Source organism: Pseudomonas sp. SDO5532_S415, from assembly GCF_054071155.1.
The window spans coordinates 114189-170064 of record NZ_JBSVWS010000001.1 but is presented as its reverse complement, the minus strand read 5'-3'; the positions used below and the strand labels follow the sequence as shown (position 1 = coordinate 170064).

The following is a 55876-nucleotide window of genomic DNA, read 5'->3' as shown; positions in this document are numbered from 1 at the left end:
GACCCACGCTGGAAAAGATCAAGCCGGCGCCAATGGACAACGCCGAAGCACTGCGACCGGCAAGTAGTTTGATCGGGATATGACCTTGATCGTGATACATGGCAATGAAAGCGTCATAGCCAGACTGCCCAAGCATCAGATCAGCGCCGAGCGGGCCATGAGCGTCGATTCCCACCTGGCGAAGGTGTTCAATAGCTGGGACGTTTATCTGTTCGTCATCCCGACCGAAGAGCCCGTTTTCCCCTGCATGGGGATTGATGCCGAACACACCGATCCTTGGGTTAGCGATGCCCAGTGCCTGCAATGCAGTTGCTGCTGCGAGACCTGCCGCTACCACTAGATCGGGCGTCAGCCTGGCAAGTGAGTCGGCCAGTCGTTCATGCAAGGTGGCATGGACGATGCGAAGTCCTGCGCCAATCAGCATCAGAAACACACGGTCGGATTCGACCCCGACAAGTCGCGCAAGCAGGTTTGGATAGCCCGAGAATTTAATGCCCGCGTTGTTTATCGCAGTTTCGTTATGCGGGCACGCAACAATGCCGCGTGCCAGACCTTGGCCGAGGCACGCTACAGCGGCGGATAAATAAGCAACGGTGGCGGTCCCTGCATCCGCACTCAACTGTCCAGGTTTGAAGGCATCGGGTGTCAGGTTTTGCACTGGCAGCAGGTGCAGTACACCTGCTTCTGCTGAGGCAGTACCGTCACTTTCTTCGATGCGAAGGCCAGTGCCCTGCACATAGTGCTCGACAACAAAGCGATCACCGATGATGACTGGATTGAGTTCAGGATCATCCTGCAGTGCAGCGACTGCCTTGACGGCAATTTCGGGTCCGATGCCGTTGGGGTCGCCGATACTCAGAAGAATCCGTTGCGCTGACCTGCTCATAGAGGAAGCGCCAACAAAGTGTCAATTCGCGAGCTGTCACACACCACGGTTCGTTCAGCCAGCATGGCGGTGTCGCCTTCGATGCGGTAGCAGTCGATATAGCGGCCGGAAACGAAATTATCGGTCGTACCATCACGCATGATGCGCAACACAATAAAGGCGGTTTCGCTAAGTACCAGAGCGCCCTCTTGCTCCAGAATCACTGGTTGATTGAGCATATGGCGATAGCTGTGGCGCTCGTAGATGTTGGCTTCGCGCAAGGCCGAAATCCGGTCGACCAACATGCCGCGATTGTTAGCCCAAATCATGCCTGCTGGAAGGCCCTGCCGATAATTGTCAGCAGTGGTTACGGTGTACAGACACTTCTCCAAGAAAAAATCGGGCCACGCTTCAAGTGGACCTTCATCTATGCAACGAGCATATAAAGCCTGGCTCTGACTGATCAGCGTAAAAATATTCTGAGTCACAAACGGTTCCCTCTTATAGATCCATGGCCGCGCGATAAGCTTTCCAGAAGCCGCGAATAGAGGCCTCGGTGATTCGGCTGTCACTTGACTCGGCGTCAATCCCGCCCATTTCCAGCACTGCGGTATGGTTGCTGGCACCGGCGATGCCTCGCTGGACAAACCCCCCAACACAGCCGTCTTCCATGGAGATGTATCCCGCTGGCCCGATGAGATTGGCTTGCTTGAGGCGCGTCAGGTGTTGTTCAGGGGTATCGTCTTCGAAGCCCAGGTACGTCCAATTGAGTTGAGTGGTTTCCACACCACGTGGAAGTACCTGGCGGACTGCTACCGAGTTCTGTATTTGTTGCAAGACGAAGCAAGGAAAGATCGAAAGAATTTGCAGCGTGACGTCATCGCCAACTTCGCTGAAGCCCTCGAGCAGTGACGGGTCTTGGAGTTGATATTCGCTATCGGAGCGAATGCTTTGTTGGGCATAGGAGGCGTCACGTTCTGCCTGACGCTCGGCCTCGCGGTCGATTGCCGAATAGCTGACGTGATGCCCACCGCTTTCGTCGACAATGATCGCGCCGCGTTGAGACAGCCGGTTGATTTCGAACGTAGTGAAGAACAAGTGCAGGATGCTGGCGTGGTACGAGTCCTTTACGTTCTCGATGTACAGCTTCCAATTGTTGGGCAGCATTTGCGTATAACGACCAAGGACAACGGGTTTTCGCCCACCGAGCACACGTTCCACACGGCTGAGGATTTCATCGCCCAAGTACTCTTCGATATCGGGTACGTCATCCGAGAAGCTGCCGAACACCAAACCGTGAACAGATGCCACTCGCAATTTTCGCGGGCCGTGTTCTTCCATGCAAAACGATGGTGCCATACCACTACGGCCCTTGATGCCGTCCTTGAATGCGACTCCGGTCAGGTCACCTTGCAGGTTATAGCTCCAGGCGTGATAGACGCAGGTGAAGTCCTTTGCCTTGCCGCTGTCATCCAGAGCGAGCAGGGCGCCGCGGTGCGCGCAGCGATTCTCGAAGGCATAGAGTTCACCGTCGGTGTCACGAGTAACGATGATCGAAGTTTCGCCAATAAAACTGGTCTTGTAATCGCCTATCTCAGGGACTTCAGCTTCCAGGCACAAGTAATTCCAATGCGGTCCCTGAAAGAGTCTGGTTTGTTCCTCCTTGTAGACAGTGCTGCTTTGGAAAGCCCAATAAGGTACGCGGGTCAAGCCATCCGGCCAGGCCAGGTTTTCAGGTTCGCGGTCGGTAACAATGTTCATCTTCTCTCCCGGTCAGGTCTTCACGAATGCAGAAAAACGCCTTTTTCTACAATTGCATGTTGACGTGAGGCTTTGTTTTTGTTCGAATAGCGAACAAAATTTCATTTCTCGAACAATTAGAGACCTTGCGAATTATGGTTGTCAAGAAAAATGCGTCAGCAGACGGTGCGCTCGTGCGCGCGCCGGAAGGGATGTCAGGCCTGGCGAAAGGTTTAGCGATCATCGAAGTGTTCGGAATGGAGCACTCGCAATTAACGGTGACGGATGCCGCTCGATTGACTGATACCACCCGCGCTGCGGCTCGACGGTGTCTACTGACGCTGGTGGAACTTGGCTATCTAAGCCATGACGGCAAGCATTTCTGGCCCACTCCGAGATTCTTGCGTCTTGGGGCGGCTTATCTCGACGCGGCACCATTGCCACAATTGGCTCAACCCCATCTAGCGTCGGCACGCGAAGCCCTCGGAGAGTCGATTTCCCTGGCAGTGCTGGAAGATGGTTGGTCGGTATTTGTTGCTCGTGCGGAGACGGCTAAAGTCGTGACGACCGGCGTGCGCCTTGGTGCACGGTTGCCGGCATATGGTTCGGCAACCGGACAAGTACTGCTGGCAGGTTTGAGCGATGAAGCCATCCAGCGTTATCTGGTGAATCCTCCGCCGCCGACCACTGCGCACATGATCGTCGACCCATCGCTGATCATGGCGCGAGTTCAGCGCGCTCGAGTCGAGGGTGTCGCATTTACCGATGAGGAGTTGGAGTTGGGAATGCGCTCTATGGCAGTGCCAGTGAGGAATGCTCAGGGAAAGGTCGTAGCAGCCATGAGCATCAGCACTTTCTCGGCACGCTTGTCCCTTGAAGAGCTACGTGAGCAGTGTCTTCCGGTGCTCCAGCATCATGCTGCCTTGCTCGGGTGCATGCTGTAACAGTCGAGCCATATCTGCAGGTTGAATTCATATCCTTGGTACACATGAGAATGAGGGATCTTGGTCCTTCAATCCGTACCATCAGCGGTTCAAAATCGACAGAAAGATGAATGAAAAAATCCACCATTGACATTCATCCGACGCGATAGCGCACACCTGTGCAGAACACCGCCTAACCAGGAAGTGTATGAAAAATCGAGACCAGCATTGCAATCATCAAGAAAATGACCTTGAGCAGATTCCTGAGATCGGCGACAGGATCATCGGCAAATCGGCATCGCCCGATGAAAGCATGGTTCGAGACTGGATTGGGCCGGAGGCGTTCGAGCATTGGGTGCAACTGCGGAGCTGGATCGACCAATTTTACCCCGGTGTTTTCGACCCGGAGTGGCGGTATGGCGGCAAGAAACGCGGATGGGTCTTGCGCTACAAAAAGACCAAGGCGTTCTGCTCGTTGCTGCCAGGATACAGGCAGCTTTCAGTCCAAGTGGTCTTGGGGCGAGTAGAGCGGGAGAAGTTTGAGGAACGGCGTTATTTCTGGCGCCCTCAATTGGTCAAACTCTACGATGACGCGCACACATACACTGATGGGAAGTGGCTGACGATTGGGGTCTCATCCGCAGATGATCGGCATGAGGTGATGGAGCTTGTCAGTATGAAGCGCGCCCCGCTATCACGCGACTGAATGTCGCGGATGTCCACGTCCTCAAACCATCGTGTGTTAGTGATACCGCTCGATGATATCGAGCAACAGATGGAACGATGTCGCCAGGTTCAGGCTCCGCGGTACCTCGAAGAGCAGGCCGAATGAATCCCTGGCAGCGTGGCTCATCTAAACGCGAAAACGACATAACAACCGAGTCAGATTCGCGACCAGTGTAGCTAAATGCCGACTGGCAGCGTGGTTTGGTCGGCCAGTCGAGCACCTGTTCTATTGGTGCAGTGGGGCCCGCGCGCAAGCGTATAAATCAACATGGTGGGTGATAAGAAGGTAAAAGGAGTAATAGTGCAGTACGTCAGAGGTGCTGCGCGTCAAGCTGTTCAAGCAGCTCAATAGCCTGGCCTGATATTGTCGTTGGAAGCTGTAGCAACTTTCTCCTACCCATTCTTGGCACTCACCAGTCGTGCATTTTCTTACCGGCTTCTGGCGAAGGGGACAAGCACCATTTGCTACCGCGATAAAATGCTAAAACACTTTCGGTTCTCGAGTGCGTAATGTCCCAAATTGACTGGCTCAGCCATCTCCTGAAAATGATCACCATCACTGGCCAGTTGGAGGTGCGTTGCGCCTACGGTGCGCCTTGGCGTGTGGCCAGGGTTCGGTCGCCGGCTCATGAGATTCCCTACCACATCGTGGTAAAGGGTCGAGCCGTTTTAGAGGATCCAGAGACCGGGGCGACCAGGGATCTGATGGCTGGTGATATCGTGCTATTGCCATACGGATCGGCGCACGTGTTGCACGATGGCAGCGGACAGGAGCCGAAACCTACCTGCAACCATCAGGGCCTTGGAGGATGGACGGTCAGTGAGAATGATGGCGGTGACGAGCACCTGGATATGTTGTGTGGAAGATTTTTCATCGAGCCACCCCATGATCGACTCATCCACAATTACCTGCCAAAAAATTTGGTGGTGCGCGCCGCTGACGATTCTGGTGATGAAGACATCGGGTCTGCATCCATTCACCTGGCCAACCTCGTAGAGCTGATGCGAATGGAGTCCGGGGGAGATAAACCAGGCGGAAACGCCATGCTAAATGCGCTTTCCTCTGCGCTGTTCACACTGGTATTACGTGCCGCGAGCGAATCCGAGCAAGCGCCGGCTGGGTTGTTGGCGCTGGCGGGCCATCCGCGATTGGCCCCTGCCATTTCAGCCATGTTTGCCGATCCGTCGCGTGCCTGGACCCTGCCTGATCTGGCCGACCTGTGCAGCATGTCGCGAGCAACCTTCATGCGACATTTTCAGGACAAGCTGGGACGCTCCGCTATCGAGTTGCTCACCGATATCCGGATGAGCTTGGCCGCTAACGAACTGAAGAAGCCATCGATGACTTCCGAGGCTGTGGCTGAGGCGGTCGGCTATCGATCCGTAGCCGCTTTCCGGCGTGTATTTGCCGAAACGATGGGGATGACGGCGGGGCAGTGGCGCCGCCAGGCCCGTGGTGGCGAGTAATACAGTCCGTTTCGGTGTATAGCCTGCAACGCGACTAGACACGTCGGGGAGGTGCAGCGTCTTCTTAACGAGCGACATGTACGGCTATACCATTTCGCTCTCAGCGAAATGAGTTGTGTCCTGCCGCGCTTCGGCTATGAAGGTCAATGTTCTCGGTTGATCCTTTTGAGCATTTTATTGATCTAATACAGTCTCGAAATGAACACCTTATCGGCCTAAAGTGGCGACTCCCAACCACCTGATGAAGGAGTTACACCATGAGCCGAATTGCTATTCCCGCCATCAAGTTCTCCCACGGCATAACGATTGATACCTGCATGCCGGCCAGGAAAATTGTTCGCTGTATCACAAGCGCGAACTCCGCGTTCAGCTATCTCGATTCGGCCTCGGGTGCTTTGGTTACCTCGACATCCAGTAGATGTGATCTCAATAACTATCGCGTTCGCCCTGTTCACTGACGCGTTCATCTGTCCTAACGCTCCCAACATCAACTGTCAGTTTCTGAGTAGGCCACTTTGCGGGGCCACTGTGGCATCACTCGCCCAAATTTCGCCTGACAGCTCATATACGTATTGCGTACCAAAACTTTTCCCATATAGGAATCACCATGTCTAACGCCGTTATCGAAAGCATCCTCAGCCGCAGTGCCGCTAAATATTACGATCCTACCGCCACCTTGAGTGATGACCAAATCCGCGAGTTGGTGCGAATCGGCACCAGCGCGCCAACATCTTTCCACTTACAGAACTGGCGCTTCATTGCGGTACGCACGCCTGCAGCCAAAGCTCGGTTGAGTCCGATTGCCTGGAACCAGCCGCCGATCACTGAAGCTGCCGTCACTTTCATCATCTGCGGTCAATTGGCCGATTCCAGTGTAATCCCGGATCGTCTTGCGCCATTGGTTGAAGCGGGCGTCATGCCAGCGGCGATGGTGTCGGATTGGGAGGTCCCTGCGCGAGGTTTGTATTTGGAGCACCCGCAGCGCCAGCGCGACGAGGCAGTTCGCACGGCCACCTTCGGTGCGTCGGCGATCATTTATGCCGCCCGTTCGCTAGGCCTGGGTTCGACACCGATGATCGGTTTCGATGCCGAAGGGGTGGTTCGCGAGTTCGGACTGGCTGAAAACGAAGTGCCGGTCATGTTGTTGTCCATAGGCGTTGAGCGTTCAGGGAACTGGGCGCAGAAGCCGCGCCGCCCGTTGGAAGAAGTGTTGGATCTCGTTTAATTAACAGTAAAACCAGTAATTTATGGAGACTACGATGTCTAGAAGTGCAGTTCTAACGCCGGAACAAGTGCCGGCTGATTCGAAACCGACTCTCGATGCGTTCACCAAGAACATCGGGTTTACACCGAATATGATGGCAACCTTCGCGCAGAGCCCAATCGCGTTCAATGCATGGGCGACCCTGCTCGGTTCTATGAGCAAAGCGCTCGACGTGAAGACCCGTGACAGCATCGGTCTCGCTGTTTCCGAAGCAAATGGCTGCAACTATTGCCTGACGGTTCACAGCTTTACGGCCGAGCACATGGCCAAGCTGCCGGCCGATGAAGTCATTCTCGCTCGCAAGGGCCAGGCCACGGACCCCAAGCGCAGCGCGGCTCTTCAGTTCGCGTACAAAGTCATCGAGACTCGCGGTAAGGTCAGTGATGATGATCTGAAAGCCGTCCGTGATGCTGGGTACACGGATGCGAATGTCATGGAGATTATCGCGTTGGTAGCCATGTACTCGCTGACGAATTTTTTCAATAACGTGTTCGATCCAGAGAAAGATTTTCCTGCCGTAACACCGGCTGGCTCGATCTGAGTTTTATCCACGCGCATCGACCATCTCTGAAGAGTCCAGGAGATGTCATCTGATGCGAACGTAACGCCGGAGCCTGGATGCGCCCAAGAAAAAAATCTTGGGTACGTGTCCAGGCTTTCTCATTATGGGCATCAACTACTGTTAGCCCCAGCGTGATGACATTACCTCTTAGTGTCTCGTTTACTGATCACGTTGCCCCAAGTACCCACGTTTGCAGATTTCAAGAGCGCCGAAGAATTTCCTGCCACTGCTAGTTCATCCGCGGCCGCTAATAGTGCTGGTCCAAACTGCTGCATACGTTCCAGCGTAAGGCGGGAAGAGGGGCCTGCGATCACGACGACGCCTGTCGTAGGCTCATTAGTACGCCTGATAGGTGCAGCCATAGAGCTCATGCCCAGTGCATAGGCGTCCTGGATGATGCTGTATCCACGTGCACGATGCTCATCCAGCACCTTCAACAAGCCCTTGATGGATGTTGGCGCGTTTGGCCCAAAGTCTTTTGGCTCGCCGATCCCTTGTCGTGTCACGTACTCGATGGCTACATCCTCAGGTAGCGTCATGAGCCAAGCCTGGCCGGCCGCACTGCAGGACAACTTCAAATCTATGCCCATGTCCGGGTCATACAACAGGCCGGATTTCGCTCCTTGCGCCTTTGCCACCAGCGTCAGGCGGTCTTCGTCGACGATGCCCAGCCGAACAAGTTCGGCGGTCGTTTGTGCCAGTCGATCGATTACCGGTTGGGCAATGTCCAGAACGCCTGACTTGCTCAAAAAGCTGAGCCCCATCGATGCCATTTTTGTGGTGAGGGCATAGTCGCCGCGTTGTGGCATTTGACGCACATAGCCGTAACGAATCAGTTCATGCAGCGTTCTGTGGCAACCGGAGCGGAGCTGGTTCAAGTCTGTGGAGATTTGAGCCAAAGCGACCCCGTCCGGGTAGTCGGTCAGGTATTCGAGGATATCCAGTGATTTTTCAAGTGCTCCGCTCATAAACCCTCCGACCATTCAAAATTTGAATAGTATAATAATTTTGAAAGGCATTCAAGTTTTGTGTATTGTCCGATTTCACCAGGCCGGATCACTCCCGGTTAAATGACGATGAGGACGATTCTGAATGTACAAAATCAACACGCTGAGTAGCCCCTTGGTGACAGGAGCAGAGGCCACCGGATTTATCGGCGCAATGGCACGCGTTCGTGGCATGAGCTGAGGTCGACGATGCCCCTTTTAGGAAACGCAGCCCTCGCCATGTGGTGGAACATGGCTCCCGACATGCGAGAAGACTTCGAGCATTGGCACTCCCATGAGCATTTCCCCGAGCGGCTTGGCATCCCAGGATTCCACCGAAGCTCGAGGTGGACTGATGCGAAGGGCGGGGAAGGCATTTTCGTGATGTACGAATTGGAGAACTTCGACGTCCTGTCGTCGCCCTCGTACCTGGAACGATTGAATGCGCCCACTCCTTGGTCGATCACGTTGATGCCGCACCACCGGAATATGGTGCGCAGTCAATCGCATGTCCTTGAATCGCACGGCGGTGCCGTGGCGCGCAACGCGTTGACTATTCGTTTCGCGCCGAAGCGTGAACGTGAGCACCAGCTCCGACAGTCCCTGAAGGCACTCCTCGAAGAGCTATCTGTTCGCCCTGGAATTACAGGTGCGCATCTACTGGAGCACGAGACGCCTTTGATCGCTCAGACAACGGAACAAAAGATCCGTGGTGCGGCCGATCAGGTCGCGGATTGGGTGCTGGTTGTCTGCGGATACGACACGGATGCCGTGCAGGCTCTAAACAGTTTCGAGCTTTCCGAACCTTCGCTCGTAAGCCTTGGGGCACAGCCGGCTCAAAAGAGCGACTTCTATTCGCTTTCCTATTCTGCGACACCCGCAGACGTTTATTGAGTGCACCACAGGGAGCTCAAATCCATGAACAACAACACGTCGCACACACTTTGCCTAGCGCATTTGACGTTGATCGAACTGACACCGCCCGAATTGGTTGACGCTGCGGCTGACGCTGGATTTTCCCAGGTCAGCATGAGGCTCGCACCTGCTTCTACAGGAGAGCGGCAGCACCCCATGATTGGTAATACCCCAATGATGCGTGACACCTTGGCGCGAATGCGTGACCGAGGGATCTGCGTACATGACGTAGAGCTGGTTCGGCTTACGCCAGACACCAGGGTTGCCGAATTAGAGCCGTTGCTTGCAGCTGCTGAGATGCTTGGAGCCAAGCATGTACTCGTAGCTGGGGATAGCGACGACGAATCTGCGATTGCTCAGCGTTTCGGCGAGCTGAGCGCTATTGGAGAACGTTACGGACTGCACATGGGCTTGGAGTTCATGCCCTGGAGAGGCATCAAAAACCTGCCGTCCGCGTGTCGCGTTGTCGAGGCAGCGGGGGCTGGCGGGGTCGTGGTGGACGCGATTCACCTTGCTCGTTCGGGTGGCACGCCAGAGGATCTCGCGCTGTTACCGAAGAACCTGTTGGCGTATTTCCAGATTTGCGATGCACCTTCAAAGACGCCGATTTCCGAGGAGGAATTGCTATTTCAGGCTCGGAGTGCACGCCTCCCACCAGGAAAGGGCGGTCTCGACCTTATTCCGATGATTCGAGCTCTTCCACCTGAGACAGTTATTTCCATCGAAGTACCACTTCATGGGTTACCCGATCTGCTGGCGCCGGTGGCCCGTGCTCGCATGCTTCGCGCCGCTACGCTCGAGATTCTGGCGAAAGCCCATGCTGCCCCATAGCGGAATCTGAGTTTGGCGTAAACGTGCACACCTCAATCATTTTTGGTACGGCAACCATATCGTCCAGCTTTGTTCCAGCCGGGATAACGCTCGATGTGACCGCTGTATTCAGCGACTCATGGAAATCTCAAAAGACCTTGGGACGAATAACAGGAAGACAGCGAATACCGCTGGCTACACCCGCTAGACCTTGACCAGCCAACTCTCAAAATAAAAATACTGGAGACAATAATGGCAGACGCCTCGGACCGCGCGCACCGCGCGAAACAACAGATCAAGAAGGCTGCTGCCAGCGGCTGGATTGGATCGGCGCTGGAATTTTACGACTTCTTCATTTACGCCACGGCGGCATCGCTGATCTTTCCCCAGATTTTTTTCCCCAATACGGATCCCAAGCTCGTCCTCATCGCGTCATTGGCGACCTATGGTGTGGGTTACATCGCTCGCCCAATTGGTGCCTTCTTCCTAGGGCATTGGGGTGACACGCATGGGCGCAAGCAGGTGTTGGTCCTGTGCATGTTTCTCATGGGCTTTTCAACGATGGGCGTCGGGCTGTTGCCGACTTACGAACAGGTCGGCCTGCTTGCCCCTGTACTTCTCGTCTTGCTACGACTGATACAGGGCTTCGCAGTGGCTGGAGAGGTATCCGGCGCCACCTCAATGATTCTCGAGCACGCGCCTTTTGGGCGGCGGGGTTTCTATGCCAGCTTCACAATGCAGGGTGTACAAGCAGGACAAATTTTTGCCGCTGCGGTCTTCTTGCCGCTCGCTTACTACATGCCCACTGAGGCGTTCAATGCTTGGGGGTGGCGCATCCCTTTCCTGCTCAGCTTCATTGTCATCGTCGCGGGTTACATCATCCGCCGAGAAGTCGACGAGTCACTTGCATTCGCTGAAGAGGGCGCACACGGTGCGATCTATAAGGCGCCGGTTATCCAGGTTGTTACTGAGAGCTGGAGGGACATGCTGCGAGTGATGTGCTGTTCGCTGATGAACGTCATTCCAGTGGTAACAACGATTTTCGGAGCGGCTTATGCGGTCCAGCCCGGCTACGGTATCGGATTCGAGAAGGAGGTTTATCTGTGGATCCCGGTCATGGGCAATATTGTCGCCGTGCTCGTCACTCCGCTAGCCGGCAACCTATCAGATAAATTCGGCCGCAGGCCGCTGATCATCATCGGTGCACTCGCTCCAGGATTGCTGTCGTTCGTGTATCTCTATGCCATCAGCATTCACAGCATATCGTTGGCAATCGTGACGTCGCTGTTGATGTGGGGAGTCCTCTATCAAGGTTACAACGCGGTTTTCCCGAGTTTCTATCCGGAAATGTTCCCGACCCGCACCCGGGTCTCCGGCATGGCCATCTCCCAGAACCTCGGCACCGCTGCCACAGCCATGCTTCCGGCGCTGTTCGTTGCTGTTGCTCCGCCGGGTGCGGTCAATATTCCGATGACCATCGGAGCGATCACTCTGGGCGTGACGGTGATCGCGGCTATTGCAGCCTGGACCGCTAGAGAAACCTTCCGTATCCCTCTGAACAATCTGGGCAATCCTGACGCGGTTGCTGTACCTAAACAGGAATATGAACGGCTTCGAGAACAGGCGGTGGTCGACGTGCGGGTGGCCAAGGCACCTGCCTGAGTTTTGGTTTCCACCGGGCCTTGGCGCGATGCGAGGCCCGATGGACTCCCTTCACGGTGTCGAAAGCAGGAGTTTGCCGAGGCTTGCAGTTCTGGGCCGAGTGACCACGGTAGATTCTGTTTTCAAGTTCGGAATTTCTACGAGTCTCGACTGTGGATGGAACGACAAGATTAACCATGTGGCATTGCCAGGAACCGGAAAAAATCCTGGTATTAATGCTCGCTATTACGGCGCCTAAAACTTGAACCTGGACACCTACTTTTTTCTAGCCGTACTTGCAGCCTTCCTGGTGGGTTTGTCAAAGGGAGGCTTGCCCAGTATCAGCATGTTAGCCGTGCCACTGCTGTCACTGGTGATGTCACCGGTCAAGGCAGCGGCCTTGTTGTTGCCGATCTTTGTGATTTCCGATTGGGTGGGGGTTTACTTGTATCGGCGTGACTTCAGCAAGGCTAATCTTCGATTGCTGATCCCGGCGGGTATGGTTGGTGTGTTGGCGGGTTGGCTGACAGCATCCATCGTGTCCGATCGGGTCGTCACCTTCCTGATCGGCGCCATGGGCGTGGTCTTTTGTCTGAATGTTTGGCTGCGTAAGCAAACCGATAGGGCACCACAACCTGCAGATTGCGCCAAGGGCTGGTTCTGGGGCACGCTCGCTGGTTTCACCAGCTTCATTTCCCATTCAGGCGGGCCACCGTTTCAGATATTCACGCTGCCGCAAAAACTAGCCAAGGCTGAGTTTGCCGGAACCGCAACGATCGTTTTTGCGGTCATCAACGCAGCAAAAATTATCCCTTACCAGAACTTGCGCCCGTACTCCCATCAAACGCTGGTGGATGCGATGGTGCTGATACCGTTTGCTCTGATCGGTACGGTGGCAGGCGCCTACCTTACGCGAAGGATTTCTGATATTTGGTTTTACCGTATCGTGCAGCTCAGCCTGTTTTTGGTCTCCATCAAACTGCTAGCAGACGCGGTGCACAATTGATCTATTAGCTAGCGGCATTTTTGTCCACTACTCGGGATTGGAGAGTATTCGAAGAAGACACACCAAGGCTCATGAGCTTTAAAAGAGGCAGGTATGGAGATCACCCTGAGAGTTCATCAGTACGCGCGTTTCCTAGATCTTGTGTAGTGATTGGCACCTCGCGCTAACAATGTCGTTCGATGATTTCGAACAGGCGACTGCAGGATGTATCGAGAGACTGTTCAGGCGCAGTGGCAACGCCAAGCAAGAGGCCGGAAGAGCTTGCAGACGGACTCGCGAACCATGCTGACAAAGGCGATGGAGCCATGCCAAAGGTCATCGCTTCCTGAACGATCTGGACGTCGGATGAACCGTCCGGGAGTTTGAGAAGTACTGCCAAGCCTGCATTGGTCCAATCAGCATTGTGCTTTCGTAACTGCGCGCATAGCGCATCACGTTGTGCAAGATAAAGACGTTTGAGTCGGCGGACACGTCGGATGTAATGGCCATCGTGCATAAATTGAGTCGTGGCGAGTTGAATGACCGGTGAGGGGGCGGGTGCGAGCGTAGCGACAACCTCCGAGAATGCTGTAACCAATTCGGTAGGTGCCACAACAAATCCCAATCGCAACCCAGGGCTTACAGTCTTGCTAAATGAGCCTATATGAATAACCCGGTTCCCCTCGTCCAGTGACGCCAGGGCAGGGGCCGCCCTACCTTCTAGTTGGAGCTCGCTGAGGTAATCATCCTCGATGATCCATGCGTTGTTCGAAGCAGCCCATTCAAGTAGTTGAAGTCGTCGCCTCAAAGACAGAGTCGACCCTAAGGGGGCCTGCTGACCAGGTGTCAGAACGGCTAGCGCCGCGTCCGCTGCGATCTCAATTGCGTGGCTTACGTTGAGACCCTCAGTGTCAACCGGGATCGGGATGATATTTAAACGAGCAAGCTCCAAACCCTTGCGAGTCAGAAAGAACCCAGGTTCTTCCATCCAAACCTTTTTGCCATCCAGGCCTAGCACACGAAGAGCAAGGCCTAAACCGGAGCTATATCCCGACGTGATAAACACCTGCTCGGGAAAGCAGTGAAGGTTCCTTGCGATGGATAGATAACCTGCAATCTCTCGGCGTAACTCCAGCTCCCCCCTAGGGTCGGGATAGACCAGAGACGAGAACGATCCGGCCTTCAACAGGTTGGAGGAGCGCGCGCGTGCGAATAGCTTTTCTAGGCCCTCAAATGCGGGAATACCGAGCTGAAAGATCGCTGGTCCGGCGTTCATCCGCTCATAGGCTCTCATAAAGGCACCTGGCTCCGGTGGTACTGACTGAACCACCGCTGCAGGGGGGCGTGGTGCCACCTGTGTGCCTTTCGCCCCAAATGTTTCGATCATCTGGGCATCAGATAATCGTTCATATGCCTCTTGAACGGTACCGCGTGCCACGCCTAGGTGTGCGGCCAGATCTTGCCAAGAAGGCAATCGAGTGCCTGGTGTGAGCAAGCCTGATTCGATTGCCCTGCTAATGCTCAAACGAATTTGTTCCGACAAGGACAGCTTTGCTGCCCGATCAAGCTGAATCTGCAGGTCTGAGTTCATAGTCTTGGTACACACGAAAGTGGGTGATCTTGGTTCTTATATTCGTACCATCGACGGATCAAGATGCAAAGACCGAGATAGAGCGATCCAATCATGATCATGCGTTCGATTCTGACTGTATTTTTCGCAACGGCTTCCATCTGTGCCATTGCTGGGGCTTCGACATACAAGCCTAGTGATGTTGTGAAGCAGAATTTTGAACAAGCAATCCCTAATTTGCCTGGCAAATCCCTTGTCGCCGTTGAAGTCGAGTATCCCCCGGGCGGCAGCTCATTACCTCACGCGCACGCTAAGTCTGCCTTCATTTACGCATACGTGATATCGGGCGCAATCGAATCAAAGGTCAATGACGGGGATGTGCGCGTATATCGCACTGGTGAGAGCTGGTCTGAACCTCCCGGCGCGAATCATTCTGTAAGCCGGAATGCGAGCAAAACCAAACCTGCAAAGCTTTTGGCGGTATTTGTCGTTGATAGCAATGATAGAGAGCTGACCACGCCATTGAAGTAATCACTCTGCTTGAACACGCGTACAGAAACACCGCAAGAAGCTGATATAGCGTGGTGTCAGAGCGTGAGATGGTGGTGACCCATGTGCCACATAACGCAGCTATAGCGGAGCTATGACCCTTTCGTCTGGTGATGGAATCTCTCGTCGAGGATCAAGGTGCATTGCGAGAACCACTCAAAAGACCAATGCAATCATCCTCGGAGCTTCGGCGGTGAAAGAGTGAGAAGAGGAGGGTGGTAAAGACATGACACTGCCCTCTTCGCCGGTGAATTGTTCTTCCATCAACAAAGAATAAACAAACAAGAGCGCTGTCGGTTTTGCTAGTTCGATGTGCAAAAAGCAAGCGGCTCATTTGTCTACCGACCACCAGAAGCAGAGGAGAAAAATGCTACGCGATATCCCGAACGAACCAGGTACGCATAGAACGCAAGCTCTTTGAGCTTCAACTTACCCTTCGATCATAGGAGTCATCATGACCAACGCCGTCATCGAATGTATCGTAAGTCGCAGCGCCGCTAAGTACTACGACCCTACCGCAACTTTGAGCGACGACCAAATCTGCGAGCTGGTGCGAATCGGCACCTCTGCCCCGACATCCTTCCATATCCAGAATTGGCGGTTTATCGCAGTACGCTCGCCTGAAGCCAAAGCTCGGTTAAGTCCGATTGCGTGGAGTCAGCCGCCGATTACGGAAGCAGCCGTTACCTTCATCATCTGCGGTCAACTGGCTGATTCGAGCGTAATACCAGACCGTCTAGCGCCGTTGGTTCAAGCCGGCGTCATGCCTGCGGCGATGGTGTCAGATTGGGAACTCCCTGCTCGCGACTTGTATTTAGATCACCCGCAGCGCCAGCGAGATGAAGCTATGCGCACGGGCACTTTCGGTGCGTCGGCGATCATTTATGCCGCCCGCTCGTTAGGTCTAGGTTCGACGCCCATGATTGGGTTCGATGCTGAAGGGGTGGCGCGCGAGTTTGGGCTTGCCGAAAACGAAGTGCCAGTCATGTTGCTGTCTATAGGTGCAGAACGCCCAGGAAACTGGGCGCAGAAGCCGCGCCGTCCGTTGGCGGAAGTGTTGGATTTCGTTTAATTGTCAGTAAACCAATAAGTTACGGAGACTACTATGCCTAGATGTGAAGTTTTAATGCCGGAACAAGTGCCAGCTGATTCGAAGCCAACTCTCGATGCATTCACCAAGAACATCGGGTTCACTCCAAACATGATGACGGCCTTCGCGCAAAGTCCGATTGCGTTCAACGCATGGGCCACTTTGCTTGGTTCTTTGAGTAAGGCGCTTGACGTGAAGACTCGTGACAGCATCGGTCTCGCTGTTTCCGAAGCAAATGGGTGTAATTACTGCCTGACGGTTCACAGCTTCACGGCTGAGCATATGGCCAAGATGCCGGCCGATGAAGTCATTCTCGCTCGCAAAGGCAAGGCCACCGACCCAAAGCGCAACGCTGCCCTTCAGTTCGCGCACAAAGTCATCGAAACCCGGGGCAAGGTCAGTGATGCTGATCTGAAGGCCGTCCGCGACGCTGGCTACACAGATGCGAATGTTATGGAAATCATCGCGCTGGTGGCCATGTACTCCCTCACCAATTTTTTCAATAACGTGTTCGATCCTGAGAAAGACTTCCCTGCCGTAACCCCGGCTGGTTCGATCTAAAGTCTATCCGTTCACATCGACGATCTCTGATGGTGCTGTGTGGGTTTGATGTGATGCGAGCGTAATGCGAAAGCCCGGGTGCACCCTAGAGGGATTCTTGGGACCGCATTCGGGTTTTTCGTCAGTGGCGACAAATTTAGGGGCAAGACAGTGACACTTGATCATCCGATTTTCACACGCTGGCCGGCGCGGTATCCCGATCGGTTGCAACTCTTTTCCCTGCCGACGCCCAATGGGGTGAAGGTCAGTATCATGCTTGAGGAAACTGGCCTCGCATACGAGGCGCACCGAATCGATATCATGGCGGGCGAAAGCCATGACCTAGCCTTTCTCGCGCTCAACCCCAACGGCAAGATTCCTGCTATCTACGACCCCGATGGGCCGAGCAACGCACCACTTGCGTTGTTCGAATCAGGGGCAATCCTTCTCTATCTTGCCGACAAGACAGGACAATTTATTTCGACCGATCCGAACACTCGCTACGAAACGATCCAGTGGGTGATGTGGCAGATGGGGGCAGTCGGGCCGATGTTCGGCCAAGTCGGCTTCTTCAATAAGTTCGCTGGCAAAGACTTCGAAGACAAGCGCCCTCGCGACCGTTACGTAACCGAATCAGCTCGACTGCTTGGGGTCCTGGACAACCGGCTTGCGGATCGCGACTGGGTGATGGGGGCTGATTACAGTATCGCGGATATTTCGCTGCTCGGTTGGGTGCGTAACCTGATTGGCTTTTATGAAGCGCGTGAGCTCGTCGGCTTCGACCGCTTTCTTCATGTTCAAGCATGGTTCAACCGTGGCCTCTCGCGTCCAGCGGTGCAGCGCGGGCTCGAAGTGACAGCAACTGACTGAGGAGAGTAGACGATGAAAATAGTCGTGATCGGGTTCGCAAAAGCATCGGGATCGTTCACATGAATATCCTCCACATTGATTGCAGCTCGCGTCCAGAATCGCATAGCCGCGAGCTTTCAGCAGCGATCGTCAAAATGCTCCTTGAAGTTGCGCCTGGTGCGAGTATCAGCCGGCGTGACTTTGCCGCTAGCCCACTTCCGCATGCTTCGCCTGACTACGCGACTGCCCTGTCGTCGCCAACAACGTTAGCGGCCCCGCCGAAGGGCTCGTTGGATTTATCGGAAGAGCTTATTCAGGAAGTCGATGCAGCCGATGTGATTGTCATCGGAACACCCATGAACAACTTAACTGTTCCGTCGGTCCTCAAGGCGTGGATAGACCAGATTCTCCGCGCCGGTCGCACGTTCATGTCGACGCCTACCGGAAAAGTAGGAATGCTCCGGGATCGTCCAGTGTTTATCGGTATCGCTTCCGGTGGCGTCTTTACGGGTGATCGAGCCAACCAACCTGACTTTCTCACACCGTATCTATCGGTGGTGCTGGACAGCGTGGGGTTGAAAACCCAGCAATTTCTTTCTGTGCAGGCTACTGCATTTCTCGACCAGGACCAGGCCATATTCGCGAGGCAAAAAGCCCTCGCAACGATCGACTTGACGGTCGTGAGAGAGGCTTCATGTCCATGATTAAAATCACTGATGACATGGAGGATATCGTCAGGCTGGCGTTGCTGTCGTTCGTTGCAACAGTCAATGAAGACGGGACGCCCAATCTTTCGCCGAAGGCGTCTTTGACAGTCACGAACGGCGTCCTCTACTTCGCAGATATCGCTTCGCCGCAGACGATACTGAACTTGACGCGCAATCCAGCCGTAGAAATTAACGTAGTCGATATCTTCCAGAGGCGCGGTTATCGATTCAAGGGCCGTGCATTGATACTTCCACCAACCGAAGAGGAGTCCGTGGTGATCGCCAATTGGGTTCGAGCGGTAAATGGCCCGGAGTATCCTGTCGATCACGTTGTAAAAATCGAAACCACATCGATCACTCCTTTGCTGTCTCCAGCTCATGTCCTTGCCCACCCACCTCGGAGTCAGGACGAAATCAAAAGTACCTACCTTCAAAAGTACGGTTTGAAAGCAATCACAGACTAGGCGCGACGTCTGAATGAACCACGTTGGCGTTAAGCAAGCCAAGTAGGCGTCCGTCATGGGTAAGAGATACGTAAAGGTTGTTGGACTTGCACCTTGCAAGACTTGTGATCATTGATAGAGAAGGAGGATTAGGCTGCTTCGGTCCCCACTTTTCGGCCTTCGAATTGGCTCTGAGTGGAAGGCCCGGGCAGCTCTTTTCGATTGTCAGCTGGAGGTGTTCGACCACCTCTTCTCACGCGCCGCCATGAAGGACCCGGGCGCCAACTAAATTACGGGAGCACACTATGCAATCAATTGAGATAAAAGCCATAGAGAACAAGGATTTTGATATCTGGCTTCCGCTATGGCAAAGCTATCAGCGATTTTATGAAGTAGATATCCCTGAAGCCGTGACGCTCAATACGTGGACGCGCTTCTTGGACCCAGTGGAGCCAATGTATGCGGCGCTTGCCATGGTGGGGGCACAAGCATCAGGCTTAGTGCATTCGATCTACCATCGGTCTGCGTGGGCAATGAGTGACCACTGTTATCTCCAGGATTTGTTTGTCGCTGACTACGCTCGGGGTAACGGTATTGGCCGGGCATTGATCGAGCATGTATATGCGGATGCTAGGCGACGCGGAGCGTCTCGTGTGCACTGGCTTACTCACGAGTCCAACCACAATGCTATGCAGCTTTATGACCGTATTGCCGATCGTTCAAGCTTTATTCAGTACCGGAAACTATTAGTCTGACGCACCAATTGTGATTGCAACTCGAACACCTCTCCACAGCGTTACCCTATACCCCTAGGGGAGTGATTGTTTGGATGGCCTGCCGGTAAAGAAGCGTTGCTTCAAAGAAGTAGTCGTCACCGCATTCGGCTGCCTCGGAGACCAAGCGCTCATGTTCTGAACGAAAGAGTCGGTGGCGTCTCCGCGGATTTGGACGAGCGATTTCAGCTCAGCGTATCGGGGTGTCTATGGTCGTATGGGGCATGGAACCCTACCCATGGCCTGGCTGTTCTCGCCTATCCATGATTTTGGCGATCAAAACTGAAAGGTCTGTGCCCTGAAGGCGCTCTCGCTTCAGGTAATAGAAAACTCTTCTTTAGCCTTTCCAATCCGTAAGTACCCAATGCCGGGCTTTGACTTCGACACGATCGCAGAATGTTGGTTGTTGGAGAGCCATCACGTAGTCAGCCACCTTGAGGCGAATTAGTTACGCGATAGGGAACGGCGCGAAAAACTGAACGCGTCTTGACTCGGCTCGTACCTCTCGATCAATGCCATAGTTTTTTCGAGCTTTTGAGCAAGCCGGTTGATAGCGCGTTGGAGGCCATGCTGCTGACCAGCATCAACCTTCTCTGCACGTTGAAAACTGAGGGGTGCGGTTCAAATAGAAATTCAGATACGCTTCGCTGATCTTGGGTGTAGAGCTCTCTATATTTTGCCTCCTGCCTTGGCCTAGTTTGCTAGCGAACAGGATCTGGCATATGCATTATCAGCTACAGTGGTACCTGGTGAATGGTAGCCATGTTAGCGATGGCGTTCGTAAGGATCAGCTCGAAAGGGATTTAGGTCTTTGAACCCTATACCATGGTGCCCCAGCAATCTGCGCTATCCACACATCAAGGAATTGACCCATGTCTCGTCTGGCGGAATTTCGTAAGCTCGAACAGCAACTTGCCGAGCAGCTCGCAGAGCTGGAGTCCATGAAGGGTGACTCTGAGCTAAAAAAAGAAATGGAGTTCGAGAGCAAACTGCGTGCATTGTTAGCTGAATACGGTTTCAGTCTAAAAAATGTGATCAATTTGCTGGATCCCGAAGCGGGCCGTCGCACACCGACTACTGAGCCTAAGTCAGCTTCTCGCAAGCCACGACAGGTAAAGGTTTACAAAAACCCGCACAATGGCGAGATCGTTGAAACCAAAGGCGGTAATCACAAGACGTTAAAAGAGTGGAAAGCAGCACACGGCGCGGCCACTGTTGAATCATGGCTCACCAATTAATTTGGATTGAGTAAAACAAAAAAGGCCCCTCAAGGGCCTGTTTTGTCAGTGGTGTTGCAAGCACGGAATCGCGTGAATACAACTGTGGTGAGCTGGAAAAACGATCTGGTTATGCTTTCTTTTTTAAGAAAGCATTTCTAAATGCTTTTCGGTCGATGTCGCTTTTGATTGCTCCGGCGGAAATTTAAAAGGTTAAGAACGCACGAGAGTGAAATGGCTTACCTGGGCGTTCAGGCCTTCAGCAAGACGAGCGACTCCTTCACTGGCGCTACTCACTTGATCGGACCCCGTTGCATTATGACTAGCTAATTCTCGAATCTGTTCGATTCGCTGACTTATATCATGAGCAACGACAGCCTGTTCTTCAGCAGCGCTGGCGATCTGAACAGCCATTTCACTGATCACCCGATTGGCGTGAGTAATGTTCTCGAGAGCATGACCGGCATCGTCCGCTTGTCGAGAGCCAGCCTCAGCTTGACTACGACTTTGATCCATAACGCATACTGCTTGCTTGGCGCCTTCCTGTAAGCGCATGATCATATCTTGAATTTCTTGAGTCGAATCCTGAGTGCGTTTCGCCAAGTTTCGTACTTCATCTGCAACAACGGCGAAACCTCGGCCTTGTTCTCCAGCCCTGGCGGCTTCGATCGCAGCATTGAGAGCGAGCAGGTTGGTCTGGTCGGCAATGCTACGAATCACATCAAGAATTCCGCCGATGCTAGAGGTGTCTGCGGCCAAGGCCTGAATTACTTCCGCAGCTTTGCCAATATCATCGTATAGCTGCTGGATGGTGCCGACCATTTGCTCTACTACCGCGCGGCCGCTTGCGGCAGAACCATCAGCTTTCTGGGCCGCTTCTGCTGTCTGAGCAGAATGGTGGGCTACTTCTTGAACAGTGGCGGCCATTTCCGTAATGGCAGTTGCCACTTCAGAGGTGTGTAACTCTTGCTGCCTTATGTTTTCCAGTGTGATGCGTGTTGTATTGGTGAGTTGTTCTGCGGATACTCCGAGCTGGCTGCTAGAGTTCACAACATTAGTCACAACGTCTCGTAATCTGATAACCATCTTTCCGAATGCATGAGAAAGAACTCCAAATTCTCCCCCATTTTGAGCATCTAAATTGGTGCTCAGATCTCCTTCAGCAACCCGTTGGGCGTCGTTCGAGAGCCGCAGCAGAGCGCCACTTACCTTGCGTCGTATAGTTAAGATACCGATGCCAGCAATAACGATTAGCAGAAAAACCATTGCACACACCACGCTCATATAAACGGAACTCGTGAAGCGCAAATCACTTACTTCTTGCTGAGTTCGTTGATTGAGTAAGCCGAAAAACTCTTTTACAGGCGTCATAATGCGCGCTTTTTCCGCGTCGTAACGAGGGCTGTAGACCAAGCGAGTCGAAGCATTGAGATCAGGTGCGGTGCCTTTGGCCCCGGAGGCGGTGTCCATCGCGTCAGCTTCGATTCTCGCCAGTTCGTTCGAAGCTTGCTCAGCCTCTTTCAGCTTAGCGAGTTCAGCTTGATTCATTCCTTGTTGGCGCATCAGCTCGAATAGCGGTATAGCAGGATCGAAGTCAGTATCAACCTGCTGGCCGGCGGCAAGGAAGTCAATGTAGGGAAAGTTATAGTTGGTAGGTCGATGTTCTTGCCCATTTCTAACCGATAAGATCTGCTTGTACAACTGGGCGTAGCGACTTTCTCCGGTGACTGCAAAAGTGCGAGCCATTCGACTTAAGTCGTCAGAGCTCTGTCGCAATTCATCGGCTAATAGATAAGATCTATATCGATTTTCTTCGCTTTCGCTTAGGCTTTGTTGGTTTTTTATCATCGCCATTACAACCAGGCTGAGAGTTATCGCGCTGATGATAATGGCTGAGAAAATAATTGTAAAAAGTCGCTGAATAGACAAGTTTTACTCTCCTTGTTTGGATCAAGTCAATCCTGAGTAGGAATAGGTAGTGGCGACAAGATAAGAAACTAGCAAATAACGCTTCTGTAGAAAAAGCGTACCCGCCTAGGAACATATACCAAAGAATCCAGGTTTTTCAGGGAGCTTATGTCATCATAATTATGCCGATTCGCTGAGATAGAATTCGGAATCGATTTTTATAAATCGACTACCACCAACTGGGGAGTCCTTTCTCAAATCCACCTGCCTAATAGGAAATGAGCAGTGCAAGCTGTATCCATACTGCAACTGCCTCTTACCTTGATCAAAAAGGGAGGATATTGATTTGGTGCGGGGGGAGCTTAGCGGACGATTTGAAACAGCTCTTCCAAAAACGTGCGTATCATGCTTGTCGTGGCTGTGTCGATCTATAATTTTTTGGGGGGAGGCTCTCATGCTTATCTGTTGGTTGGTCAGAAGCTGGCATGGATGATGATTTAAAGTGGGGGGTGTATGCGCTTGTAAAGTGTCAAATAGCGGAGAGTTGAAATTATCTTTTTGTAAAGTGGGAGCCAGTAAAAGCACCAGCAACAATCAAATTTTAGGCTTGTAGCGAATCTTAAAAAGTGAGGCTAATACTAATAACATCATTGCATATGCGATGAAGGCGTGGGGGGCTAGGGATGGAATGCCATATAATAATAAAGCATCGTTGCCACCAGGAATAACTATGGCGGAGAAACTCATTAACGAGCCTCCCACCAGTTTTTGAAAAAGAGGAAAAAAACCAGGCTTGCGTAATTTCAGCTTGTGAGTTTTCCACGCTGCCACAATGGCACCAAAAATCAGCGCCCCTGTGGCTGTAAGTACCTGGATGGTGACATTAGGCACATAGGGGGTGATCAGCTTAGCTGCACCGTGAGAAAGTACTGTCAGATACCCCCAGTTTCCGATAAGCGCATAGAGCAATCCTCCCGTAATACCAATTACCGACATTGATAAAGTGGGACTCCAAGCACGATCTGAAGAGGGCTTAAATTCGCCAGGATTCATAGGGCTTCGCTTTAATGCAAGTTCATGAAAAGCAATAGAAATAAAGACCAACCACACGAAAAGGGCTAGTGCAGATGGTTTCGATAATTCTAAAAAAAAGTATCCTTCAGTACTAGATGTAACTAATGGAGCGAAGACCGCTCCTATGAACATGCCAGCAATCGTGCCGATATAGTCCATCTCCCCCTTTGATATATGCGCGAGAGTACCGAACACACATGCGCCATTCAGAAAGGCACCGAGACCAAAAAGCGCACCGGCAATGAGCATGATCCAAGATGGTTGGTAGGTTTGAGATAAGGTAACGGTGGTTGGGAAGAACCACGCGCTTGGCAGCAGCACAAACCCAGCCGAAGCCGTAGCTACTATGAAAGCCCGAAGATAGGTTGTTCGCTTATGGTTTATCCAATAATTGACCGCAGCGACAGCACAAACGTCTCCACGCCCTATGGCGAAACCCATGGTAAAAGCAAGAGGTACGCTTGTAGCCAATATGATATAAAATTGCGACAATTGTATTAATCCTCGTCAAATGCCAAGGAAAATTTGATGCTCTTAAAATATACGGTAGCACATATTCTTCAATGTGATTTTATCATTTAGGGTTTTGAGAGTTGGGCGTAATATAAATCACTATCGTTAATCAGTCATGATTGGTTGTGTAGAGCTGAATTGAATACACTTGCCAGTGCAGCGTTTATACGATGGTCAATGCATAATCTGGGCGGAATTTTTGTTTTGGATAAAGCTCTAGAAGTATTGTTGCGTAAATAATTGCTAGAATAGTTAGTTTTTACGCGCGAGAGAGTGGGGGGCGAGGTGTACCGATACCTTCAATTGGGTGCATGCCCGATACGCTTAGATTGAATTTTTTCAGAGCGAGCGAATTCATTTGATCGGTTCCCATGAAATTCGCCCGCTGAAATATACAAGATCACTCGCTGTCACTGAGTATTAAGAGTTTTGATTTTGTCATGTGCTTCGAGAAGAGGGTAACCCCAAACGTGCACCCAATCCGTTTTCTTGACGGGAGTGTGACAGGAGATACATGTGCTTGTGTCTTTATTGGTTGTTACTGTCGGAGCATCTTGGGCAATTAACGCCCATCCCCAGCCGTCAGTCCATATTCCGCTTTTCTGATATCGCGCTTTAGTATCTTTTATCATCACAAACCATCCATCATTTTTGTCCCAGAATGATGCGTGGCCAGTCGTTAAGTCAGCGGCAGCAGCACCCTGCAACTCTTTAATTAACATAGCACCATCGGGGAATTCGCCATGGGATTTGTAATATTCAATCGAGTCTCGATCAACATACACTTGGTGTAACTGTTTTAGTCCTCCGAGTGAATCCCCGCCAGGAACAGCGAAAGAGCCTAAAAATATAAATGAAGTTCTATAATCCTTAGGGACTTTTATATTGCCGTTCTTGTCGACATACAACTCGAAAGTGCGTGCGTAGCTGGGGGAGTTATTGCTCGGGCGTGTTGTTGAAGGGGAGCCCGCACTTGATAGCGCAGGATGGAGACATATGACCAAAGTCATGCAGGTGAACACGGTTTTAAAGCTCTTGGCGCTCATATTATTAACCTGCCTCGGAGTTAGTCCGTTAGTGTATTTAGGATGCAGCATTAACCTGCGCAATTGAGGCCCAGCATTTGATAAGCAACATCTGGGTACATCCGCCGTGGTTTAAGTTTTACTCTCCATGGCGAAATCAGCGTTTCTCGTGATGGCTAACAAAGCCAGAGATATCTGTACTGCCCTGGGGTTATGCCAATATGTTGCTTGAAGGCAGTACTGAAATGGGATTGAGAGCTAAATCCGCATTCTTGAGAAATTTGTGCCAAACCCAAGGTGGACTCCGCCAACAGGTATTCGGCGCGACGGATCCTGTGTTCTAAAATATAGGCGTGAGGGGATTGGCCGGTCCTGGCTTTGAATGTGCGTGTGAAGTGAAAGTGGCTTTGTGAAGCGATGCTCGCCAGCTCTCCTACATGAATTGCGGAGCTAATACGCTGATCTATGTACTCAGCGACTTTATTGAAGCGCGGCTCGGGTAACTGTGATTTTGGTATTACCATTTCGAAATTAAATTCATCGCTTTTGCGACCCTTCAGCAGCATTGCAAGAATAAATTTCGCCGCAGCAGGGCAGTGAAAGCCGTTCCTGACCAGGCTAGCGCAAGAGCTAATACCTTCTCCGATTTTTTCGACGACGCGACGAGCCACACAATCGAAACCAGACTCTGGACCATGATGTGCAACTATATTTTTGAGAGAGGTAAGGTTTAGCTTTAAAGTTTCAATTGTTCTTAGTAAAAAGTAATCGTCAATCATTATTTCAACGAAATTGTTCGGGAACTCCCATGCCGCGCTTTGTTCACTTTCAGCGCATCCAAGCACAATGCACGTACCACATTTTATCTCTACTTCTTTGCGCATGTTGGCTTCTGTTAACGAAAGCAAACCATTTCCCGTTAAGAAAATTAAAATCGTCATCTGTCCGCTATTCGATGAATATTTTTGATTGCCTCTTTGCTTCATGAATCGTGCGCAGACAACGCTATATATTTGCGTTGCTGTAGAGTTTGAAGTAGAGTTAGGGAGGAGTAGCGTCGCCATATTAGCCTCTCTTATTAAATATCCCGCGCCTGGTTAGCGAGAATTTAAACTACGATCGGAATCCAAATCTTGTCTCACAGTACTGCGGCAGCACTGGGAAAACTGGGCGGGAGCAATCCTTGAAACGCTTGGTCTAAAATCCGTGGACAGAAGGACGTAGTGGCACATTTTTTTGCTCCATCGTAGGTGCGCCTTCCTTTTGCGCTGCTGCTGCGTTTGAAAGCCCTTCGCTTTTTGGAAAGCATACTCCTTTCCGCGTCGAGCTGACTCAACCTCTCCTGAGGCCCCAAGAGCTTGAGGCCCCCAGGGCAGGAATGTCACCGCTTTGTCGCTTTATCGCGACATCTCAATTTGACGGGCATCGCCCATGACAGATGAGCCAAGGCTAGCCCAATCAAGAGCTGAGCGATTACAAAAACGTGCGCATTTTATGAGTTTTTTTCCGTGGCTTCACTTTTGAAGTCAAACTGAGGAAAGTCAATCGTCGTATTATTTATTCTGTTCACTAAATTGATGAACGTTGTATTACTAGCAACTAAACAAATCTCGACTAGATTGTTTTCGGTGTATCCAGTATCTAAAAGGGTCTGGACACTGGAGAGGTCGACAATCCCTTTTGATGTGATTAGGGTGCACACAAAATCGAGTAATTTATCTATTTTTTCGTTTAAAGTTGGTCGTGCAGTTCTTATGTTTTCTATAGTGGCTTTAGATAGCCCCGCAAATTGTCCGAGAAATGCGTATGCGGTTATGCAGTAGTCGCAGCACGCATGTATGCTTACCTTCAGCCTGATTGCAGCTAGTTCAGCTTCTGAAAGCGTACTTCCTTCGATAACCTTATCAAGTTCAATTATTGTCTTTAAACCGGTCGGGCAGTGAGTTCCAATCGTTGCATAAACATTCGGAACGATACCGGCTGCTTTTTTTATAGAGGCATAAATTTCTGAGGTGGCACCCTGTGCTGACGAAGGGTGGGTTGTGGATAAGCGAGACATTGAAGCTTCCCCCAGGTCTGATGGTGTGATAATTTTTAAGCGTCTTGATAATAGCGCTTGCTTTTATTAAGTCCGACAGTGGTAACGAGATGCTGCAATTATTCGCTCAAGCTAGATGATGACTACTGCAGTAGGTGTAGTGACTACTACGGCGTACCAAAAAAGCTCGAAGCGACATTTGCATCTAAGCGTTAATCTTGATCTTGCTCCTTTTTCTGTATATTGTTAACTCTCCAACTCTAAGATAGTCGGTTATTATTACTTAATTGACTAGCCACCCAGCGTAGATAACATAAATTTGGATTTTGCATGAATGAGTATCTTTTTCCCTTTCGACTGTTCGTTCGCGTTGCGTATACAGGCAGTTTCTCGCGCGCAAGCAGAGAGCTAGGTATTTCTCAGTCATCAGCGTCGCGAATAATTGCCGCCTTGGAGCGTGATCTCGGGGTGATGTTGTTAGTTAGGACTACGCGAGCTATGGCATTAACACCGGCGGGTGCTAGTTACCTGGCGGATTTAGAGCCAATATTGGCGGCCTTTGAGGAGGCGAATTTTTCGGCTCAAGGGGGAGAGGAGCTTCGAGGGCGGCTGAGATTAGGTATACATGCCGGAGTATCCCTTAGAGAAGTTATACCTAAGTTATCAGCATTTCTTGATTCTCACTCAACGCTTGATGTTGATCTGGTTGCGGATCAGCCTGGTCGCGACGGTTTGAGGGCGCAGGTCGATCTTGCCCTGCAAGTCGTAACACCTGAGGAGGCTACAACAGCGATGAGACTCATTACGAGTACGCCTAGGGTGTTAGTGGCTTCGCCAAAGTATCTTGTACGTAAAGGGATGCCGGGTTCACCTGTAGCTTTGCTTGCGCACTCTATTATTGTCGAGCCCTCACCGGCGGGCGGAAGACCTTGGTTGTTTTCCCGAAATGGGAAAGCAGTGTCGATCAGTATCGATGGAAAAATCACTGCCAATGCATGCGAGGTAGCAATGGCGTCTGCTGTGAGTGGCGTTGGCATTTTGTCCACAGGGCTTTGGTCATGCCAGGACGAAATAGACTCGGGTGTATTGATTCGCGTGCTTGAAGGTTGGGATATGGGTGATATCAAACTGTACGCTTCGCTCCCTGCAGGCGCTGCATCAAAGACGGTCGCACGATCATTTGTTAGTCATTTGACATCTGAGTTCAATAAACAGGACCTCTGCATCGAGCTTCCCTGAACAGCAGCTCGGGAAGCTCGTATCTCAATTTTCTCCTTGTGCCCTAGTTTTGGTGAAAAAAGCTGTTGCTCCAACTATCTATTTTTTTTGAGTCTCGATGGCTGAGAGGGAATTTCCGATTATAACGAAGGATGCAGCCAGTAAGCCGATATCCTTTAATAGAAATTGGCCTGGTACAACAGTTATGGCGGGGAAGCCGAGAGCCGGCTCAAATACGAGTGGGGTGCTGAGCATAAAGGAAAGAGTCGTTACAAATAATCCTACAGATAATATGCCTCCAATAACTGAAAGCTTTGGGGATACGCACCTCGCTGCGATTAATAACCCAATTGAAATTTCAAGAATGCCCAGGAAGTATGAGAATCCATTAATGCTCATGAAATTATACATCCACGATAGAAGTGGGCTGTGGCTCACAAAACCGGAGATGCCATTCGCCTCATACATGGTAAATTTCATTCCGCCGAACCATAGATAAATTATGGTTAAAGCAGCAAAAGTAGTAATCTCGCCGATACGCGTGATGAGTGAGCCTGCTGGCTCGGCTAACACAGTAAGGATTTTCAGCTCGTTTTTAGGTGGTTGATTGAGGGGAGTGTTCATCGTATTACCTCGAGAAGTGGTTATCAGATGGTGCCCGCTACCTATCAAAGAGACGTTGATAGTTGATTTTTGGCGCTGTACTTGTTTTTGGAGTTTGGCCAGATGCGTGAATTCAAGTTGCGCTGATATTGTTTCGTGGTTGAGCTTGGGATTTACTCATTGAGCTATCGAAGTCAGATTTTTGCAAGTGATGAATTATCCCCGCCTGACAGTTTCTAGTGTTTTTGGAGGCGTGTTTTTATATTAATGATTAGTTAGTTTAAAAAAGAGTGGGCGCATAATCTCTAAAGCATGCGCCCACCCAAGGGACGACCTTACTAATTCCTTTAGCGAGACCCGTATTCACAGATTAAATTAAAATCTGGATATATTTCAGCTTCAGAGTTGGCACAGATTATCTTGCTTGTTCAATTGTTTATTTCAAAATCGTGCTGATTTTTCGTATCTTTTACCTTGAAAAGGCAGGCTAGTGTTGGCTGGAAAATTGTCGTGCGACTTTTAGCCTAGGTAGAGCCGTGTCAGATGTAGGGCAGGTCAAAACTAGCTTTGGTCAGCAAAGTCTCGCTTCGCAAGGTATGCTGATTGAATTCGCCATCTTGCGGGTGTCATTTCCATATGTTTCTTGAAGGCCCTCTGGAATGCGGCATCTGACTGATAACCGCAGTCTTGAGCTATTTTAGCGATGGGGTCAGATGTCTCGGCGAGTTGCTTACTTGCATTTGCCATCCGTATCTCAACAAGCAGATCGTTGGCGGATCTGCCTGCAGCTTCAGCAAATTGCCTTGCAAACGTCGCTCTCGACATTGAGCACAAGTCCGCTAGTTCAGCCATAGTCCATGTTCTGGAGTAGTTTTCAAACATCGCCGTAAAAGCTGGCTGGAGCCTTGGTCGTTGTGCCAGGCGCAGTAGGCCTATAGGGGGCTCAGCGCTCTCACTGGCTAAACGTAAGGTCATGCCAAAAAGAGCTCCGGACATGTGATTCATCATTGATTCACTGCCAGGACCATGCTCTATCGCCTCTTCATGCATCAATGTGATCAAGCGAGCCAAGCGGCTACTGGCCACATGTTCCTCTGTCAGGTGAGCCAGTTCTTCTGGCACTTTTACTCCTCTAATGATTAGTTGTTGAGGCAAGCTTTCCTTGATCATTTGTCGTGGGGAGGATGGCAAGATAAATCTTCCACACAGCATATTGACTGGCTTCGGGTCTTTGCTGTTAGTTCGAACCTGAAGTCCCCTTTCGCGGTGCATTTTGCCAACCGTCGATGGTGATCCGCTGCCCTCATACAGAACATGGGGGACACCGGAGGGGATCAGTAAGATATCTCCCGCTTGCATTGACAAAACGGGGTTTTTCCCATCGTCCACCTGTGCTGTTCCGCGCAAAAGGACGTGGTAAGGGATCTCACAGGGACCGGTGGCAGCGTAGTCCAGCCTCCAGGGAGGGCTGAAATGACATCGGGTGTCGAGTGCACCACTCACAGGCATGAGGAAAAGTAGGCTGCTTAAGATGTCCATTTGAGACGCTCGAGCATAATAATGGTAAATACTAGCATTAACATGGCGAATGTGGAGGGTTAGGCTTGAAGTTGTCATAAATCGCTACTGGAAGCTATATCCAGAGGAGTTTTCGATGTCACGCCTAACCACTATGGAGCCGCATGAAGCTACCGGATTAGTGGCTGAAACGTTTGCGTCTATAAAAAGAGCCGCGGGCATGATACCTAACACCTACCTAACCATTGGGACGCACAGTCCTGAGGGGCTGCACGCTGTATTACGGCTAGATGAGGTAGTCGCACAGAGCGAAATTTCAGATGCGGATTTAGAAATCATAAGACTGGTTGTAAGTGTTTGGTCGGGGTGCCGTTACGGCATCGCGGTCCACAGTCTCAAAGCCAAGTTCTCCGGGCTTTCGTATGATGCCATTGTGAGAATACGGGGGTCCAGAAGTACTGAGGACCCAAGAAGAGATGCGCTTATCGAATTTGTTCGAAATATCGTATCAAGCACGGGGACTCTTAGCTCGTTAGATGTGCAGTCAATCATTGAGGCAGGCTATTCCGAAAGTCAGATCATAGGCATATCGCTCACTATTGCCGCCACCATGTTTATCAATACGGTTAATCGGATTAACGACACGGTGTTAGATTACCCAGAAATTTGAGTGTCTTAATACGTTTTCAAGCGCTGGGAACCATCTCACAGCTGCGCCTGTAACGGACCAGGGGATATCCTGTTTTGGCCAATTGACAGTCAACATGACTGTGAAAGCACCGACTTTGTCGCGCGATGCGATAAAGTCGGTTCCCTGAGTAGCATTTCTATATCCTTATTTAAAAAGGGTGGATCATGTTGTTTATTGCTTTTTTCGGCGGTATGTTGACTGTTCTTAGCCCTTGCATTCTTCCAGTAGTACCATTTCTATTCGCTGGCGCTAATCGCACACGGTTATCGATACTCCTGACGCTTGTTGGAATGGCACTGACTTTTGCGTTGATATCCAGTCTCGCGGTGGTCAGTACCGAGTGGATTGTAGGTGTCAGCAGCGTCGGTCGTCATGTAGCCCTGATTGTAATGGTGTTGTTTGCACTGTCGCTAATGTTTGCCCGAGTTGGTGACTGGGTAACACGACCTTTTGTTTTGCTTGCCAATGTTCTCGATCCAATCAAGCGCGGAATATCAGGAATGCCTGGCTCAGTGTTAATCGGTGTTGCAACTGGTTTGCTCTGGGCGCCGTGTGCGGGGCCGATTCTAGGGGGGATTCTGACCAGTGCCATGCTTGAAGGTGCCAGCGTCGACACTAGCTTGCTGTTAGTAGCCTATGGCTTAGGAAGCGCGATGTCTCTCGGTTTTTTCATTTTCGCCGGGCGCGGTATAGTTAATCGTTTTAAACCGTCGATGTCGGTAGTGGGCTGGATGCGGAGGGGTGGGGGAGTGGCAATGTTAGTTGGTGCGGCAGTGATCTCTACCGATACCGTTAGCGTGCTTCTGCCCGAAGCATTGTCGAAAGGAGTCGGTGATGTCGAGAAAAGCGTATTAAAACACTTACCAGAATGGACAAGCTATCTCCCTGGGCAAATAAAGGATCAGCCTAAAAATAATAGCCTAGGTGCCATGCCCTCTTTGTCAGGCGCTGTGGAATGGATTAATTCACCTGCACTTACGAATGACTCATTAAAAGGTAAAATCGTGCTTGTGGACTTTTGGACCTTTGATTGCATCAACTGCAAGCGAGATTTACCCTTCGTTAAGCTCTGGGCAGAAAAATATAGAAAAGAAGGTTTGTTGGTGATTGGTGTACATACACCAGAATATGGATTCGAACGTATTGTTGAAAACGTCAAAAATAAGGTGAAGGAGTACGGTATTACCTACCCAGTAGCCATTGATAACAACAACACAATTTGGCGCAGTTTTTACAATCAGTACTGGCCTGCACACTACCTCATCGATGCTAAAGGGCAAGTGCGCTTTGCCTACTTTGGAGAGGGTAACTATGAAGAACAAGAGAGTATGATCAAACAGTTACTAGAAGAAGCTAAGGTCAATGTTATGGCCTATGAGCAGAAAAAGTAAATTTTCTTGTCCGGGGCTTATTAACAGTTTTTAGTAAGTCGGGGTTAATTAACTGTCATGATTTTCAACGATGAAGGTCTCGATACTGTCCCGGCGTAATGCCTATCCGTTTCTTGAATGTTGTTGTGAAATGCGATTGGGAGTTGAAACCAGAGTCATTTGCGATTTGCGACAAACTGATATCAGTTTCAGATAGTAAAAACTCTGCCCGACGTAGCCTGCTGTCCAAAACATACGAATGTGGCGAGCGACCGGTACTTGCTCGAAAAGTTCGAGCGAAATAGAATCTACTCTGTGTTGCGATTTCGGCCATTTCTGACACGCTGATAGCGAATGAAATTTCATTTTCAATGTAATCGACAATAGCTTTCAATGTTCTTTCGGGAAGCTGAAGGCTTTTCTGGTTGCGTTTATTGTCGATTTTATTGTTCCGAATGCTAACCATCATGGCGATCAGAAATCGTGCGGCAGGCGCGCAATAATAGCCATCCGCTACTAAGCTCGCACTGCTATACCGTTGGCCGTGCATTTTTTCTGCTAAACGCTTTGCCAGTGCGCCAAACCCGGCTTCGGGGCCATAAACCCCTATGACGTCTGACAGTGCCGTTTTACTTGGCGTAACAGCGGCTATTACTGCAGATACAAATCTGTCTTCGATAGCGATTTCGAGAAATTTGTTCGGTGCGCCCCACGACATGGTGTGATTTTTTTCGATGTCGCCGATAAGTACTGTGGTTCCTACTTTTACTTCTACGTCGATGCTGGCTGACGCAGTATTAAAAACCAAGCGCCCGTTACCACTTAGAAAAATGATTAACGTGAAGCGCCCGGTGTTTGCAACGTAGCTGCTCGGCGATTCACAATTTAAAATGCGTGCACTGACCAGGACCACAGGGTGAAAGTGTGCTTCATTTTTTGACTGTATGTGCCTTTGGTGTCGCATTTTTTATCTCGTTTTCGCTGAAGTGGGTAAGCAGCTATTCCATCGCTCGGGCTTTTCGAAGCCGCGGCATATTGTCCAGCACTAAGAAAAGTTCATCGTCGTTAATGGGTTGTACATAATTTGCATTAACTTCTGAGTATACAATAATTCCTTGTTTGTCGATAATAAATATTGAAGCCATTGGTAGCGTATAGCTGTCCTCTCCATTCAACTTATCAAGGTCTGCGCCTAGCATTTGGTACTTTTTTTTCAGTAAGTAAGAAAGGCGCCATGTCACTTGGAATTGCTGCGCGACTCGACTATGGGTGTCGCGTAACACTGGAAAACTCAGGAGATCTTTTCTCTGCATGTCAGTGCTGGAAAAATGTATTTGTGGTGCAATGGCGATAATTGAAGCACCCCTGCTGATGATGGACTTATTAATCCCCTCAAGCGCGGTAAGCGTTGTGTTCGAATACTTGCACCATAGTCCTCTGATAAAAACAATTATCAACGGTCCCTTTCGAACCAGGTCGGCCGAGCGAACTTCGTTTCCCCCGATACTGGTGAGAGTGAAGTCGGGCGCGCGGTCACCAGCTTTGATTGATCCTGTTGAAACATTAGATTCGCAAAGTTCCATAATCGAGTTTCGTAAAATATTCTGATCCTCAGCCGCAAGCGGATTTTCATCTCCAGCTAAAAAGTCAATCATTTGCGTGCAAAGCACCATCAATTTTCCCTGATCACATTTGGTTTGATTCTGTTAGCTTCAACATTGGCGTCGAACCATTCGGAATGCTGAGGTTCATGTTTGTTGACATCTAAATTGAACGCCATTAAAGCTTCTGATATCGTAACCTATTGTTTTATAGGCATATTTCAAAAACCTGCGCTTTTTATTGCGGTATTGGGCAAATATTAGGGCGAATGAGAATATTGAGCTCGATCCAGGTTATGGTTCCGTGCAGAAGAATTAGGAGTTGGGGGGTAACGATAAAGACAGGAAGTGTACTGTGAGGGGCTGTATCCAATGAAAAATAAGCCTTATTTTCTTATAAAATAAGGCTTATTTTTTGATCTTTTTTTTGGGTTAAGGAAGCGGTAGAGGAGTTAGGATTGGTTTGTAAAATTGCACGTATACCATATCTTCTTTGGCGTTATCGATATGGCATCCAGCGCACGATTCTTTTGGTGCCTCTGTAGATACTGCTTCGAAGGGAGGTGCGTGGTGGCCAAAGTTAAAAAAGCCCCAGTTTTTGGTTTTTGCGAACCGTTTGCTGTCTTTGACGGAGATGTCTAGACCGCTGGGTCCGCCGCCCGGAAAATAGCCTCTCCCAGATGGTTCCACGCTTGATCCATCGGGTAGTTGACCTTTTTGGGTCAGGTGCAATTCTTTCACCATCATCGTACCTTCAGGCCAGGTACCTGTTTTTCGATAGTATTCAAAAGCTGCTGGTTCGACGTAAACGTTGTGATATTCAGGAAAGCCAGCCTTTCCGTTGTTCAGTCCGTTTGGTGTAAGAGGGGCTCCGATAAATACCCACTGACGAAAATCTTTTGGTTGCATTAATTGGCCTTTTTCGTTGAATTTAGGCCCAATTTTTACATCCGGATAGTCTGAAGATTGCGCAGCAGCGGCATATAATCCTATACAAGCAGTTATTGCTATTGAGGTTGCCTTGTTGAATCTCAGGCTTTTCATTGTGTTATCTCCAATAGGCAAAATTCGAGTTTCTGATCCCGCACACGGAATGTTTGGTTATGGTGCGTAGTGGAGGCTAGCGCACGTGTAGGTGTACCTCTTTCAAAAACGTGCGGACTTTGCCAAACACTAGCTCCGTTGCTTGACATTAGGGGTTAGCGTTCCGAGAATAAAATTTAGAAAGGCACATCGACTCACTCTGCGAGGTTGAATGAATCCATGAGCTGGCCAGGTTTTTAGATCTTTAGAGTACATGGCGAATTTGCACAGATTTGCTTTGTATGCTGCTGGATGTGCTTGAATAAAACGTCTTTTTTGACGTTTCGTTAGAAATCATTAGTGTACTAACCTAGGAGTTCTATATGAAAATTATATCAGCTAGTTTTTCAGTTTCAGTTTTTATCGGACTGATCACGCTTGTTTCGGTTAAAACAGCGCTTGCTCAAGAGGGCGATCCAAAACGTGGCGAGGCAGTTTTTCAACAGTGCTCAATTTGCCACCAGATCGGGCCCGATGCGACTAACGGTATTGGTCCAATGTTGACGAATGTGTTGAATCGAAAAATGGGTTCAGTTAAAGATTATTCTTACGACACCGGTTTGCAAAAAGCCTCTATGGCCGGAGTTAGTTGGGATAAAGACAAAATATTTAGCTGGCTAGGGGATCCCCAGGGCTACATCAAGAGTGTGGCACATGATGAGACAGCTACGACGCGAATGACTGTAAAAGTTAGTGATGAACAGGCTCGACGTGATGTCATTGCGTATATTGCGACATTTAGTAAGTAGAAAGCTGTTTGCTGACGCTCTACGGGCCGCTGTTGTAATAGCTATTTATTAAATTCGGTTATTGAACTCGTAATTCGGACATATGGCTATGGCATTTCAATGGTTTTATCGGTTGGGTTCGCCCAAATGGTTTTATGAACTGAGCGGCCGTTTTTTGCCTTGGTTGAGTGGCCTTGCCGTACTGCTGGTTGTTGCCGGGGTAGTGTGGGGTTTAGCCTTTGCTCCTCCGGATTACCAGCAAGGTAATAGTTTTCGAATTATGTATATCCATGTGCCAGCCGCGATGCTTGCGCAGTCGTGTTATGTGATGTTGGCGATGTGTGGAGTAGTCAGGCTGGTTTGGAAAATTAAACTTGCTGATGTCGTTCTACAGTGCGCGGCCCCCGTCGGTGCGTGGATGACTGCGGTAGCGTTGGTTACCGGAGCTATTTGGGGTAAGCCAACCTGGGGGTCATGGTGGGTTTGGGATGCTAGATTAACTTCCATGTTGATTTTATTATTCTTATATTTCGGGCTCATTGCGCTAGGTAACGCGATCACTAACCGAAATAGTGCAGCTCAAGCCTGCGCAGTATTGGCGATCGTAGGTGTGATCAATATCCCCATCATCAAATATTCGGTGGAATGGTGGAATACGCTCCATCAAAGTGCGAGCTTCAGTCTTACGGAAAAGCCGGCAATGCCGGCTGCTATGTGGCTTCCCTTGTTACTCACTATGCTCGGCTTCTATTGTTTTTTTGGCGCGGTGTTGTTGTTACGCATTCGTTTGGAGCTGCTAAAACGTGAATCTCGAACTAGTTGGGTTCAAAACGAGGTGTTGAAGAGCCAGTCGGCCATCCTTCCGAGGGGGCTAAAACAATGATTTTTTCTTCCATCAGTGATTTCGTTGAAATGGGCCAGCATGGCCTATTCGTTTGGTCAGCCTACGGTGTTTGTTTTCTTGTCCTTTCTATAAATGTCCTACTGCCGCTTTTGGCGCATCGACGTTATTTGCAGCAGGAGTTTCGAAGAATACGGCGGGAGGAAAAAACATGAGTAAGGTCCATAAGTTACGGTTGATGTTCGTGTTAAGCATGGTGATAGGTATTGGCACTGCATCTACCTTGGTGTTGAGTGCATTACGGGAAAACATCAATCTGTTTTACACGCCGACCCAAATCGCTAATGGCGAAGCCCCCATTGACACGCGCATTCGCGCAGGCGGCATGGTCGAGGCCGGTTCCTTGCAGCGATCCAACGACTCGCTGGACGTAAAGTTCGTTGTCACCGACTTGAAAAAATCCGTGACCATCACCTATCGCGGCATCCTTCCGGACCTGTTCCGTGAGGGGCAGGGAATCGTCGCCTTGGGCAAGCTCAATGCCGACGGCGTGGTGGTCGCCGACGAAGTACTGGCTAAGCACGATGAAAAGTACATGCCGCCAGAAGTGACAAAGGCGTTGAAAGATAGCGGTAAGTCGGCAACTGCTTCAGCGAAAGAGGGTTAACTGATGACAGCCGGAATCTTCATCCCAGAACTAGGTCATTTGGCGATGATTTTGGCGCTGTGTTTCGCGCTGGTTCAGTCTGTTGTGCCCTTGCTCGGCGCCTGGCGGGGTGACCGTTTGTGGATGAGCCTTGCACAGCCGGCCGCGTGGGGCCAGTTTTCCTTTTTGGTGTTCGCCTTCGGTTGCCTGACTTACGCTTTCATCTCCGACGATTTCTCTGTCGCGTATGTGGCCAGCAACTCCAACAGTGCCTTGCCGTGGTACTACAAGTTCAGCGCTGTGTGGGGCGCCCACGAAGGGTCGTTGCTGCTATGGGCGTTGATCTTGGGCGGCTGGACCTTCGCGGTTTCAGTGTTCTCCCGCCAGTTGCCGCAAGTGATGCTGGCGCGGGTGCTGGCGGTGATGGGCATGATCAGTACCGGTTTTCTCCTGTTCCTGATCCTCACCTCGAACCCCTTTTCGCGCATCCTGCCGCAGGTTCCGGTGGATGGACGCGACCTCAATCCACTGCTGCAGGACATTGGACTTATCGTCCACCCACCGATGCTGTACATGGGTTATGTCGGCTTCTCCGTGGCCTTCTCCTTCGCCATTGCCGCACTGCTGGGTGGTCGCCTCGATGCGGCCTGGGCCCGCTGGTCACGTCCGTGGACCATCGTCGCTTGGGCCTTTCTCGGCATCGGCATCACCCTCGGATCCTGGTGGGCCTACTACGAACTCGGCTGGGGCGGCTGGTGGTTCTGGGACCCGGTGGAAAACGCTTCCTTCATGCCATGGCTGGTGGGCACTGCGCTGATCCACTCCCTCGCGGTCACCGAAAAGCGGGGCGTGTTCAAGAGCTGGACCGTGTTGCTGGCCATTGCTGCGTTTTCATTGAGCCTGTTGGGCACCTTCCTTGTGCGTTCCGGTGTGTTGACCTCGGTGCATGCCTTCGCCTCCGATCCTGCGCGTGGTGTATTTATCCTGATTTTCCTCCTGTTTGTGGTCGGCGGTTCGCTGACGCTGTTCGCCCTGCGCGCGCCAGTGGTCAAAAGCCATGTCGGCTTCAACCTCTGGTCACGGGAAACCCTGCTGCTTGGCAACAACCTGGTGCTGATGGTGGCAGCGTCGACGATCCTGCTCGGCACCTTGTATCCGCTGATTCTGGATGCGATGACCGGCGCGAAACTCTCGGTCGGCCCGCCGTACTTCAACGCGCTGTTCATACCGTTGATGGCACTGTTGATGCTGGTGATGGCGGTCGGCGTGATCGTACGCTGGAAAGACACGCCGGTGAAATGGCTGACGGACATGCTCACTCCGGTACTGCTCGGTAGCGCCGCGCTGGCTGTGGTGGCCGGAGTCGTTTACGGCGATTTCAACTGGGCGGTGCTCGCCACCTTCATGCTCGCCGCCTGGGTGTTGCTGGCCGGTGTCCGTGACATATTCGACAAGACTCGTCACAAGGGCCTGATCAAAGGCCTGCCGACCCTGACTCGCAGCTACTGGGGCATGCAACTGGCGCATCTGGGCATCGCGGTTTGCGCCCTGGGCGTGGTGCTGTCGAGCCAGAACAGTGCCGAGCGCGACCTGCGCCTGGCGCCAGGCGAATCCATGGACCTGGCGGGTTACCACTTTGTGTTCGAGGGCGCCAAGCACTTCGAAGGCCCGAACTTCACCTCCGACAAGGGCACCATCCGGGTGATCCGCGATGGCAAGGAAGTCAGCGTGCTGCATCCGGAAAAACGTCGCTACACCGTGCAGAACACGGTAATGACCGAAGCCGGAATCGACGCCGGTTTCTCCCGTGATCTCTACGTGGCACTGGGCGAATCACTGGGAGAGAGCGCCTGGGCGGTACGCGTTCACATCAAACCGTTCGTGCGATGGATCTGGTTTGGCGGATTGCTCACCGGGCTCGGTGGATTGCTGGCGGCGCTGGATCGTCGTTATCGGGTCAAGGTCAAAAGCCGTGTGCGGGAAACATTGGGCCTGTCTGGAGCCACAGCATGAAACGCTGGTTAATGCTGATACCGCTGACGGTTTTTCTGGTGGTAGCTGTTTTCCTGTATCGCGGCCTGTACCTTAATCCGGCCGAGTTACCCTCGGCGATGATCGGTAAACCATTCCCTGATTTCACCCTGCCAACGGTGCAGGGCGATAAGACACTGACCCGTGCCGATATCCTTGGCAGGCCGGTGTTGGTCAACGTCTGGGGCACCTGGTGCATTTCCTGCCGGGTCGAGCATCCGGTGCTGAATAAACTGGCCGAGAAAGGTGTGGTGATTTACGGCATCAATTACAAGGACGTCAATGCTGGCGCTTTGAAGTGGCTGGCTGAGTTCCACAATCCGTATCAGTTGGACATCCGTGATGACGAAGGGACGCTAGGTCTGAATCTTGGTGTGTACGGCGCTCCAGAGACCTTCTTCATCGACGCCAATGGCATCATTCGCGACAAGTTTGTTGGAGTGATCGATGAGCAGATCTGGCGGGAAAAACTGGCGGCTAAGTATCAGGCATTGGTCGATGAGGCCAAGCTATGAAGCGTTGGATCGTGGCTGTAGTCATCGGCTTGAGCCTAACCAGCGTGGCGCATGCTGCCATCGACACCTATGAGTTTACCAGGGAAGTGGATCGCGACCGTTTTCGCGAGCTGACTAAAGAGCTGCGCTGTCCCAAGTGCCAGAACCAGGATATTGCCGATTCCAATGCTCCGATCGCCGCCGACCTGCGCAAGGTAATCTACCGCATGCTCGGTGAGGGCAAAGACAACCAGCAGATCATCGATTTCATGGTCGACCGCTACGGTGATTTCGTTCGCTACAAGCCTGCCCTGAACGCCGAGACTGCCTTGCTTTGGTTCGGCCCCGCCGGACTGTTGTTGGGTGGCTTCGTGATCATCGCTGTAATCGTCCGTCGCCGTCGTTTACATCGCGTCGAACCGCTGGGCTCGTTTTCGGCCGAGGAACGTAAGCGTTTCAACTACCTGTTGGATATAAATCAAGAATGATTGATTTCTGGCTTGTCGCAGGCCTTCTACTTCTGGTGGCCCTGAATTTTCTATTGATTCCGGTTCTGCGAGGTTGTCATGCCCTGCGCGAAGAGGATCGTACCGCTCAGAACGTCGCGTTGTATCAGAATCGCTTGGAGGAGTTGCAAACTCAGCAGGTAGAAGGTGTTCTTGATGCGGCGCAGATGGACGCCGGCTGTGCCGAGGCAGCCCGTGAACTGCTCGCGGACACCGAAGGCATCACCGAGCAACGTATTTCACACCTTGGCAAGCCAGCGCCATTATTGGTGGCGATTTTGGTGCCGGTACTCGGCTTGTGCATGTACCTACATTTTGGGGCTCGCGACAAGGTTGAGCTGACTCGTGAGTTTGCCCAACCTGCTGGTTCATTGGCTGTCATGACCAGTCGCTTAGAGCGTGCGGTTAACGCGCAACCTGAGTCTGCTGAAAGTGCATACTTCCTGGCTCAAAACTATATGGCTCAGGGGCGACCTGAGGATGCCGCCAAAATGTTTGAGCGAACGGTGTCACTGGCGGGGCGTCGACCAGAATTTTTAGGTGGGTGGGCTGAAGCACTATATTTTTCAAACGGAAAAAAATGGTCGGCGACGGTACAAGCGTTGACAGATGAAGCGCTAGCGAATGATCCGAATGAGCTAGTGAGTTTGAGCCTTTTGGGATTATCAGCCTTCGAGGAAAAGCGTTATGTAGATGCTCTAAAATACTGGAACCAAGCATTGATAAGAATGAGCTCTGACGATATATCACGCACTGCTTTGATCGAGGGCATTAAAAAGGCAGAAGAAGGTGCTTCAAAAGGACGGGATAACACTGATTTGGTCAATCGCGGCGGAGTTGATATATCCCCAATTTTGCTTCGGGTGCGGGTTGAAATTTCACCTGAAATTATAAATAAAGTCGGTTTAAATGACAGTGTGTTCGTTTTTGTCCAGACGGTTTCGGGGTCCAAAGTACCTCTTGCTGCTAAGCGGTTAAAAGTCTCCAATCTTCCTGTAGAGCTGGAGTTCTCAGATGCAGACGTCATGATCATTAGCAGTACTTTGTCGCGAGCGGGCGCGATTCAGGTGACAGCTCGAGTCTCAAAAAATGGGAAGCCTGCATCGGGAGAATGGTTAGGTCGCGGGTCAGCGACGATAAATTCGAAGAGTACTAAGCTCAATCTTATGATCGATCGCGCAGATATATAATCAGCATCAGTTGTTTTGCCTTGAGCGTTTATCAGTCAGGTCCGCGAGTAGCGCTGTTCAGCGAAGACGGCGACTACGTAGCAATCGCCATAGCAAAGGCCAGCAGAAGATAAGCGGATAGCGGTGCAGATGTGGGCTGACCTTGACCGTTTCACCCAGGTGCCTTTCAAGCTTCCAGAGCGCGTAGTCGACGGCGCCTTCAAAGGTAAAAAGTGCCTTGATCAGCCGCAAGATATTCAGAGTACGACCTAGCAGACGTCTGAACTTCCATTTCCATCGAAAGAGTCGTCCTCCTGATACCTCGGCTCGGTACACAAATTCGTCCTGTCGACCTTCAATCGGGCTCAAATCGGGTATCGACGCGGCTGCTCCGTGTGTCATCTGGATAAAATACTCGGAGTTGGAACCGACGATCTCGCTCGACCGGCTCAATTTTTCAGGCCTCAGTTCAGTCGCATAGGTTAACGACAAGGCATGCTCCCAGAGTTCGGTGCTTGAGACGGCGGAGTGCATAAACGGGACAGCTTCGGACACCATTCTGATTACTGCACGGCCCAATGCATGATGAACACGTGATCTGACGATTTCGTCCTGGTAATACACAAGCCTGGAGGGTTGCGAAAACCTGCCCCATAAATAGCTGTGAAACCAGGTCGATGTTCCTTTCTCAAAATCTTTCAGGGTTACCAAAGCGCACTTTGCGCGTAAAAATCCACCATTTGGCGCTGGTAATTTGAGCAGGAAAACGTTGGGTGGCAGGCATCGATCGGCCAAACCGAACGCAATTCCCATGCGTGTGCTGGAATAGTCATCCGTAAGTACGTAGAGGTCGATCAAGCTATCTCGCAGATTTCCCTCACGAAGACACGAGCCATAAAACAGCAGCGCCATCATTGCAGTGCCGAACCGCGCTCGTAATGTTTCCGTGACCGTTTGAAGGTCCGATGCCACCGGGCGTGAAGTCTCTAGACGAACACTTTGCAGTAACTCTGGTGTGGGTTCGATCGGTCGTGTGCTACGCATTGTTTGGCTCGGCATCAAACAGGATGAATCGTGCGCTAACGTCTGCCGAAAGACATAGTGGGCTGCGGGTCGCAAAAAGCTCGCCGTCCAAAAGGTATTCGTTGAGATCGTGAATAGCAGCGTGAGTCAGGTTCTGGCTGACATATGCTCGGCTTTCCTGCATGGCTGCGTTGGATTTGCCGCGCAACAGGAATGGGAGAGATGAAAGAAGACGCGGTGCGTGATGGGCGATTGCCGTGAAATGCATCGGTGCTCGCTCAAGCCCCCAATAGGGTGTGCTCTTGAGTAACAGCTTATCGAGCGTAGTGGCGAGGATCAGTAGCCATGGGGAGTACAGATATTGGTGCTGCAGTTGCAGGCCTGCCCGCGTAGCCAAGTTGACATCTTGTTCATTGCGTCGAAACAAGGAAAGCAGCATGCGCATAAAGGTGAAGGCAGGTCCTAAAGCGCCCCGAATGTTCTTGGGACGCACTTCGGAGTGGAAGTATCTGACGCCATCGATAATCGCGCCGGCCCCAAAAAACAATCCGAATTGCGGAAGGCTGGAACCGGCATCAGAGATTTGAAGGATTGATCGAGTGCTGACCGAGGGGGCGGGGGAAGTTCCTATGAGCCAACTGATCAGCGCCTCGAGCGTGGATGCGGGTGTCATGGTCATCCCCAGATCAACCGCACTCATGTTGGTTGTGCCTGCAGGTAGCGCCAGAATGAGAGGCGTCGAGTTCATTGACCGTCTGAGCGAGGCGGTAAGTGCAGCCTGAAGACTGCCGTCTCCGCCGATGACCACTAGCAGGTCATTCACCCCAAGGTTGAAAGTGTCTAACGCCTCTGCAATCTCGGTAGGGTTTGTCGCTTCAATGACCATTGAATGCGGTATCTGTAACGCCAGCCTGCGAAGCGTTTTGAGATTTCGACTGACATGTCCACTCTTGGGGTTGAAAACTACTCCAACATGCTTTGGGAGGGCTATCGGATCAATCATTGGAATAACCTGCAGTTGTGATAGATGGAACAAAGCAGTCGTGCCGAATCACTGAAGGTGTTGTGCTCATCAGCTCATCAGCTCATCAGCTCATCCGGTCGAATCGATGTACGAGCATCATGGCGATGCCAAGCAAAGCGAACGATGGCAGTAGCGTGGTCAGCATGAGGTTGGCAGCGAACAACAAACCGAGATTGGCTATGATCTGATTACTCACGTAGATCAGCAGGCCTAATACGGCTCCGATCGCCAGGCGTCCACCTAACCCGGGAGAGCGCTGTTGAACGAACGTGAAAGGCACCGCAAAAAGGATCATTGCCAGTGTCAGAACTGGACGTCCGAGTTTTTGCCAAATAGCCATCTCATATTCCGCGGTAGGTTGGTCAGAACTGGCCAAGAACTTGATGTATCGATACAGCTGTATGACGGAGAAGCTGTCAGTTGGCAGGGTCAGTTCTTTCAGACGTCGTTCTGAAAACACCGATTGCCACGCGAGATACTCTTGTTGACTAATGCTTTCATCGGCCTGCTTCCACTCCCTGATCTGGGCATTCTTGAGTAACCAGGTTCCGTCCGGACGGATGTCAGCACTGTCGGCAAAGACGTAATATTTAAGGCTCATGTCTGGGGCATAACGAAAGATCTCGATGCTGACTGGCGTGTTGTGCCGTGCCATCGCGCCGATTCGTGCCACCTCATTGCCTCGCCTTGCCCAGATGCTGCCGTTGGGCTTTGTGGACCCACCTGAAAAGGCCAGGGCTTCGTTTCTGATGAATACACTGCGCTGCTGCAGTGGTGATGCAGCCCATTCATCCATGACGCCCATCATTACGACGAAAATCAAACCGGCCACAACGGTAGTGGTTGCGATGCGCACGATTGAGAACCCGGCCGTGCGCATCGCTGTCAATTCCTGCGTGGTTGCCAGTTGGCCTAATCCGACGATGCCTCCCAGCAACGCAATGAAGGGACTTAAATCAACAGCGCGTCTGGGCAGTGTCATCAGCACAACGATAAGTGCCTGGTTCCATCGATAGCCATCGGACGTCACATCTTCGAGCTCATTGATCAGGTCAAAAGTGGTGAACAAGGGGAGTAGCAGTGCTGCTGCCGCGACGAAACCGATGAGGACATTACGAATGAGGTAGGAGCTCGCTATTTTCATTTCGAGCGCCGACGCAGCAGAGACAAGTCTCGGGCCATGAACGCAAGAACTCCCAATGCCATGAGCAACGGCATCAGCCAGACGCCAGGTGTAAGCGCGATGGTGGTATTGGCCACTAGCGTCCGACAAATGTTGCCGGCGTAGAAGATGATTGCGAACAGCATGCTGACGGGTAGCAAGGTTGAGAAGCGACCTTTGCGTGGCGCGCTTCGACTCAAGGGGACAGCAAGTAGCGCGAGAAGAAATGCAGAGATGCCGCGTGTTTCGCGCCATTGTAATTCCGCTTTGTCTTTCGGCAGGGAAGACGCGTTTAGCTGTTCGGTCGATGTTCCTTTGCGCTTGTAGTTTTCCTCCGTTTCGATGGGCTTCATGTGCAGCGCCATGGTATTGAAAAGGAGCGTGATGTCCTTCGTTCCCGCATGTTGCAGCGTGTAGGATGTCCCGTTCGTCATCGTGATTATCGGATCATCTGGATTAGGGTCGACCACCCTCGCAAGATTGGCGCGAAAGACACGAGTCTTCCCTTTGCCAGGATCGTAGATGAGCGTGTTTTTCAGGTTGCCTGATTCGTGGTCGACCTGTTCTGCGAGAATCATTCTGCCGTTGTCGGGGTTGAGGTTGAACCGTTGATTCAATAGATGATTCACGTCCAGATCAGCCTTGGACTCCTGTTCCAGGCGATAGGTTTGGGTATACGCCCAGGGGCGTCCGTAGACCGATAGGACCGTCACAGCGATGGCGATCGGAGTGGAGATCAGCGCGATGGCCCGATAAAGCCGTAATGGGCTCGCACCGGAGGCCAGAATAGCGGTGACCTCTGAGTCGTGGTACAGCCTGCCCATGGCGATGGCCACCGAGGCGTACAACGCGACCGGCACCAACATTTCGAGCGCGATGATGACCTTGTAAACCACCATGTCGATCACAGACTGCAAAGCCAGAGTGCCGTTGGCCGCTTGTGTCAGATAGCGCTGCGCTGAATAGCTTGCGAATACAAACGTGAGAATGCCCACCATGATCGATACAGAGTGACGAATTTCGGCAATGATGTAGCGCTCGATCAAAAGCATTTCTGGGCCTTGTGGTCAGGCGGTGCAATGAGTTGTTCCTATTTCCCCTTCCGCAGAGCCATGGGGCTGAGCGGCTTCGGCGTAGCATCACAACGTAAGGGGCGCAGGATTTTTCAAGCAGTCAAAAGAGCTTTCTGATCAACGCTCTCGCTTCGATAAAAAACGTTCCACTAGCGCGTGATCACTAACGGAGTCGACGTCTACGGCGGCTTCCGCAAATGGCATGAGGACAGCGCCGATCTTCAATCCGACCATTGATGAGATGTGTTGCAGCGCCTGTTCGAGCGACAGCGTACCCATCAGGTACTTCAAGGTCGCGGCCAAGCCCAAGGCACTTGCGATCACCTTTCTCGGGCTTTTGCGCTGCTCTTCGACAGATCGCCAGAATGCGGCGAGTTTTTCGCTTTCCGGCGTCATGAACGCGAACATGTTGCTACCGCAATACGGACCACCCTTGAGTTTGATAGCTGTGCGACGATGTCCTGGAAACATTGTCGTTACCGTTTCCAGTGGCGTTAAAGCAACTGAAACATCGCAACCGCTGTGGCGCGAACAATCAAGGAAATAGTCAACGATCTCCGGGCGCAGAAGGGCATGGTCAGCGGTCGTGACAAATAAGGGCCGGGTTTTGACATGCTGTAGTCCCAACAACGCACTGGCACTGGGCGTGGGTGCAGGTTCCAGAGCGAAAATTTCTCCACGACCCAAAAGTGTGTGCATGCGCAGGTCATTGTCCAAAGCCTGACGCGAAGGACCCACGAGAGTAATTTCAGTGATGCGATCGCTCGCTCTCAAGGCAGCCAGCACGCGATGAAGCATCGGTATGCCCTGGACTTTCGTGAGGGCCTTGCACCCCAAACCACTCATTGCAGCTACGGGATCATTGGCATGTCGATCACCTGCCAATACAAGCGCTGAAAAGCGCACCGGCTCAGATGCTCTTTTCATAGAGTCGATACCTTTTGTAGGCCGTTGCACCAATGCGTTCAAGAATCGTGCGCATACCGGTATTCGTTTCAAGAATCCATGACATCTCCAAAGCATTGAGTTTGCGTCTGACAAAGGGGGCTTTGAGTGCTTCGATCAGCAGCAATGCCAATACCGGCCCCTGCCTACTGAACTGGTGACGTTGCCTGACACCCATCAATGGGACTCGCGCAGTTCGAATGCCGGTGACCTTCAATTTCCACAGCAACCGAAGCCAGCCAAAAGGTAAAAGTTTGCCTTTGAGGGGTGCGATTGCTTCATGAATGTTCGGCATGGCGACGATGAACGCACAGGGTTCATCGTCAATTTCCGCGATATAGATGAGGTCGTCTGGTACCAGGAGTTTTAGTTGCTTACCCATGTCGCCGAAGTCTCTTTCGGTGAAGGGTACGAAACCCCAATTATTCGCCCAGGCGTCATTGAAAATATCGCGCAGCGTTTGCATTTCCTCGTTGAACCTCGACCTGTCCAGCATTCTGATACGAATCTGTGAGCGTTCGCGATTCATCATCTTCTGAAGGGGGGGCGGAAAATTCAGTTCGTCGGTACGCATCCAGTAAGCCAGAAGGTCGATGGCTTTGCGGTAATCCAGCGTATGCAGGTGTGTTTGGTAGTAAGGATGGTGATGATTCATGAAGGCCGAAGGGGGTGTATCAAAACCTTCAACCAGCAAGCCGCTCTCTTGGTTGATATTCATGCTGAAGGGCCCAGTAATCTGCTTGACTCCATGCGCATGCAGCCACGCTTCAGCGGTGGTGAGTAAGCTGAGAAATACCTCCGGATCGTCGATTGCATCGAGCATTCCGAAATGACCGGTATCTGCACCATGGAGCTCTTGGTGCAGCCTATCGATCTGAGCGAGGATGCGACCCACAGGTACGCCTTCGCGTGTTGCGATCCAAGCTTGCCAGCTAATGTGTTCAGAAGTTGGGTTCCTTTTCGACAGATGTTCACGCCGTTCTAAGTGCAGCGACTCAATCCAGTTGGGATCATTTTTATATAGCACTCCAGGAAGTGAAATAAAGATATCAAGATCTTGCTGACTTTTAACTATTGTTGTTTTTACTAATGAATTCATTTTGTCCATGGCTGTTATTTGCTTTCTGCATAAATGAGGGACCCCAATTCGCGTGCCTGTGTACCATTGAGGCTGGGTGCTTGAAAACTGTATTTAACTGTTGCTGAAATATTTTGTTACGGCTATATATAACGCCATGAGACCGATTGTCCCTTGGGTCAAGGAGTGGTGTGACCCTTTTCTTAAAGCTCTGTTTTTAGGCGGTTTTAGGCGCATGGTTTCCTAGGGGAGCCATGTATTGAGCTTGGTGTATCTTGGCCACGGTTACGTCTTAAGTTGGCAGGCGGGTTTGTAGTGGTCTGGCTATTTTCATCTGAGTGATATGTTCGAAGATGGGTCTTAAATGACAGTACTTATCAGCAGCTGTGGGTTGCTTTTATGTGTTTTATAGCAGGGACGGCCAGGCGGAAAAATTAAAAATGTCCGGGTACTCATACGATTTGTCGGTTGGTGAGCATGATGTTGGTTTGTTCGCTAATTGCGTAGTGCAAAGTTTCCTTCCGTGCATGTCGTGACCTAAAACCTAGCGCGAGATTTAGTGGTGCGCCTGATAAAGAGCTCAGATCTATGACCGTTCTCTATCTGTCAGAGACAAGTGCTGTGCGTTCATTGCCTCAACGTTTTGCGGACTTTTCTTCACTCACCGAAGCGCTTGACTACGCGGCCCTCGGGCAGACGGGCATGAACTTCTATGACCGACGTTGTCATCTGGTGGCTGTTGTTGAGTACAGAGAATTGCAGGCTCGAGCCGTTGTAGCGGCGAAGAAGTTACTGGGTGTTGGCCTAAGGAAGGGCGACCGTGTAGGGCTTATCGCAGACACGACACCTTGCTTTGTTAAAGCTTTTTTTGCGTGTCAATACGCTGGTCTGATCCCGGTGCCGCTGCCTATTCCTGCAGGGGTGGGGCATCATCATGCGTACGTTGAAAAGCTGCGAGGATTGTTGGCCAGTTGTTCCCCCTCTGCAATTATCGGTGGCCGAGAGTGGCTGCCGTTTGTAGGTGAGGCTGTAGATCCTAGCGCTCTGAAATTCTCTGGCGACTTTGATTCGGTCGAAGCGCTCGGCATGTTTGACGTCAAGCTCGTGCGTCCGCAGCCGGATGATATCGCCTACTTGCAATACACCTCGGGCAGTACCCGCTTTCCTCGGGGGGTGGTCGTAACGCAGCGATCGGTAATGGCTAATCTTCGAGGCATCAGCCTTCATGGAATCGGGCTGAAACCTCACGATCGCTGCATTTCCTGGTTGCCGTATTACCACGATATGGGGTTGGTTGGTTTCGTCCTGACCCCGGTCGCCACTCAGCTATCGGTTGACTACCTGCAGACACGGGATTTCGCCATGCGCCCCAAGCAATGGTTGAGCCTGATGAGCCGTAACAGAGGCACTGTGTCTGTTGCGCCGCCGTTTGGGTACGACTTGTGTGTGCGACGCTGCAGTACTGCCGAGGTAGAAAGCCTTGATCTTTCGTGGTGGCGAGTGGCGGGTGTAGGCGCTGAGCCCATTGCGATTTCCACGCTGAACCGCTTCGCGGAGCACTTTGCTCCAGCGGGCTTTAAAGCCAGCGCGTTCATGCCATGTTATGGCCTGGCTGAAAATACATTAGCCGTCAGCTTCGCCGCACCCGGTGCTGGCGGACAGGTCGATCGGGTGGACCGGGACATTCTGGAACTGGAAGGGCGGGCAGTTAAAGCCACTGAGCAATCCGTGGCCGTCAGCTCATTTGTTAATTGTGGCCGCCCTCTGCCGGGCCATCAACTACAGGTACTAGATGACACGGGCCATGCACTCGCCGAGCGATGTATTGGTCGAATTGTCATTTCTGGCCCAAGCCTGATGGCAGGGTACTTTGAGGATCAGGAGTCGAGACAGCAGCTGGAAGTTACACGATGGCTGGACACCGGTGATCTGGGTTATCTGCTTGACGGTGACTTGTATGTCACCGGGCGCAAGAAGGACCTGATCATCATCCGGGGCAGGAACATCTGGCCCCAGGACATCGAGCTGGTCGCCGAATCAGAACCAGAGGTCAGACCAGGAGACGCCATCGTGTTCATTGTGCAGGACAACGGGGAGACATCGGTGGTAATGCAGGTGCAATGTCGGATCGTCGCTCAAGAGGCGCGCGAACTGCTACTGCACACCTTGTTTGCCAAGATCCACAGTGAGTTCGGGCTCTCCCCCAAGATCGAGCTCGTACCACCCCATAGTATTCCTCGAACCTCATCAGGCAAGCCTGCGCGAGCTGAAGCGCGTATGCGCTTTCTCAGTCGACTGGTGGCGCGCCAGGAAACCCTTGCAGCCGCAGGTTCCGCGTGATGGCAATGACGGTGGCCCTGACCGGAGGAAGCGGATTCATCGGCAGCCCGATCGGGCGAGTGTTGGTAGCTCAAGGATTCAATGTCCGCGCTTTGAGCAGGACGCGGTCGGGTCTATGCAATGGTATCTATTGGGTGCGAGGTTCGCTGGAAAACTCACGATCACTTGCTGAGCTTGTGAGAGGCGCACGCATGGTTGTCCATTGCGCAGGTGCTGTCAGAGGGCGGGATGTATCTGGCTTTCATGCCACCAATGTCGACGGTAGTCGTCGAGTCATGAAGGCCGCGCGTGTCGGCGGGGACTGCGAGCGATTTCTTCATATGTCCTCCTTGGCGGCGCGTCATCCTGAGCTTTCCTGGTACTCGAATTCCAAGTTTAACGCGGAGCAAGAAGTTCTTCATGAGGCAGGAAAGATCAACGTCGGTATTTTCAGACCTACTGCTGTGTATGGTCCGGGCGATCGAGAGCTGCAGCCTTTGTTTTCCTGGTTGTTGCGTGGGCTGTTGATTAGGTTGAGCGCGAGTAACTCACACCTGAGTTTCGTCCATGTGTTTGATCTCACCGCTGCCGTATTGCAGTGGATCACTACACCGTTGGTGAGACCTGCGACGTATGAGATCTGCGACGGCACGTTAGGTGGATACAGCTGGAAGGGCCTGGCGAGTCTTGGGGCTGATATACGCCGCGCGCCTGTGCGGCAGATGACCATTCCTCGTGGCGCGCTGAACAGCCTGGCGCAATTTAACCTCATTTTGTCCTATCTGATTCCCGGCGAGCCGATGCTTACGACCAGCAAGGTCAGAGAGCTTGTTCACGACAATTGGGCATGCAGCAACGCTGGTATTAACGGTGCCATCGGGTGGGTACCCCAGATCAAGTTGCACCGCGCGCTGAAAGACCGGTTGTTCTAAAAACGCGTCACATCAAACGCTCAAGAGGTTGGCCATGGTTACGCTAGATACGGTTCTAAAAAATGTCCTGGTGTGCCTGCGGGAAATGGTCCCGGTATCGGAAGAGGTTTTCGCCGAGAGTGACATGGTTAACGACTTGGGGTTGGAGTCCGTCAAAATGATGGACCTATTGATGAAACTGGAAGACGAGTACGACCTGTCCATTCCCATCAACATATTGATGGACGTCAGAACCCCGCAACAGCTGGCCAGTTCTCTGGTGGCGTATGTGGAGAAAAGCCATGGGGTTGTATGACCGTTTCAACCGCCTGGCAGCCGAGCGTTCCAGTCTGCAGAATGCGACGCCGAGTCCATTTGGTACATGCATTGATGCAGTGTACTCGCCCACCGAGGGTCGCATAGGCAATCAAAGCGTCATCCTCGCAGGAACAAACAATTACCTGGGACTGACGTTTGATACGGACGCCATTGTGGCCGCCCAACAGGCGCTGACCTCAGAAGGTACGGGCACCACGGGGTCGCGAATGGCCAACGGTAGCTATGGCAGTCATATGGCGCTGGAGGCTGAGCTTGCAGCTTTTCTAGATAGGCCTTCAGTCATCGTATTCTCCACAGGATATGTAGCGAATCTAGGGGTGATCGGTTCGTTGGCCGGGCCAGGGGAGGTGGTGCTTCTGGATGCAGATTGTCATGCCAGTATTTATGACGCCTGCGCGCTGGGAGGCGCTGAAATTATCCGGTTTCAGCATAACAATGCCAAGGATCTCGAACGAAGGATGGGTCGCCTGGGGGAACGTGCCAAGCATGCGCTGATTATCGTGGAGGGTATCTACAGCATGTTGGGAGATACCGCGCCGCTCAGAGAAATCGTTGAGGTCAAGAGAAGGCTTGGCGGATATCTGCTTGTTGACGAAGCCCACTCCTTCGGAGTTATGGGCGCCAATGGACGAGGTCTGTCTGAAGCACTCGGAGTAGAGAGCGAGGTCGACATTCTGCTGGGCACCTTTAGCAAAAGTCTGGCAGCGATTGGCGGTTTTGCAGCAGGCAAGAGCAGCAGTATGGAAATACTGCGTTATGCAAGTCGACCCTACATCTTCACGGCATCACCGTCGCCGTCGGCCATCGCGTCGGTTCGGTCAACATTGCGTTCGATCGCGACACGTCCCGAGCTTCGAGATCAGCTTTGGAGCAATGCCCATCGTCTGTACCAAGGACTGGAGAAGCTCGGCTATTCGTTAGGCCCGAATGTCAGCCCAGTCGTCCCCGTCATGGTGGGTACCAAAGAACAAGGCCTGCAGTTTTGGCATGCGCTGATTGAGCAGGGTGTCTACGTCAATTTGGTACTGCCGCCTGCGACCCCTACAGGTGTGACGCTGGTTCGATGCAGCGTCAGTGCTGCCCACACCCATGATCAGATCGACCAGATTATTCATGCTTTCGCGATGCTGCGTTCAACGGCGAGCTTGGCCGGTTGATGGTGGTCAGGTTGTTTCGTCGATAGCGAGCCCGTCTTTGAGCTGAGTCATCAGGTCGGGGCGTGCGACAAAAATATTGAAGGCGCTTCGCCTGTTATTACCTGTGAGTGCTATGCGAATTATCTTTGCGTTTGGTCGATCCTACCCGGGACGTACCACCTTGATGTTGCTGAGCCTCGTAGTCGCCGGACTGGTTGAGAGCGTCAGCCTGACCACCATGTTGCCACTGGTTTCGGTGATGTTGGGCGACAACGCTCATTCGAAATTTGGTTTGCATGTTGTCGACGCGCTGCGGAGTGTGGGGCTGGAGCCGACGATTCTCGCGTTGTTGATCGTTATCGTTGTCGGCATGGCGGTCAGCAGTTTTTTGATCCTTTTGGCCAACCGCCAGGTGGGATACACCGTTGCGCGTGTGGCCACCGACTTACGGGTTGATCTGATCAAAGCAACATTGGGGAGCCGGTGGGAGTACTACCTGCATCAACCTGGTGGTGCGCTGGCCAATTCAGTTGCGACAGAAGCCTATCGAGCGGCCACCGCATATGAGCACGCCGCCAATATGCTTGCCTTATCGATTCAGGCGGTGGCTTACGCAGCTATTGCGCTGATCGTGTCATGGCAAGCGGCAGTGGTATGTCTGATCGTCGGATTGGCCATTCTTGTTGGTCTTCGAGGGTTGGTCAAAACATCGCGTGGCGCTGGTAAAAGCCAGACTCGCCTCATGAAAGATTTATTGGTGAGCCTCACCGACACTCTCGGATCGGTTAAGCCTTTGAAGGCCATGGCACGAGAAGACATCGCTGATTCTCTGTTGCGACACCAAGCCACCGAGCTGAATGCAGCAATGGAAAAAGAGGTGACCAGCCGGGAGACACTGCGTGCCCTGCAGGAACCTTTGTTGGCCATCCTGGCAGCTGCCGGGCTTTACGTAGGTTTGGTGGTTTGGCAGTTACCGTTGTCATCGGTAATGGTACTGATCTTTATGGTGGTACGCGTGCTCGGCCTGATGCATAAGGCGCAACAGCGATATCACCGTATGGCGGGGCAAGAGAGTGCATTCTGGGCATTACGTCATGCGGTTGAGACTGCTGCGTCCCAGGTAGAGCCTCGGGGCGGTAGGGGCGAGCCCACCCTTGAGCAACGCATCGATTTTGACAATGTGTCCTTTACCTACGAGCAGCGCACCGTCCTAAAAAACGCTTCTTTCACTTTTGAAGTCGGAGCTATGACCACGTTGGTTGGGCCGTCTGGTGAAGGCAAGACGACCATACTCGATCTACTGTGCGTTTTGCTGAACCCTCAGGAAGGGCAAATACGTGTTGACGGCTCCGTCCTGAATGACCTCGATCGCCGTAAGTGGCGCCGCATGATTGGGTATGTAACGCAGGAAACTCTCCTGCTGCATGACAGCGTTTTTGCGAACGTCACTTTGGGAGAGCCGACGCTTACACGTGCGGACGCTGAACGAGCGTTGCGTCAAGCTGGAGCATGGGAGTTCGTCCAAAGTCTTGCCGACGGTATGGATTCGATCGTCGGTGAGCGCGGCGGCAAACTCTCCGGCGGACAACGTCAGCGCATCGTGATTGCTCGTGCCCTAGCTCATCGTCCACGCCTCCTGATTCTCGATGAGGCGACAAGCGCGCTTGATCCCGAGTCCGAGTTCGATATCTGCACATCCCTTAAAGCTCTGACGCCTGAGATCACGATCATCGCCGTTTCTCATCGTCCCCTCCTGATCGAACAGGCTGACCAGGTCATGCAGGTGAGGGGCGGGCAGGTAACGCGCGTCTCCAAATTTATCGCGGAAACGAACGAGGCATTCAGTAGCAATGAATGACTCCGTATTGCCCTTAATGATCGAGGTGGAGACCTTTCAATGAGCAGCGCAACCCATAACAAACAGACGGTGGTTGGCGAGGATGCGGAACAGAATTTTCAAGCTGAGGTTTTACACCCTCAATCGCCTTTTTCAGATGTTTTCCCGGGAAAACTGGCACCTCTGATTGCTTTCGTTGGGTGCGATGGCGCCGGCAAGTCCACTGTGTCCGATGCTGTTCTTGCCTGGATGAAAGTATCCCGGGAGGCACAGAGTTGTCACTTGGGTATCCAGTCCAAATCATTGGGTGAGGCGCTGATGAAGTGGCCTTTGGTGGGCCCTGCTATCGGACGATTGATCGTTGCGAATTCCGCTCGTGGTAACCCCTCATTTCGTAGCAATGGGAAAGGACCGAGCACACTCGTTGCAGTCGTAATTCTTCTGTTGTCGATTCGGCGCTTGAGGCGATACCAAAAGATGATGGCGCTTCGTCGCCGCGGTATTGCTGTCGTTGCTGATCGCTTCCCCCAGATTGCGGTGGCGAACTTGAAGATCGATGGACCGGGTCTTCTGAAGGTCAAGCATCGCAACGGATTTGTTCGCTTTTTGGCTGGGTGTGAACGGACGCTTTACGCCTACATGATCAGCTATCGGCCTGACCTGGTAATTCGTTTGAACGTAGACCTGGAAACTGCGTTTGCGCGTAAACCGGATCATCGTTACGAATCTCTCGCACTGAAAATCGCGAGTGTTCCGCAACTCGAATACCAAGGTGCACCCATTCTGGATCTGGATAGCAGCTTGCCGCTTGAGGAAGTCATCGCACGGGCAATAGCAGCCGTGTCTCTTCATTTAGAAAATGGTTGAGTGATCTATGCCCAGTAATGATTCCAAATCCTACATCCCTCCCAAGGAGCGCGACGGCGAGTCGGCACCCTTGATTGCTATCATCGGTTCTGACGGAGCAGGCAAGACCACAATCGCCTCCTATTTGTGCAACGCCTTGAAAGGCGATGGAGCAACCTACTCGTACCTCGGTCTTGGCTCCGGCGCGATCGGTTTGAAGATTCGAGCATGGCCACTGATAGGCCCGACACTGGAGCGCCGTTTGTCATCCAAGGCGCTGCAAGCACGTACTGTGGAAGAACGCATTCCCGGCCTATTCACTGCTCTGACCATTTACGTCTTTTCCTGGATGCGGGCTCGACGGTTCAAGCAGATGTTGAATATGCGTAAGAAGGCCGGGCTCGTCATCTGTGATCGCTTTCCCCAAGTAGAGATATCGGGCATTTACGATGGTCCAGGTCTCAGTGCCGCGCGACCAAGTGGTTATTTGACGGCTCTGCTTGC

General features: G+C 51.8%; 56 protein-coding genes and 1 pseudogene (2 of these 57 only partly in view). 35 read left to right on the top strand and 22 right to left on the bottom strand.

Annotation, left to right across the window (positions count from 1 at the left end):
• The 3 genes in view from ACW9HW_RS00810 to ACW9HW_RS00800 are tightly spaced (at most 13 nt apart) and all read right to left on the bottom strand, a layout consistent with a single transcriptional unit that may run on beyond the window.
• Positions 1 to 886, bottom strand: partial view of a PdxA family dehydrogenase gene (locus ACW9HW_RS00810; RefSeq protein ID WP_457397490.1) — the 5' portion only. The gene continues 113 nt to the left of window position 1, outside the view; only the first 886 of its 999 coding nucleotides appear in the window; it begins with the start codon at positions 884 to 886; the stop codon falls past the left edge of the window.
• Positions 883 to 1353: an aromatic-ring-hydroxylating dioxygenase subunit beta gene (locus tag ACW9HW_RS00805; RefSeq protein WP_457397488.1), complete on the bottom strand. Its 471-nt coding sequence runs from the start codon at positions 1351 to 1353 to the stop codon at positions 883 to 885. The genes ACW9HW_RS00810 and ACW9HW_RS00805 overlap by 4 nt, the downstream gene beginning before the upstream one ends.
• Positions 1354 to 1366: 13 nt before the next feature.
• Positions 1367 to 2626 (bottom strand): Rieske 2Fe-2S domain-containing protein, encoded by a 1260-nt coding sequence (locus tag ACW9HW_RS00800; RefSeq protein WP_457397487.1) that lies wholly within the window; start codon positions 2624 to 2626, stop codon positions 1367 to 1369.
• Between the two features lie 134 nt (positions 2627 to 2760).
• Here ACW9HW_RS00800 and ACW9HW_RS00795 point away from each other — a divergent pair, with 134 nt between their 5' ends.
• The 5 genes from ACW9HW_RS00795 to ACW9HW_RS00775 all read left to right on the top strand — a co-directional run bounded on the left by ACW9HW_RS00795 (position 2761) and on the right by ACW9HW_RS00775 (position 7526).
• Positions 2761 to 3549 carry an IclR family transcriptional regulator domain-containing protein gene (locus ACW9HW_RS00795; RefSeq protein WP_457397485.1) on the top strand — a complete coding sequence of 263 codons (789 nt, stop codon included), beginning with the start codon at positions 2761 to 2763 and terminating at the stop codon, positions 3547 to 3549.
• A gap of 187 nt (positions 3550 to 3736) precedes the next feature.
• Entirely contained in the window at positions 3737 to 4234 is a 498-nt protein-coding gene (locus ACW9HW_RS00790; RefSeq protein WP_457397483.1) for a DUF3788 domain-containing protein, read from the top strand.
• A 530-nt stretch (positions 4235 to 4764) separates the two neighbouring features.
• Complete coding sequence (locus ACW9HW_RS00785) at positions 4765 to 5721, top strand: cupin domain-containing protein (protein ID WP_457397481.1); 957 nt, start codon at positions 4765 to 4767, stop codon at positions 5719 to 5721.
• A 607-nt stretch (positions 5722 to 6328) separates the two neighbouring features.
• Positions 6329 to 6946 (top strand): nitroreductase family protein, encoded by a 618-nt coding sequence (locus ACW9HW_RS00780; RefSeq protein ID WP_457397480.1) that lies wholly within the window; start codon positions 6329 to 6331, stop codon positions 6944 to 6946.
• Between the two features lie 34 nt (positions 6947 to 6980).
• Positions 6981 to 7526: a carboxymuconolactone decarboxylase family protein gene (locus ACW9HW_RS00775; RefSeq protein WP_457397478.1), complete on the top strand. Its 546-nt coding sequence runs from the start codon at positions 6981 to 6983 to the stop codon at positions 7524 to 7526.
• 161 nt (positions 7527 to 7687) lie between these two features.
• Here the strand turns inward: ACW9HW_RS00775 and ACW9HW_RS00770 are convergent, their stop codons facing one another.
• A complete protein-coding gene (locus ACW9HW_RS00770) occupies positions 7688 to 8515 on the bottom strand; it encodes an IclR family transcriptional regulator (protein WP_457397477.1) in 828 nt (275 codons plus the stop codon).
• A gap of 270 nt (positions 8516 to 8785) precedes the next feature.
• Between ACW9HW_RS00770 and ACW9HW_RS00765 the strand changes: the two genes are divergently transcribed.
• From ACW9HW_RS00765 to ACW9HW_RS00750, 4 genes are all read left to right on the top strand, one after another.
• Entirely contained in the window at positions 8786 to 9427 is a 642-nt protein-coding gene (locus ACW9HW_RS00765; protein ID WP_457397475.1) for a hypothetical protein, read from the top strand.
• Between the two features lie 24 nt (positions 9428 to 9451).
• The gene (locus ACW9HW_RS00760; RefSeq protein WP_457397474.1) at positions 9452 to 10279 is read left to right on the top strand and encodes a sugar phosphate isomerase/epimerase family protein; all 828 of its coding nucleotides are present in this window, start codon (positions 9452 to 9454) and stop codon (positions 10277 to 10279) included.
• Positions 10280 to 10510: 231 nt separating this feature from the next.
• Complete coding sequence (locus ACW9HW_RS00755; protein ID WP_457397472.1) at positions 10511 to 11920, top strand: MFS transporter; 1410 nt, start codon at positions 10511 to 10513, stop codon at positions 11918 to 11920.
• A gap of 241 nt (positions 11921 to 12161) precedes the next feature.
• Complete coding sequence (locus ACW9HW_RS00750) at positions 12162 to 12905, top strand: sulfite exporter TauE/SafE family protein (protein ID WP_457397470.1); 744 nt, start codon at positions 12162 to 12164, stop codon at positions 12903 to 12905.
• Positions 12906 to 13068: 163 nt separating this feature from the next.
• Here the strand turns inward: ACW9HW_RS00750 and pdxR are convergent, their stop codons facing one another.
• Positions 13069 to 14475: a MocR-like pyridoxine biosynthesis transcription factor PdxR gene (gene pdxR / locus ACW9HW_RS00745; protein ID WP_457397468.1), complete on the bottom strand. Its 1407-nt coding sequence runs from the start codon at positions 14473 to 14475 to the stop codon at positions 13069 to 13071.
• Positions 14476 to 14568: 93 nt separating this feature from the next.
• On the opposite strand from pdxR, the gene ACW9HW_RS00740 reads away from it, so the two are divergent.
• The 8 genes from ACW9HW_RS00740 to ACW9HW_RS00705 all read left to right on the top strand — a co-directional run bounded on the left by ACW9HW_RS00740 (position 14569) and on the right by ACW9HW_RS00705 (position 20643).
• Positions 14569 to 14985, top strand: a complete 417-nt coding sequence (locus ACW9HW_RS00740) for a cupin domain-containing protein (protein WP_457397466.1) — start codon at positions 14569 to 14571, stop codon at positions 14983 to 14985.
• A gap of 472 nt (positions 14986 to 15457) precedes the next feature.
• Positions 15458 to 16075 (top strand): nitroreductase family protein, encoded by a 618-nt coding sequence (locus tag ACW9HW_RS00735; RefSeq protein WP_457397464.1) that lies wholly within the window; start codon positions 15458 to 15460, stop codon positions 16073 to 16075.
• 54 nt (positions 16076 to 16129) lie between these two features.
• Entirely contained in the window at positions 16130 to 16654 is a 525-nt protein-coding gene (locus tag ACW9HW_RS00730; protein WP_457397463.1) for a carboxymuconolactone decarboxylase family protein, read from the top strand.
• 150 nt (positions 16655 to 16804) lie between these two features.
• A complete protein-coding gene (locus tag ACW9HW_RS00725) occupies positions 16805 to 17503 on the top strand; it encodes a glutathione S-transferase N-terminal domain-containing protein (protein WP_457397462.1) in 699 nt (232 codons plus the stop codon).
• Positions 17504 to 17562: 59 nt separating this feature from the next.
• On the top strand, positions 17563 to 18186 hold the full coding sequence (locus tag ACW9HW_RS00720) for an FMN-dependent NADH-azoreductase (RefSeq protein WP_457397460.1): 624 nt from the start codon (positions 17563 to 17565) through the stop codon (positions 18184 to 18186).
• Positions 18177 to 18653 (top strand): pyridoxamine 5'-phosphate oxidase family protein, encoded by a 477-nt coding sequence (locus ACW9HW_RS00715; RefSeq protein ID WP_457397458.1) that lies wholly within the window; start codon positions 18177 to 18179, stop codon positions 18651 to 18653. The genes ACW9HW_RS00720 and ACW9HW_RS00715 overlap by 10 nt, the downstream gene beginning before the upstream one ends.
• Positions 18654 to 18937: 284 nt before the next feature.
• Positions 18938 to 19387 carry a GNAT family N-acetyltransferase gene (locus tag ACW9HW_RS00710; RefSeq protein WP_457397456.1) on the top strand — a complete coding sequence of 150 codons (450 nt, stop codon included), beginning with the start codon at positions 18938 to 18940 and terminating at the stop codon, positions 19385 to 19387.
• An 890-nt stretch (positions 19388 to 20277) separates the two neighbouring features.
• Positions 20278 to 20643 carry a histone-like nucleoid-structuring protein, MvaT/MvaU family gene (locus ACW9HW_RS00705; protein ID WP_457397455.1) on the top strand — a complete coding sequence of 122 codons (366 nt, stop codon included), beginning with the start codon at positions 20278 to 20280 and terminating at the stop codon, positions 20641 to 20643.
• A gap of 192 nt (positions 20644 to 20835) precedes the next feature.
• Here ACW9HW_RS00705 and ACW9HW_RS00700 read toward each other — a convergent pair whose 3' ends face one another.
• From ACW9HW_RS00700 to ACW9HW_RS00675, 6 genes and pseudogenes are all read right to left on the bottom strand, one after another.
• The gene (locus tag ACW9HW_RS00700) at positions 20836 to 21708 is read right to left on the bottom strand and encodes a methyl-accepting chemotaxis protein (RefSeq protein WP_457397637.1); all 873 of its coding nucleotides are present in this window, start codon (positions 21706 to 21708) and stop codon (positions 20836 to 20838) included.
• Positions 21700 to 21888 (bottom strand): annotated as a pseudogene (locus ACW9HW_RS00695) (HAMP domain-containing protein); the annotation flags it as partial. The gene ACW9HW_RS00700 and the pseudogene ACW9HW_RS00695, both read right to left, overlap by 9 nt.
• Before the next feature lie 1236 nt (positions 21889 to 23124).
• Entirely contained in the window at positions 23125 to 24096 is a 972-nt protein-coding gene (locus ACW9HW_RS00690; protein WP_457397453.1) for a YeeE/YedE thiosulfate transporter family protein, read from the bottom strand.
• 431 nt (positions 24097 to 24527) lie between these two features.
• On the bottom strand, positions 24528 to 25163 hold the full coding sequence (locus tag ACW9HW_RS00685) for a cytochrome P460 family protein (RefSeq protein ID WP_457397452.1): 636 nt from the start codon (positions 25161 to 25163) through the stop codon (positions 24528 to 24530).
• Between the two features lie 155 nt (positions 25164 to 25318).
• Positions 25319 to 26206, bottom strand: coding sequence for a helix-turn-helix domain-containing protein (locus ACW9HW_RS00680; protein ID WP_457397450.1), 888 nt, complete (start codon positions 26204 to 26206; stop codon positions 25319 to 25321).
• Positions 26207 to 26634: 428 nt separating this feature from the next.
• Entirely contained in the window at positions 26635 to 27201 is a 567-nt protein-coding gene (locus ACW9HW_RS00675; protein ID WP_457397449.1) for a carboxymuconolactone decarboxylase family protein, read from the bottom strand.
• A gap of 309 nt (positions 27202 to 27510) precedes the next feature.
• Between ACW9HW_RS00675 and ACW9HW_RS00670 the strand changes: the two genes are divergently transcribed.
• Positions 27511 to 28419 carry a LysR family transcriptional regulator gene (locus ACW9HW_RS00670; protein ID WP_081743898.1) on the top strand — a complete coding sequence of 303 codons (909 nt, stop codon included), beginning with the start codon at positions 27511 to 27513 and terminating at the stop codon, positions 28417 to 28419.
• A 78-nt stretch (positions 28420 to 28497) separates the two neighbouring features.
• Here the strand turns inward: ACW9HW_RS00670 and ACW9HW_RS00665 are convergent, their stop codons facing one another.
• Together ACW9HW_RS00665 and ACW9HW_RS00660 are read right to left on the bottom strand one after the other, a co-directional pair.
• Positions 28498 to 29022: a YkgB family protein gene (locus tag ACW9HW_RS00665; RefSeq protein WP_457397447.1), complete on the bottom strand. Its 525-nt coding sequence runs from the start codon at positions 29020 to 29022 to the stop codon at positions 28498 to 28500.
• Between the two features lie 540 nt (positions 29023 to 29562).
• A complete protein-coding gene (locus ACW9HW_RS00660) occupies positions 29563 to 30540 on the bottom strand; it encodes an AraC family transcriptional regulator (RefSeq protein ID WP_027921822.1) in 978 nt (325 codons plus the stop codon).
• A 115-nt stretch (positions 30541 to 30655) separates the two neighbouring features.
• Between ACW9HW_RS00660 and ACW9HW_RS00655 the strand changes: the two genes are divergently transcribed.
• Together ACW9HW_RS00655 and ACW9HW_RS00650 are read left to right on the top strand one after the other, a co-directional pair.
• Entirely contained in the window at positions 30656 to 31189 is a 534-nt protein-coding gene (locus ACW9HW_RS00655) for a carboxymuconolactone decarboxylase family protein (protein ID WP_457397444.1), read from the top strand.
• 185 nt (positions 31190 to 31374) lie between these two features.
• Positions 31375 to 32601, top strand: a complete 1227-nt coding sequence (locus tag ACW9HW_RS00650) for a cytochrome c biogenesis protein/redoxin (RefSeq protein ID WP_457397442.1) — start codon at positions 31375 to 31377, stop codon at positions 32599 to 32601.
• 64 nt (positions 32602 to 32665) lie between these two features.
• On the opposite strand, the gene ACW9HW_RS00645 is transcribed toward ACW9HW_RS00650, so the two are convergent.
• From ACW9HW_RS00645 to ACW9HW_RS00635, 3 genes are all read right to left on the bottom strand, one after another.
• Positions 32666 to 33544 (bottom strand): helix-turn-helix domain-containing protein, encoded by an 879-nt coding sequence (locus tag ACW9HW_RS00645; protein ID WP_457397440.1) that lies wholly within the window; start codon positions 33542 to 33544, stop codon positions 32666 to 32668.
• A 34-nt stretch (positions 33545 to 33578) separates the two neighbouring features.
• Positions 33579 to 34235, bottom strand: a complete 657-nt coding sequence (locus ACW9HW_RS00640; RefSeq protein WP_457397439.1) for a peroxiredoxin-like family protein — start codon at positions 34233 to 34235, stop codon at positions 33579 to 33581.
• Between the two features lie 378 nt (positions 34236 to 34613).
• Positions 34614 to 35225 carry a cytochrome P460 family protein gene (locus ACW9HW_RS00635; protein ID WP_457397437.1) on the bottom strand — a complete coding sequence of 204 codons (612 nt, stop codon included), beginning with the start codon at positions 35223 to 35225 and terminating at the stop codon, positions 34614 to 34616.
• 362 nt (positions 35226 to 35587) lie between these two features.
• Between ACW9HW_RS00635 and ACW9HW_RS00630 the strand changes: the two genes are divergently transcribed.
• The 8 genes from ACW9HW_RS00630 to ccmI all read left to right on the top strand — a co-directional run bounded on the left by ACW9HW_RS00630 (position 35588) and on the right by ccmI (position 41700).
• Positions 35588 to 36013, top strand: a complete 426-nt coding sequence (locus ACW9HW_RS00630) for a c-type cytochrome (RefSeq protein ID WP_457397435.1) — start codon at positions 35588 to 35590, stop codon at positions 36011 to 36013.
• A gap of 88 nt (positions 36014 to 36101) precedes the next feature.
• Positions 36102 to 36875 (top strand): heme ABC transporter permease, encoded by a 774-nt coding sequence (locus ACW9HW_RS00625; RefSeq protein WP_457397433.1) that lies wholly within the window; start codon positions 36102 to 36104, stop codon positions 36873 to 36875.
• A complete protein-coding gene (ccmD, locus tag ACW9HW_RS00620) occupies positions 36872 to 37048 on the top strand; it encodes a heme exporter protein CcmD (RefSeq protein WP_457397431.1) in 177 nt (58 codons plus the stop codon). Before ACW9HW_RS00625 ends, ccmD begins: the two co-directional genes overlap by 4 nt.
• Complete coding sequence (gene ccmE / locus ACW9HW_RS00615; RefSeq protein ID WP_457397429.1) at positions 37045 to 37500, top strand: cytochrome c maturation protein CcmE; 456 nt, start codon at positions 37045 to 37047, stop codon at positions 37498 to 37500. The genes ccmD and ccmE overlap by 4 nt, the downstream gene beginning before the upstream one ends.
• Positions 37501 to 37503: 3 nt before the next feature.
• Entirely contained in the window at positions 37504 to 39492 is a 1989-nt protein-coding gene (locus ACW9HW_RS00610) for a heme lyase CcmF/NrfE family subunit (protein ID WP_457397428.1), read from the top strand.
• Positions 39489 to 40025, top strand: a complete 537-nt coding sequence (locus ACW9HW_RS00605) for a DsbE family thiol:disulfide interchange protein (RefSeq protein WP_457397426.1) — start codon at positions 39489 to 39491, stop codon at positions 40023 to 40025. Before ACW9HW_RS00610 ends, ACW9HW_RS00605 begins: the two co-directional genes overlap by 4 nt.
• Positions 40022 to 40492, top strand: coding sequence for a cytochrome c-type biogenesis protein (locus ACW9HW_RS00600; protein WP_457397424.1), 471 nt, complete (start codon positions 40022 to 40024; stop codon positions 40490 to 40492). Before ACW9HW_RS00605 ends, ACW9HW_RS00600 begins: the two co-directional genes overlap by 4 nt.
• Entirely contained in the window at positions 40489 to 41700 is a 1212-nt protein-coding gene (gene ccmI, locus ACW9HW_RS00595) for a c-type cytochrome biogenesis protein CcmI (protein ID WP_457397422.1), read from the top strand. Before ACW9HW_RS00600 ends, ccmI begins: the two co-directional genes overlap by 4 nt.
• Before the next feature lie 57 nt (positions 41701 to 41757).
• Here the strand turns inward: ccmI and ACW9HW_RS00590 are convergent, their stop codons facing one another.
• The 6 genes from ACW9HW_RS00590 to ACW9HW_RS00565 all read right to left on the bottom strand — a co-directional run bounded on the left by ACW9HW_RS00590 (position 41758) and on the right by ACW9HW_RS00565 (position 48014).
• Entirely contained in the window at positions 41758 to 42723 is a 966-nt protein-coding gene (locus ACW9HW_RS00590) for a hypothetical protein (protein ID WP_457397420.1), read from the bottom strand.
• Positions 42716 to 43705 carry an acylglycerol kinase family protein gene (locus ACW9HW_RS00585; protein WP_457397418.1) on the bottom strand — a complete coding sequence of 330 codons (990 nt, stop codon included), beginning with the start codon at positions 43703 to 43705 and terminating at the stop codon, positions 42716 to 42718. The genes ACW9HW_RS00590 and ACW9HW_RS00585 overlap by 8 nt, the downstream gene beginning before the upstream one ends.
• An 85-nt stretch (positions 43706 to 43790) precedes the next feature.
• Complete coding sequence (lptG, locus tag ACW9HW_RS00580; RefSeq protein WP_457397417.1) at positions 43791 to 44870, bottom strand: LPS export ABC transporter permease LptG; 1080 nt, start codon at positions 44868 to 44870, stop codon at positions 43791 to 43793.
• The gene (lptF, locus tag ACW9HW_RS00575) at positions 44867 to 45940 is read right to left on the bottom strand and encodes an LPS export ABC transporter permease LptF (protein ID WP_457397415.1); all 1074 of its coding nucleotides are present in this window, start codon (positions 45938 to 45940) and stop codon (positions 44867 to 44869) included. Before lptF ends, lptG begins: the two co-directional genes overlap by 4 nt.
• A gap of 138 nt (positions 45941 to 46078) precedes the next feature.
• Positions 46079 to 46888, bottom strand: a complete 810-nt coding sequence (locus ACW9HW_RS00570) for a nucleotidyltransferase family protein (protein ID WP_457397414.1) — start codon at positions 46886 to 46888, stop codon at positions 46079 to 46081.
• Positions 46872 to 48014, bottom strand: coding sequence for an N-acetyltransferase (locus tag ACW9HW_RS00565; protein ID WP_457397412.1), 1143 nt, complete (start codon positions 48012 to 48014; stop codon positions 46872 to 46874). Before ACW9HW_RS00565 ends, ACW9HW_RS00570 begins: the two co-directional genes overlap by 17 nt.
• Before the next feature lie 558 nt (positions 48015 to 48572).
• Between ACW9HW_RS00565 and ACW9HW_RS00560 the strand changes: the two genes are divergently transcribed.
• The 7 genes from ACW9HW_RS00560 to ACW9HW_RS00530 all read left to right on the top strand — a co-directional run.
• On the top strand, positions 48573 to 50324 hold the full coding sequence (locus ACW9HW_RS00560) for a fatty acyl-AMP ligase (RefSeq protein WP_457397410.1): 1752 nt from the start codon (positions 48573 to 48575) through the stop codon (positions 50322 to 50324).
• Positions 50324 to 51235: an NAD-dependent epimerase/dehydratase family protein gene (locus ACW9HW_RS00555; RefSeq protein WP_457397408.1), complete on the top strand. Its 912-nt coding sequence runs from the start codon at positions 50324 to 50326 to the stop codon at positions 51233 to 51235. The genes ACW9HW_RS00560 and ACW9HW_RS00555 overlap by 1 nt, the downstream gene beginning before the upstream one ends.
• A gap of 34 nt (positions 51236 to 51269) precedes the next feature.
• Entirely contained in the window at positions 51270 to 51530 is a 261-nt protein-coding gene (locus ACW9HW_RS00550) for an acyl carrier protein (protein WP_457397407.1), read from the top strand.
• On the top strand, positions 51517 to 52710 hold the full coding sequence (spt, locus tag ACW9HW_RS00545) for a serine palmitoyltransferase (RefSeq protein WP_457397405.1): 1194 nt from the start codon (positions 51517 to 51519) through the stop codon (positions 52708 to 52710). The genes ACW9HW_RS00550 and spt overlap by 14 nt, the downstream gene beginning before the upstream one ends.
• A 163-nt stretch (positions 52711 to 52873) precedes the next feature.
• Positions 52874 to 54547: an ABC transporter ATP-binding protein gene (locus tag ACW9HW_RS00540; RefSeq protein WP_457397403.1), complete on the top strand. Its 1674-nt coding sequence runs from the start codon at positions 52874 to 52876 to the stop codon at positions 54545 to 54547.
• 39 nt (positions 54548 to 54586) lie between these two features.
• A complete protein-coding gene (locus ACW9HW_RS00535; protein ID WP_457397401.1) occupies positions 54587 to 55393 on the top strand; it encodes a nucleoside triphosphate hydrolase in 807 nt (268 codons plus the stop codon).
• Positions 55394 to 55400: 7 nt separating this feature from the next.
• Positions 55401 to 55876: the 5' portion of a hypothetical protein gene (locus tag ACW9HW_RS00530; RefSeq protein WP_457397399.1), read on the top strand. Its footprint extends 256 nt past the window's final position; only the first 476 of its 732 coding nucleotides appear in the window; the start codon lies at positions 55401 to 55403; the stop codon falls past the right edge of the window.

Excerpts from the sequence above, each read along its gene's own strand:
- ACW9HW_RS00590 (WP_457397420.1), bottom strand. The coding sequence starts at position 42,723 with ATGCGTAGCACACGACCGATCGAACCCACACCAGAGTTACTGCAAAGT.
- ACW9HW_RS00790 (WP_457397483.1), top strand. The coding sequence starts at position 3,737 with ATGAAAAATCGAGACCAGCATTGCAATCATCAAGAAAATGACCTTGAG.
- ACW9HW_RS00635 (WP_457397437.1), bottom strand. The coding sequence starts at position 35,225 with ATGAAAAGCCTGAGATTCAACAAGGCAACCTCAATAGCAATAACTGCT.
- ACW9HW_RS00600 (WP_457397424.1), top strand. The coding sequence starts at position 40,022 with ATGAAGCGTTGGATCGTGGCTGTAGTCATCGGCTTGAGCCTAACCAGC.
- ACW9HW_RS00770 (WP_457397477.1), bottom strand. The coding sequence starts at position 8,515 with ATGAGCGGAGCACTTGAAAAATCACTGGATATCCTCGAATACCTGACC.
- spt (WP_457397405.1), top strand. The coding sequence starts at position 51,517 with ATGGGGTTGTATGACCGTTTCAACCGCCTGGCAGCCGAGCGTTCCAGT.
- ACW9HW_RS00650 (WP_457397442.1), top strand. The coding sequence starts at position 31,375 with ATGTTGTTTATTGCTTTTTTCGGCGGTATGTTGACTGTTCTTAGCCCT.
- ACW9HW_RS00680 (WP_457397450.1), bottom strand. The coding sequence starts at position 26,206 with ATGGCGACGCTACTCCTCCCTAACTCTACTTCAAACTCTACAGCAACG.
- ACW9HW_RS00710 (WP_457397456.1), top strand. The coding sequence starts at position 18,938 with ATGCAATCAATTGAGATAAAAGCCATAGAGAACAAGGATTTTGATATC.
- ccmI (WP_457397422.1), top strand. The coding sequence starts at position 40,489 with ATGATTGATTTCTGGCTTGTCGCAGGCCTTCTACTTCTGGTGGCCCTG.
- pdxR (WP_457397468.1), bottom strand. The coding sequence starts at position 14,475 with ATGAACTCAGACCTGCAGATTCAGCTTGATCGGGCAGCAAAGCTGTCC.
- ACW9HW_RS00700 (WP_457397637.1), bottom strand. The coding sequence starts at position 21,708 with ATGGTTATCAGATTACGAGACGTTGTGACTAATGTTGTGAACTCTAGC.
- ACW9HW_RS00555 (WP_457397408.1), top strand. The coding sequence starts at position 50,324 with ATGGCAATGACGGTGGCCCTGACCGGAGGAAGCGGATTCATCGGCAGC.
- ACW9HW_RS00720 (WP_457397460.1), top strand. The coding sequence starts at position 17,563 with ATGAATATCCTCCACATTGATTGCAGCTCGCGTCCAGAATCGCATAGC.
- ACW9HW_RS00560 (WP_457397410.1), top strand. The coding sequence starts at position 48,573 with ATGACCGTTCTCTATCTGTCAGAGACAAGTGCTGTGCGTTCATTGCCT.
- ACW9HW_RS00740 (WP_457397466.1), top strand. The coding sequence starts at position 14,569 with ATGATCATGCGTTCGATTCTGACTGTATTTTTCGCAACGGCTTCCATC.
- ACW9HW_RS00570 (WP_457397414.1), bottom strand. The coding sequence starts at position 46,888 with ATGAAAAGAGCATCTGAGCCGGTGCGCTTTTCAGCGCTTGTATTGGCA.
- ACW9HW_RS00785 (WP_457397481.1), top strand. The coding sequence starts at position 4,765 with ATGTCCCAAATTGACTGGCTCAGCCATCTCCTGAAAATGATCACCATC.
- ACW9HW_RS00660 (WP_027921822.1), bottom strand. The coding sequence starts at position 30,540 with ATGGACATCTTAAGCAGCCTACTTTTCCTCATGCCTGTGAGTGGTGCA.
- ACW9HW_RS00655 (WP_457397444.1), top strand. The coding sequence starts at position 30,656 with ATGTCACGCCTAACCACTATGGAGCCGCATGAAGCTACCGGATTAGTG.
- ACW9HW_RS00610 (WP_457397428.1), top strand. The coding sequence starts at position 37,504 with ATGACAGCCGGAATCTTCATCCCAGAACTAGGTCATTTGGCGATGATT.
- ACW9HW_RS00780 (WP_457397480.1), top strand. The coding sequence starts at position 6,329 with ATGTCTAACGCCGTTATCGAAAGCATCCTCAGCCGCAGTGCCGCTAAA.
- ACW9HW_RS00705 (WP_457397455.1), top strand. The coding sequence starts at position 20,278 with ATGTCTCGTCTGGCGGAATTTCGTAAGCTCGAACAGCAACTTGCCGAG.
- ACW9HW_RS00775 (WP_457397478.1), top strand. The coding sequence starts at position 6,981 with ATGTCTAGAAGTGCAGTTCTAACGCCGGAACAAGTGCCGGCTGATTCG.
- ACW9HW_RS00565 (WP_457397412.1), bottom strand. The coding sequence starts at position 48,014 with ATGGACAAAATGAATTCATTAGTAAAAACAACAATAGTTAAAAGTCAG.
- ACW9HW_RS00675 (WP_457397449.1), bottom strand. The coding sequence starts at position 27,201 with ATGTCTCGCTTATCCACAACCCACCCTTCGTCAGCACAGGGTGCCACC.
- ACW9HW_RS00645 (WP_457397440.1), bottom strand. The coding sequence starts at position 33,544 with ATGCGACACCAAAGGCACATACAGTCAAAAAATGAAGCACACTTTCAC.
- ACW9HW_RS00685 (WP_457397452.1), bottom strand. The coding sequence starts at position 25,163 with ATGAGCGCCAAGAGCTTTAAAACCGTGTTCACCTGCATGACTTTGGTC.
- ACW9HW_RS00755 (WP_457397472.1), top strand. The coding sequence starts at position 10,511 with ATGGCAGACGCCTCGGACCGCGCGCACCGCGCGAAACAACAGATCAAG.
- ACW9HW_RS00630 (WP_457397435.1), top strand. The coding sequence starts at position 35,588 with ATGAAAATTATATCAGCTAGTTTTTCAGTTTCAGTTTTTATCGGACTG.
- ACW9HW_RS00730 (WP_457397463.1), top strand. The coding sequence starts at position 16,130 with ATGCCGGAACAAGTGCCAGCTGATTCGAAGCCAACTCTCGATGCATTC.
- ACW9HW_RS00625 (WP_457397433.1), top strand. The coding sequence starts at position 36,102 with ATGGCATTTCAATGGTTTTATCGGTTGGGTTCGCCCAAATGGTTTTAT.
- ACW9HW_RS00715 (WP_457397458.1), top strand. The coding sequence starts at position 18,177 with ATGTCCATGATTAAAATCACTGATGACATGGAGGATATCGTCAGGCTG.
- ACW9HW_RS00670 (WP_081743898.1), top strand. The coding sequence starts at position 27,511 with ATGAATGAGTATCTTTTTCCCTTTCGACTGTTCGTTCGCGTTGCGTAT.
- ACW9HW_RS00585 (WP_457397418.1), bottom strand. The coding sequence starts at position 43,705 with ATGATTGATCCGATAGCCCTCCCAAAGCATGTTGGAGTAGTTTTCAAC.
- ACW9HW_RS00550 (WP_457397407.1), top strand. The coding sequence starts at position 51,270 with ATGGTTACGCTAGATACGGTTCTAAAAAATGTCCTGGTGTGCCTGCGG.
- ACW9HW_RS00540 (WP_457397403.1), top strand. The coding sequence starts at position 52,874 with ATGTTGCTGAGCCTCGTAGTCGCCGGACTGGTTGAGAGCGTCAGCCTG.
- ACW9HW_RS00665 (WP_457397447.1), bottom strand. The coding sequence starts at position 29,022 with ATGAACACTCCCCTCAATCAACCACCTAAAAACGAGCTGAAAATCCTT.
- ccmD (WP_457397431.1), top strand. The coding sequence starts at position 36,872 with ATGATTTTTTCTTCCATCAGTGATTTCGTTGAAATGGGCCAGCATGGC.
- lptG (WP_457397417.1), bottom strand. The coding sequence starts at position 44,870 with ATGAAAATAGCGAGCTCCTACCTCATTCGTAATGTCCTCATCGGTTTC.
- ACW9HW_RS00735 (WP_457397464.1), top strand. The coding sequence starts at position 15,458 with ATGACCAACGCCGTCATCGAATGTATCGTAAGTCGCAGCGCCGCTAAG.
- ACW9HW_RS00640 (WP_457397439.1), bottom strand. The coding sequence starts at position 34,235 with ATGATTGACTTTTTAGCTGGAGATGAAAATCCGCTTGCGGCTGAGGAT.
- ACW9HW_RS00535 (WP_457397401.1), top strand. The coding sequence starts at position 54,587 with ATGAGCAGCGCAACCCATAACAAACAGACGGTGGTTGGCGAGGATGCG.
- ACW9HW_RS00760 (WP_457397474.1), top strand. The coding sequence starts at position 9,452 with ATGAACAACAACACGTCGCACACACTTTGCCTAGCGCATTTGACGTTG.
- ACW9HW_RS00605 (WP_457397426.1), top strand. The coding sequence starts at position 39,489 with ATGAAACGCTGGTTAATGCTGATACCGCTGACGGTTTTTCTGGTGGTA.
- lptF (WP_457397415.1), bottom strand. The coding sequence starts at position 45,940 with ATGCTTTTGATCGAGCGCTACATCATTGCCGAAATTCGTCACTCTGTA.
- ACW9HW_RS00795 (WP_457397485.1), top strand. The coding sequence starts at position 2,761 with ATGGTTGTCAAGAAAAATGCGTCAGCAGACGGTGCGCTCGTGCGCGCG.
- ACW9HW_RS00800 (WP_457397487.1), bottom strand. The coding sequence starts at position 2,626 with ATGAACATTGTTACCGACCGCGAACCTGAAAACCTGGCCTGGCCGGAT.
- ccmE (WP_457397429.1), top strand. The coding sequence starts at position 37,045 with ATGAGTAAGGTCCATAAGTTACGGTTGATGTTCGTGTTAAGCATGGTG.
- ACW9HW_RS00765 (WP_457397475.1), top strand. The coding sequence starts at position 8,786 with ATGGCTCCCGACATGCGAGAAGACTTCGAGCATTGGCACTCCCATGAG.